The 55819-nt window shown below is 73.7% G+C and carries 53 protein-coding genes and 1 pseudogene (2 of these 54 cut by a window edge); 31 read left to right on the forward strand and 23 right to left on the reverse strand.

The genetic code is table 11. From position 1 onward, the window contains the following. Positions 1-979: the 5' portion of an amidohydrolase family protein gene (locus tag ABD993_RS05395; RefSeq protein ID WP_345413310.1), read on the reverse strand. It extends 164 nt beyond the left edge of the window; the window shows 979 of its 1143 coding nt (coding positions 1-979); it begins with the start codon at positions 977-979; the stop codon falls past the left edge of the window. 69 nt (positions 980-1048) lie between these two features. Here ABD993_RS05395 and ABD993_RS05400 point away from each other — a divergent pair, with 69 nt between their 5' ends. After that, positions 1049-3850: an ATP-binding protein gene (locus ABD993_RS05400; protein WP_345413312.1), complete on the forward strand. Its 2802-nt coding sequence runs from the start codon at positions 1049-1051 to the stop codon at positions 3848-3850. Between the two features lie 10 nt (positions 3851-3860). Beyond that, positions 3861-4520 carry an endonuclease NucS gene (nucS, locus tag ABD993_RS05405; RefSeq protein ID WP_345413314.1) on the forward strand — a complete coding sequence of 220 codons (660 nt, stop codon included), beginning with the start codon at positions 3861-3863 and terminating at the stop codon, positions 4518-4520. Here the strand turns inward: nucS and ABD993_RS05410 are convergent. Both ABD993_RS05410 and ABD993_RS05415 read right to left on the reverse strand, forming a co-directional pair. Continuing rightward, positions 4472-5101, reverse strand: a complete 630-nt coding sequence (locus tag ABD993_RS05410; RefSeq protein WP_345413316.1) for a TetR/AcrR family transcriptional regulator — start codon at positions 5099-5101, stop codon at positions 4472-4474. The genes nucS and ABD993_RS05410 overlap by 49 nt on opposite strands. Before the next feature lie 43 nt (positions 5102-5144). Next, the gene (locus ABD993_RS05415; protein WP_345413319.1) at positions 5145-5630 is read right to left on the reverse strand and encodes a hypothetical protein; all 486 of its coding nucleotides are present in this window, start codon (positions 5628-5630) and stop codon (positions 5145-5147) included. Positions 5631-5751: 121 nt separating this feature from the next. Here ABD993_RS05415 and ABD993_RS05420 point away from each other — a divergent pair, with 121 nt between their 5' ends. The 3 genes from ABD993_RS05420 (at position 5752) to ABD993_RS05430 (ending at position 9534) form a co-directional block, all read left to right on the forward strand. Beyond that, positions 5752-7239: an aldehyde dehydrogenase family protein gene (locus ABD993_RS05420; RefSeq protein WP_345413321.1), complete on the forward strand. Its 1488-nt coding sequence runs from the start codon at positions 5752-5754 to the stop codon at positions 7237-7239. Positions 7240-7345: 106 nt separating this feature from the next. Beyond that, entirely contained in the window at positions 7346-9133 is a 1788-nt protein-coding gene (locus tag ABD993_RS05425) for a 3-hydroxyacyl-CoA dehydrogenase family protein (protein WP_345413322.1), read from the forward strand. Between the two features lie 137 nt (positions 9134-9270). Next, positions 9271-9534: a hypothetical protein gene (locus ABD993_RS05430; protein ID WP_425568896.1), complete on the forward strand. Its 264-nt coding sequence runs from the start codon at positions 9271-9273 to the stop codon at positions 9532-9534. A 136-nt stretch (positions 9535-9670) separates the two neighbouring features. Here the strand turns inward: ABD993_RS05430 and ABD993_RS05435 are convergent, their stop codons facing one another. The 3 genes from ABD993_RS05435 to mce form a co-directional block, all read right to left on the reverse strand. Then, positions 9671-10825, reverse strand: coding sequence for a coiled-coil domain-containing protein (locus ABD993_RS05435; RefSeq protein WP_345413326.1), 1155 nt, complete (start codon positions 10823-10825; stop codon positions 9671-9673). Between the two features lie 121 nt (positions 10826-10946). After that, entirely contained in the window at positions 10947-12278 is a 1332-nt protein-coding gene (ccrA, locus tag ABD993_RS05440; RefSeq protein WP_345413329.1) for a crotonyl-CoA carboxylase/reductase, read from the reverse strand. Between the two features lie 209 nt (positions 12279-12487). Continuing rightward, positions 12488-12958, reverse strand: coding sequence for a methylmalonyl-CoA epimerase (gene mce, locus ABD993_RS05445; RefSeq protein ID WP_345413331.1), 471 nt, complete (start codon positions 12956-12958; stop codon positions 12488-12490). A gap of 143 nt (positions 12959-13101) precedes the next feature. Between mce and ABD993_RS05450 the strand changes: the two genes are divergently transcribed. Together ABD993_RS05450 and meaB are read left to right on the forward strand one after the other, a co-directional pair. After that, the gene (locus ABD993_RS05450) at positions 13102-14286 is read left to right on the forward strand and encodes an acetyl-CoA C-acetyltransferase (RefSeq protein WP_345413333.1); all 1185 of its coding nucleotides are present in this window, start codon (positions 13102-13104) and stop codon (positions 14284-14286) included. A gap of 2 nt (positions 14287-14288) precedes the next feature. Continuing rightward, positions 14289-15218 carry a methylmalonyl Co-A mutase-associated GTPase MeaB gene (meaB, locus tag ABD993_RS05455; RefSeq protein ID WP_425568897.1) on the forward strand — a complete coding sequence of 310 codons (930 nt, stop codon included), beginning with the start codon at positions 14289-14291 and terminating at the stop codon, positions 15216-15218. Here meaB and ABD993_RS05460 read toward each other — a convergent pair. Next, complete coding sequence (locus tag ABD993_RS05460; protein ID WP_345413335.1) at positions 15215-15718, reverse strand: MarR family winged helix-turn-helix transcriptional regulator; 504 nt, start codon at positions 15716-15718, stop codon at positions 15215-15217. The two genes, meaB and ABD993_RS05460, sit on opposite strands and share 4 nt — an antisense overlap. A gap of 40 nt (positions 15719-15758) precedes the next feature. On the opposite strand from ABD993_RS05460, the gene ABD993_RS05465 reads away from it, so the two are divergent. Next, positions 15759-16061, forward strand: coding sequence for a thiamine-binding protein (locus tag ABD993_RS05465; RefSeq protein WP_345413336.1), 303 nt, complete (start codon positions 15759-15761; stop codon positions 16059-16061). After that, positions 16058-16735, forward strand: coding sequence for an alpha/beta fold hydrolase (locus ABD993_RS05470; protein ID WP_345413337.1), 678 nt, complete (start codon positions 16058-16060; stop codon positions 16733-16735). Before ABD993_RS05465 ends, ABD993_RS05470 begins: the two co-directional genes overlap by 4 nt. Positions 16736-16800: 65 nt before the next feature. Here ABD993_RS05470 and ABD993_RS05475 read toward each other — a convergent pair whose 3' ends face one another. Continuing rightward, the gene (locus ABD993_RS05475) at positions 16801-17091 is read right to left on the reverse strand and encodes a hypothetical protein (protein WP_345413339.1); all 291 of its coding nucleotides are present in this window, start codon (positions 17089-17091) and stop codon (positions 16801-16803) included. A 246-nt stretch (positions 17092-17337) separates the two neighbouring features. Here ABD993_RS05475 and ABD993_RS05480 point away from each other — a divergent pair, with 246 nt between their 5' ends. From ABD993_RS05480 to ABD993_RS05490, 3 genes are read left to right on the forward strand one after another with little or no spacing between them, the layout of a single operon-like run. Continuing rightward, entirely contained in the window at positions 17338-18231 is an 894-nt protein-coding gene (locus ABD993_RS05480; RefSeq protein ID WP_345413341.1) for an SCO6745 family protein, read from the forward strand. Positions 18232-18250: 19 nt separating this feature from the next. Continuing rightward, complete coding sequence (locus ABD993_RS05485; RefSeq protein ID WP_345413343.1) at positions 18251-19234, forward strand: tetratricopeptide repeat protein; 984 nt, start codon at positions 18251-18253, stop codon at positions 19232-19234. A 25-nt stretch (positions 19235-19259) separates the two neighbouring features. Continuing rightward, complete coding sequence (locus tag ABD993_RS05490) at positions 19260-20423, forward strand: glycosyltransferase family 87 protein (RefSeq protein WP_345413345.1); 1164 nt, start codon at positions 19260-19262, stop codon at positions 20421-20423. A gap of 101 nt (positions 20424-20524) precedes the next feature. On the opposite strand, the gene glgB is transcribed toward ABD993_RS05490, so the two are convergent. Then, positions 20525-22951 carry a 1,4-alpha-glucan branching protein GlgB gene (gene glgB, locus ABD993_RS05495; protein WP_345413346.1) on the reverse strand — a complete coding sequence of 809 codons (2427 nt, stop codon included), beginning with the start codon at positions 22949-22951 and terminating at the stop codon, positions 20525-20527. Positions 22952-23342: 391 nt separating this feature from the next. Between glgB and ABD993_RS05500 the strand changes: the two genes are divergently transcribed. Further along, on the forward strand, positions 23343-23804 hold the full coding sequence (locus tag ABD993_RS05500; protein ID WP_345413349.1) for a VOC family protein: 462 nt from the start codon (positions 23343-23345) through the stop codon (positions 23802-23804). Positions 23805-23960: 156 nt separating this feature from the next. Here the strand turns inward: ABD993_RS05500 and ABD993_RS05505 are convergent, their stop codons facing one another. From ABD993_RS05505 to ABD993_RS05515, 3 genes are read right to left on the reverse strand one after another with little or no spacing between them, the layout of a single operon-like run. Next, positions 23961-25382, reverse strand: coding sequence for a maltokinase N-terminal cap-like domain-containing protein (locus ABD993_RS05505; protein WP_345413351.1), 1422 nt, complete (start codon positions 25380-25382; stop codon positions 23961-23963). Continuing rightward, on the reverse strand, positions 25379-27094 hold the full coding sequence (gene treS / locus ABD993_RS05510; RefSeq protein WP_345413354.1) for a maltose alpha-D-glucosyltransferase: 1716 nt from the start codon (positions 27092-27094) through the stop codon (positions 25379-25381). The genes ABD993_RS05505 and treS overlap by 4 nt, the downstream gene beginning before the upstream one ends. A 48-nt stretch (positions 27095-27142) precedes the next feature. Then, positions 27143-29113, reverse strand: coding sequence for an alpha-1,4-glucan--maltose-1-phosphate maltosyltransferase (locus ABD993_RS05515; RefSeq protein ID WP_345413356.1), 1971 nt, complete (start codon positions 29111-29113; stop codon positions 27143-27145). 346 nt (positions 29114-29459) lie between these two features. On the opposite strand from ABD993_RS05515, the gene glgP reads away from it, so the two are divergent. From glgP to ABD993_RS05535, 4 genes are all read left to right on the forward strand, one after another. Next, on the forward strand, positions 29460-31967 hold the full coding sequence (glgP, locus tag ABD993_RS05520; RefSeq protein WP_345413359.1) for an alpha-glucan family phosphorylase: 2508 nt from the start codon (positions 29460-29462) through the stop codon (positions 31965-31967). Between the two features lie 40 nt (positions 31968-32007). Further along, positions 32008-32451 carry an SgcJ/EcaC family oxidoreductase gene (locus tag ABD993_RS05525; RefSeq protein ID WP_345413361.1) on the forward strand — a complete coding sequence of 148 codons (444 nt, stop codon included), beginning with the start codon at positions 32008-32010 and terminating at the stop codon, positions 32449-32451. 135 nt (positions 32452-32586) lie between these two features. Next, positions 32587-33189, forward strand: a complete 603-nt coding sequence (locus tag ABD993_RS05530; RefSeq protein WP_345413363.1) for a phytanoyl-CoA dioxygenase family protein — start codon at positions 32587-32589, stop codon at positions 33187-33189. Positions 33190-33193: 4 nt separating this feature from the next. Beyond that, positions 33194-33526, forward strand: a complete 333-nt coding sequence (locus tag ABD993_RS05535) for a DUF5946 family protein (protein ID WP_345413365.1) — start codon at positions 33194-33196, stop codon at positions 33524-33526. 33 nt (positions 33527-33559) lie between these two features. Here ABD993_RS05535 and ABD993_RS05540 read toward each other — a convergent pair whose 3' ends face one another. After that, positions 33560-33796, reverse strand: coding sequence for an FmdB family zinc ribbon protein (locus ABD993_RS05540; protein WP_345413367.1), 237 nt, complete (start codon positions 33794-33796; stop codon positions 33560-33562). Between the two features lie 84 nt (positions 33797-33880). Beyond that, positions 33881-35905 carry a glycogen debranching protein GlgX gene (glgX, locus tag ABD993_RS05545; protein WP_345413369.1) on the reverse strand — a complete coding sequence of 675 codons (2025 nt, stop codon included), beginning with the start codon at positions 35903-35905 and terminating at the stop codon, positions 33881-33883. A 73-nt stretch (positions 35906-35978) separates the two neighbouring features. On the opposite strand from glgX, the gene ABD993_RS05550 reads away from it, so the two are divergent. Genes ABD993_RS05550 through ABD993_RS05560 form a run of 3 tightly spaced genes read left to right on the forward strand, consistent with a single transcriptional unit; the run spans position 35979 to position 38433 of the window. Next, positions 35979-36743: an ABC transporter ATP-binding protein gene (locus ABD993_RS05550; protein WP_345413480.1), complete on the forward strand. Its 765-nt coding sequence runs from the start codon at positions 35979-35981 to the stop codon at positions 36741-36743. A gap of 20 nt (positions 36744-36763) precedes the next feature. Next, positions 36764-37543, forward strand: coding sequence for an enoyl-CoA hydratase/isomerase family protein (locus tag ABD993_RS05555; protein ID WP_345413370.1), 780 nt, complete (start codon positions 36764-36766; stop codon positions 37541-37543). Continuing rightward, complete coding sequence (locus ABD993_RS05560) at positions 37543-38433, forward strand: ribonuclease Z (RefSeq protein ID WP_345413372.1); 891 nt, start codon at positions 37543-37545, stop codon at positions 38431-38433. Before ABD993_RS05555 ends, ABD993_RS05560 begins: the two co-directional genes overlap by 1 nt. On the opposite strand, the gene ABD993_RS05565 is transcribed toward ABD993_RS05560, so the two are convergent. Then, on the reverse strand, positions 38421-38864 hold the full coding sequence (locus ABD993_RS05565) for a MarR family winged helix-turn-helix transcriptional regulator (protein ID WP_345413374.1): 444 nt from the start codon (positions 38862-38864) through the stop codon (positions 38421-38423). The genes ABD993_RS05560 and ABD993_RS05565 overlap by 13 nt on opposite strands. Positions 38865-38928: 64 nt before the next feature. On the opposite strand from ABD993_RS05565, the gene ABD993_RS05570 reads away from it, so the two are divergent. Then, positions 38929-39864: an alpha/beta hydrolase gene (locus tag ABD993_RS05570; protein ID WP_345413375.1), complete on the forward strand. Its 936-nt coding sequence runs from the start codon at positions 38929-38931 to the stop codon at positions 39862-39864. On the opposite strand, the gene ABD993_RS05575 is transcribed toward ABD993_RS05570, so the two are convergent. Then, the gene (locus tag ABD993_RS05575; protein WP_345413377.1) at positions 39857-39982 is read right to left on the reverse strand and encodes a hypothetical protein; all 126 of its coding nucleotides are present in this window, start codon (positions 39980-39982) and stop codon (positions 39857-39859) included. The genes ABD993_RS05570 and ABD993_RS05575 overlap by 8 nt on opposite strands. Positions 39983-40188: 206 nt before the next feature. Here ABD993_RS05575 and ABD993_RS05580 point away from each other — a divergent pair, with 206 nt between their 5' ends. The 3 genes from ABD993_RS05580 to ABD993_RS05590 are packed head-to-tail and all read left to right on the forward strand — an operon-like array spanning position 40189 to position 43040. Next, complete coding sequence (locus ABD993_RS05580; RefSeq protein WP_345413379.1) at positions 40189-41142, forward strand: methyltransferase domain-containing protein; 954 nt, start codon at positions 40189-40191, stop codon at positions 41140-41142. Between the two features lie 45 nt (positions 41143-41187). Beyond that, a complete protein-coding gene (macS, locus tag ABD993_RS05585) occupies positions 41188-42360 on the forward strand; it encodes a MacS family sensor histidine kinase (RefSeq protein ID WP_345413381.1) in 1173 nt (390 codons plus the stop codon). A gap of 17 nt (positions 42361-42377) precedes the next feature. Further along, positions 42378-43040 carry a response regulator gene (locus tag ABD993_RS05590; protein WP_345413482.1) on the forward strand — a complete coding sequence of 221 codons (663 nt, stop codon included), beginning with the start codon at positions 42378-42380 and terminating at the stop codon, positions 43038-43040. A gap of 1 nt (position 43041) precedes the next feature. On the opposite strand, the gene ABD993_RS05595 is transcribed toward ABD993_RS05590, so the two are convergent. Together ABD993_RS05595 and ABD993_RS05600 are read right to left on the reverse strand one after the other, a co-directional pair. Beyond that, on the reverse strand, positions 43042-43629 hold the full coding sequence (locus tag ABD993_RS05595) for a LuxR C-terminal-related transcriptional regulator (protein WP_345413384.1): 588 nt from the start codon (positions 43627-43629) through the stop codon (positions 43042-43044). A 79-nt stretch (positions 43630-43708) separates the two neighbouring features. Beyond that, a complete protein-coding gene (locus ABD993_RS05600; RefSeq protein ID WP_345413385.1) occupies positions 43709-43909 on the reverse strand; it encodes a hypothetical protein in 201 nt (66 codons plus the stop codon). Positions 43910-43959: 50 nt separating this feature from the next. On the opposite strand from ABD993_RS05600, the gene ABD993_RS05605 reads away from it, so the two are divergent. Beyond that, positions 43960-44694, forward strand: coding sequence for an acyltransferase (locus ABD993_RS05605; protein ID WP_345413387.1), 735 nt, complete (start codon positions 43960-43962; stop codon positions 44692-44694). Positions 44695-44754: 60 nt separating this feature from the next. On the opposite strand, the pseudogene ABD993_RS05610 reads toward ABD993_RS05605, so the two are convergent. Beyond that, positions 44755-45903 (reverse strand): annotated as a pseudogene (locus tag ABD993_RS05610) (glycosyltransferase family 4 protein); the annotation flags it as partial. A 79-nt stretch (positions 45904-45982) separates the two neighbouring features. Between ABD993_RS05610 and ABD993_RS05615 the strand changes: the two are divergent. Further along, a complete protein-coding gene (locus tag ABD993_RS05615; RefSeq protein WP_345413388.1) occupies positions 45983-46717 on the forward strand; it encodes a trypsin-like serine peptidase in 735 nt (244 codons plus the stop codon). Positions 46718-46724: 7 nt separating this feature from the next. Here ABD993_RS05615 and ABD993_RS05620 read toward each other — a convergent pair whose 3' ends face one another. Genes ABD993_RS05620 through ABD993_RS05635 form a run of 4 tightly spaced genes read right to left on the reverse strand, consistent with a single transcriptional unit; the run spans position 46725 to position 50642 of the window. Further along, entirely contained in the window at positions 46725-48179 is a 1455-nt protein-coding gene (locus ABD993_RS05620) for a 1,4-alpha-glucan branching protein domain-containing protein (RefSeq protein WP_345413390.1), read from the reverse strand. Beyond that, positions 48176-48913, reverse strand: a complete 738-nt coding sequence (locus tag ABD993_RS05625) for a class I SAM-dependent methyltransferase (RefSeq protein ID WP_425568898.1) — start codon at positions 48911-48913, stop codon at positions 48176-48178. The genes ABD993_RS05620 and ABD993_RS05625 overlap by 4 nt, the downstream gene beginning before the upstream one ends. A gap of 35 nt (positions 48914-48948) precedes the next feature. Next, the gene (locus tag ABD993_RS05630) at positions 48949-50325 is read right to left on the reverse strand and encodes a M14 family zinc carboxypeptidase (protein WP_345413394.1); all 1377 of its coding nucleotides are present in this window, start codon (positions 50323-50325) and stop codon (positions 48949-48951) included. Further along, the gene (locus tag ABD993_RS05635; protein WP_345413397.1) at positions 50322-50642 is read right to left on the reverse strand and encodes a hypothetical protein; all 321 of its coding nucleotides are present in this window, start codon (positions 50640-50642) and stop codon (positions 50322-50324) included. Before ABD993_RS05635 ends, ABD993_RS05630 begins: the two co-directional genes overlap by 4 nt. Before the next feature lie 415 nt (positions 50643-51057). On the opposite strand from ABD993_RS05635, the gene ABD993_RS05640 reads away from it, so the two are divergent. From ABD993_RS05640 to ABD993_RS05660, 5 genes are all read left to right on the forward strand, one after another. Further along, positions 51058-51843 (forward strand): electron transfer flavoprotein subunit beta/FixA family protein, encoded by a 786-nt coding sequence (locus tag ABD993_RS05640; protein WP_345413399.1) that lies wholly within the window; start codon positions 51058-51060, stop codon positions 51841-51843. A 38-nt stretch (positions 51844-51881) separates the two neighbouring features. Further along, the gene (locus tag ABD993_RS05645; RefSeq protein WP_345413401.1) at positions 51882-52862 is read left to right on the forward strand and encodes an electron transfer flavoprotein subunit alpha/FixB family protein; all 981 of its coding nucleotides are present in this window, start codon (positions 51882-51884) and stop codon (positions 52860-52862) included. A 121-nt stretch (positions 52863-52983) separates the two neighbouring features. Next, positions 52984-53739 (forward strand): GNAT family N-acetyltransferase, encoded by a 756-nt coding sequence (locus ABD993_RS05650; protein ID WP_345413403.1) that lies wholly within the window; start codon positions 52984-52986, stop codon positions 53737-53739. Further along, on the forward strand, positions 53736-54599 hold the full coding sequence (locus ABD993_RS05655) for a lysophospholipid acyltransferase family protein (RefSeq protein ID WP_345413405.1): 864 nt from the start codon (positions 53736-53738) through the stop codon (positions 54597-54599). Before ABD993_RS05650 ends, ABD993_RS05655 begins: the two co-directional genes overlap by 4 nt. Before the next feature lie 120 nt (positions 54600-54719). Next, a protein-coding gene (locus ABD993_RS05660) for a cysteine desulfurase family protein (protein ID WP_345413407.1) crosses the window boundary here: on the forward strand, positions 54720-55819 show its 5' portion. Its footprint extends 181 nt past the window's final position; the window shows 1100 of its 1281 coding nt (coding positions 1-1100); its start codon is at positions 54720-54722; its stop codon lies off the right edge, out of view.

Genomic DNA, 55819 nt, shown 5'->3' on the forward strand with positions numbered 1-55819 from the left:
TCGCCGTACCCGCACGGAGCGCCTCCAGCGGGGTCATCCCCGCCGCGACCAGGTCGGCGAGTCCGCGGGGCAGCACGCCGTGCGGCTTGAGCGGCGCGATCCCCGCGTCCGTGCCCGCCACCACGACCGCCCCGGCGGCCACCATCCGGGCGAGGTTCGCCTGGATCGCGGGTAGGCGGCGCAGCACGTGCGGCGGCGGTACCAGGCCTGCGATCGGGACCACCCCCACTGTCGCCCCGATCGCGATCCGCCGCCGCACGATCTCGGCGAGCAGCTCCTCGGGGAGGTCGACGCCCTCCGCGGTGAAGCAGCTCGCGTGCTCGATCCCGTCCACCCCGGCCCGCACGGCCTGGGCGACCGCCTCCACCGCGTGCGCGTGCGCGGTCACGGGCAGGCCGTGTCGGTGGGCCTCGTCGACGACCGCGCGCAGGTCGTCGTCGTCGAACTGGCGGGCGAGCACGTCGGTGCCCGGGGTGAGCCCGCCGCCGCTGGCCATCACCTTGACCACGCCGCAGCCTCGGGCGGCGCGCTCGCGGACCGCGGCGCGCACGTCGACGGTCTCGCCGCCGAGGTAGTGGCAGTGTCCGCCCACGCTGGTGATCGGCGGGCCCGCGGACACCACGGTCAGGTCGGTGTCGAGCCGCAGCGACGCGTAGGCGCGGTCGCCGAGGTCCCGGACCGTCGTCACGCCGGCGGCGAGCTGGGCCCGGGCGGCCTCGGCCATCGCGGCGAGCTCGGCCTCGGCGTCGCGGGCGGCCAGGGCGCCGACCACGTCGGTACTCGCGTCGAACGCGAGGTGGACGTGCGTGTCGACGAGGCCGGGCAGCAGGGTGGCGCCGGCCAGCTCCACCAGCTCGATGTCGGGTGGGACGTCGTCGCCGACGGCGGTCACCCGGCCGTCCTCGACGAGCAGGGTCGGGTGATCGACGCAGGTCATGCCGTCGAAGAGGCGGTCGGCGCGGAAGGCTGTCCGGTTCATGGTCCCGGTCTACGGCCACTCGCCGCGCAGGCCATCGTGGAAACCACGGATCCGTGGTACCGATACGCGGTGCAGCCGCGGTTCGTCGGCAGGGAGGCGGAGCTCGCCGAGCTCACCGCCCGGCTGGAGGCCGCCCTGGCCGGTGACCCCGCGACGGTGCTGGTCGGCGGGGAGCCGGGCATCGGCAAGACCCGGCTGACCGCGGAACTGGGCAGGCTCGCCGGGGCCCGGGCGGTGCCGGTGCTCTGGGGCGGGTGCAGCGAGGACGAGGGTGCCCCCGCGTACTGGCCGTGGCGACGGGTGCTGCGTGCCTGGCGCGCGCTCGACGGGGCGGTCCCGGCCGCGCTGGCTCCGCTCGACGCGGCCACCCCACCCGCCGCGACCGGACCCGCCGAGCGCTTCGCCCTGTTCGACGCCGCCGCCGGGTTCCTCGTCGACGCCGCGCGGCCTGCGGGGCTGGTCGTGGTGCTCGACGACCTGCACTGGGCCGACCCCGCCTCCGTCGCGCTGCTCGCGCACGTGGCCCACGAGCCCGACGCCCGGTTGGTCCTCGTGGGTACCTACCGGCCCGCCGAGCTGCGGTCGTCGCTGACCGCCGTGCCGGGGACGCGGATGGACCTGGCGGGCCTGAGCCCCCACGAGGTCGCCGGCCTCGCCGAGGCGCACCGCGCGGCCCGGCGCGGCGCGGCGGGCGCGGCGTCGAACTCGGGGTCGGCGGGGTCGGGTTCGCGTGGCGTGGTGTCGGACTCGAGGGGGTCGGGGTGGGGCGCTCCCGCGGGTGGGGACGGATGGCTGTGGGCGCGGACCGGCGGGAACCCGTTCTTCGTCCAGGCGCTGGTCGAGGCCGGGGGGAGTCGGCTGCCCGGGACCGTCCGCGACGTCGTCGCGCGGCGGGTCGCCCGCTTGCCCGCGGGGTGTCGTGCGCAGCTGGAGCGGGTCGCGGTGGTGGGGCGCGAGTGCGAGCTGACCCTGCTCGGTGCGTTGGGAGCCGCGGATCCGGTCGCCGTGCTGTATCCCGCCGTCGTCGACGGGGTGGTGGAGCGGGTCGGTGGTCGGGTGCGGTTCACCCACGATCTGGTCCGGGAGGCACTGCTCGCCGATCTGCCGACGCGGCAGGCGATCCACCTGGCGGTGGCGGACGTGTTGGCCGCGCGGGCGGACGACCCGGACGTCCTGCCGGAGCTCGCGCGGCACGCCCTGGCCGCGTTGCCGCTCGGGGACCGGGAGGCCGCGCTCGGCTGGGCGCGGGCGGCGGGGGAGCTGGCGCTTCGGCGGCTCGCCTACGAGGAGGCCGCACGGATCTTCGGGCGGGTGCTCGACGAGCACGTCGGTGATCCCTCGGAGCGGCTGGACCTGCTGCTGCGCACCGCCGAGGTGCTGGCCTGGTCGCACTCGGTCGCGGACGCGGCGGACCGCGCCACGCAGGCCGTGGACCTGGCCCGGCGGCTGGGCGTTCCCGAGGCGGTGGGCCGGGCCGCGCTGGTGTTGCCCGCGGTGTCCGACCCGGAGTGGATCGAGCGCAGTCGCGCGTGGACGGACGAGGCGCTCGCGGTGCTGCCCACCGTCGACGGTCCGCTGCGCTCGCGGCTGCTGGCGCAGCGGGCGCTGGCGGCGTCGTCGGGCCGCGACCCGAGCGTGGTCGAGGCGGTCAGCGCGGCCGCGCTCGCCATGGCCGAGCGGCTGGACGACCCGCCGTCCCTGGTGGCGGCGCTGCGCGCCCGCCAGCTCGCGCGCTCGGGTCCGGAGGGCAACGCCGAACGTCTCGAGCTGGGCACCCGGCTCGTCGGGATCGGAGAGCGCACCGCCGATCCCGAGGACGCCCTCTGGGGCCGGGTCTGGCGGTTCGACGCCCTGGCGCAGGCGGGCGACCTCGCCGCGGCCGAGCACGAGATCGAGCTGCTGGAACCGCTGGTCGCACGGCTGCGCCGACCGCTTGCCCGGGTGCACCTGCTGCGCTGTCGGGCCGCGCTGGCGTTCGGCCGCGGCCACTTCGCCGAGGCCAGCGCCCTGAACGAGGAGGCGGGTGAGCTCGAGGCGGGCCCGTCGGGGCTGTCGGTGTCGACCTCCGCGCTGCGGCTCGTGATCTCGGGTCTGACCGGCGATCCCTGTCCGGAGGAGGAGTGGATCCCCGAGCCGGCCCGGGACGACTCGACCCCCAACGTCGCGATCCTGCGCGCCGAGCTGACGCACTGGTACGCGGAGAGGGGGCGTCGCGCGGAGGCGGAGCGGGTCTACCGGCTGCTTCCGCCGGTCGGGTCGCCGAGCATCCCGCGGTACATCGTGCTGGTCGTCGAGTGCAGGCGGGCGGTCGCGGCGGCCGACCTGGGGGACCGCGCGACGGGCGAGGCCGGGCTGCGGTGGCTCCGCCGCCATGTCGACCTGTTCCAGGCGGGTGGCGCCGGTGCGCTGACCGTGTCCGGGTCGGTCCACCAGTACGCCGGTATGGCGGCGCGAGCCGCGGGGCGGACCGAGGCCGCCGTCCGGCACCTGCGCACGGCGATCGCGCTCGACGACGCCGCGGGCCTGCGCCCGTTCGCGGCCCTGGGCCGCGCCCGGCTCGCCGCGATCCTGCAGCGGACCGGCGACCGCACGGAGGCGGGCGAGCTGGCCGCGGCCGCGCTGCGCACCGCCCGCGAGCTCGGGATGCGGCCGCTCGCCGCCCGGCTCGAAGCCGCGGGCGACGGCCCGCTGAGCGCTCGGGAGGCCGAGATCGCGGAGTGGGTCGGCCGGGGCCTGACGAACCGGCAGATCGCCGCGACGGCGCACATCTCCGAACGGACCGTCGAGACCCACGTCCAACACATCCTGGCCAAGCTGGGGTTCTCCGGGCGCAGCCAGATCGCCGCGTGGGTCGCCGCACGGCATCGGTAGGGTGCGCCGGGTGCGCCTCGTCATCGCCCGCTGCCAGGTGGACTACGTCGGCCGGTTGACCGCCCATCTGCCGATGGCCCCGCGGCTGCTGCTGGTCAAGGCGGACGGCTCGGTCAGCATCCACGCCGACGACCGCGCCTACAAGCCGCTGAACTGGATGAGCCCGCCCTGCTGGCTCACCGAGGAACCCGGGGTGTGGACCGTCCGGAACAAGGCGGACGAGTCGCTGGTGATCACCATCGAGGAGGTCCTGCACGACTCGTCGCACGAGCTCGGTGTGGACCCCGGCCTGGTCAAGGACGGCGTCGAGGCGCACCTGCAGGAGCTGCTCGCCGCCCACCCGGAGACCTTCGGCGAGGGCTACACCCTGGTCCGCCGCGAGTACATGACGGCGATCGGCCCCGTCGACCTGCTGTGCCGGGACGGCGCGGGCGCCCACGTCGCGGTCGAGATCAAGCGGCGCGGGGAGATCGACGGCGTCGAGCAGCTGACCCGGTACCTGGAGCTGATGAACCGCGACCCGCTGCTCGGGCGGGTGGCGGGGGTGTTCGCGGCGCAGCAGATCAAGCCGCAGGCGCGCACGCTGGCCGAGGACCGCGGCATCCGCTGCCTGACCGTGGACTACGACGCGCTGCGCGGCATGGACTCCAAGGACCTGCGGCTGTTCTGAGCGAGCGTCGCCTCGACCTCCGCCGCGACGAAGGCGAGGAGGTCGTCGGCGGGGGCGTCGGGGCGGGTCAGGACCTGGATGAACAGGCCGTTCGTGTGGTATCGGGCGGTCCGCGGGACGTCGATGCGGGCGTCGAGGGCGTGGGCGGCGTGGGTCAGGCCCGCGTCGAGGATCACCGGCAGGTTGGCGATGGTCCGGACGTCTGTCGTGCCGCGCGGCGGGCCCTCGCTGCGGATCGTGTCCTCCTGCACGGCGGCGAACAGCGCGAACGTCATCCGGCGGTCGGCGAGCAGCAGGGTGACGACCTCGCCGAGCGCGGCCCGCAGGACCACGTAGGGCTCCGCCTCGGTGCCTGCCAGCGCCTCGACCCGGGCGCGGGCGGCCTCGATCCGCGGCGCGAACAGGTGCCCGATCAGGGCGTGCTTGCTGCCGAAGTGGTTGTAGCAGGTGGCCGTGGCCACCCCGGCCCGGGCGGCGACCTCGGTGATCCGGGTGCCCTGCCAGCCCTCGGCGGTGAACAGCGCCTCGGCGGCGCCGAGGATCGCCTCGCGGGTCTCCGCGTTGCGTTCCGCCCGTTTCACGGCGGCAGGCTAGCAACGGTGCCGGATGTGTACCTGGAACCCGTTATAGTTTTTCTCCCGCGGGTCCCTCGGGCGGTTCCGTACGGAGGAGGGGTCCGTGCGGCGCGCCGGGGGACCCGTGTGGTCGGGAGCGGGCCGCGACTCCGACGGCGATCCCGAGCCACAGCACGGACGCCAGGTACGCGGCGATCAGGACCATCCCCGCGGTCCAGGCCCAGTCGGGCGCGGCCCGGACGCCGAACAGCTCCAGGACGGGGGTGCCGCCGGGCGGGTCGTCCGCGACGTCCGGCAGGAGCAGGCCGACGAGCAGCAGGGACGTCGCGGCGGTGACGAACGGGGCGGCCACCGACCGCGGCAGGGCGCGCCACCGCAGCACCACCAGCGACAGCACCGGCGGCACGAGCAGCAGCACCGGCCCGACCACGCTGAACACCAGGATCACGAGCATCCAGCCGGGCGCGAGGAACCGCAGCGCGAGCGCGACGACCACCGCCGCCACCTGGAGTGCCACGTTCCATCCCGTCCGCATGGGCTGATCCTCCCGCCCGCGCCCACCGGTCACAGCGGTAGTACCACGCAGATCGGGCCGCGGGTCCGGGAGGGTCGGCGGCGGCACCCGCGGGCCGGGTCGCCCGGCCTAGGGTCGGAGGATGACCAGCACCCCCGTCGTCAGTGCAGTCGGCGCGCAGACCTTCGACTCCCTCGACCCGCGCAGCGGCGAGGTGGTCGGCTCCCATCCCGTGCACTCCGAGGCGGACGTGCGGGCGGCCGTCGGGCGGGCGGAGGCGGCGGCGCGGTGGTGGCGCGGGCTCGGGTTCGCCGGTCGCCGGACCCGGCTGCTGGACTGGAAGAAGGTGCTGGTCGGCAGGCTGGACGAGGTCGCCCGCCTCATCACCGCCGAGACCGGCAAGCCGCTCGACGACGCCCGGCTCGAGCTGGTCCTCGCGATCGACCACGTCGACTGGGCGGCCAAGCACGCCGCGAAGACCCTCGGCGGGCGCACGGTCCCCGCGGGGATGCTCGGGGCCAACCAGTCGGCCACGCTGCGCTACGCGCCGCTCGGCGTCGTCGGGGTGATCGGGCCCTGGAACTACCCGGTGTTCACGCCGATGGGGTCCATCGCCTACGCCCTGGCCGCGGGCAATGCGGTGGTGTTCAAGCCGAGCGAGCTGACCCCCGGCGTCGGCGCGCTCCTCGCCTCGACCCTGCGAGACGCCGTGCCGGAGCGGGACCTGGTCGAGGTCGTCACCGGGTTCGGCGAGACGGGGGCGGCGCTGTGCCGCGCCGGCGTCGGGAAGATCGCGTTCACCGGCTCGACGGCCACGGGGAAGCGGGTGATGGCCGCGTGCGCGGAGACCCTGACCCCGGTGCTGATCGAGTGCGGCGGCAAGGACGCGCTGATCGTCGACGCGTCGGCCGACCTCGAGGCCGCCGCCGACGCGGCCGTCTGGGGCGGGATGGCCAATGCGGGCCAGACGTGTGTGGGCGTCGAACGCGTGTACGTCGTCGAGTCCGTGGCCGAGGAGTTCATCGCGCAGGTGGTCGCGAAGGCGCGCGGGCTGAAAGCGGGCACCGACTTCGGGCCGATGACGATGGCGTCGCAGTCCGACGTCGTGCGCAGACACGTCGCGGACGCGCTGGCCCGAGGGGGGCACGCGGTCGTCGGGGGCGAGGACTCCATCCGCGGGACGACGGTCGAGCCGGTGGTGATCGTCGACGTCCCCGAGGACTCCTCGGCCGTGACCGAGGAGACGTTCGGCCCGCTGATCGTCGTGAACCGGGTGCCGGACGCGGCCGAGGCGGTCCGCAGGGCCAACGCGACCGGGTACGGGCTGGGGGCATCCGTGTTCACCGGGTCGTCCTCGGACGGTGAGTCGCTCGCGGAGTCGCTGCGCTGCGGCATGGTCAGCGTCAACGGCGTGATCTCCTTCGCGGGGATCCCGTCGTTGCCCTTCGGCGGCGTCGGCGACTCGGGCTTCGGCCGGATCCACGGCGAGGACGGGCTGCGCGAGTTCACCCGGCCGCAGGCGGTCGCACGACAGCGGTTCACCCTGCCCGTCCCGGTGACCAGCTTCCGCCGCACCGCCAAGCACATGCAGACGATGATCGGCCTCGTCAAGGCACGTCACGGGCGGTAGACCCTCCGACCGGAGGGGTGTTCCCGGCCTCATGCGTGGGTTACCAAGCACCGGCGTCTGAGACACTCACCCCCAGTAGTCCCTCGAGGCAGCGGGAGGTCATCGCGTGGCACGCGAGTTTCGGACGGTCGGCGTCGTCGGCCTGGGCACCATGGGTGCGGGCATCGTGGAGGTGTTCGCGCGCAGCGGGCTGGACGTGATCGCCGCCGAGGTGACCACCGAGGCCGTCGAGCGCGGCAAGGCGCACCTGGAGACCTCCACCCGGCGGGCGATCGAGCGCGGCAAGATGACGGAGGAGCAGGCCGCGGAGCTGCTCGGTCGGATCTCCACCACGACCGACCTGGCCGATCTGGCGCCCTGCGACCTCGTGGTCGAGGCCGTGCCGGAGTCGCTGGCGCTCAAGGCGAGCGTGTTCGCCGAGGTGGACAAGCACGTCGGCCCGGACACGATCCTGGCGTCCAACACCTCGTCGTTGTCGGTGACCGAGCTGTCGGTGCGGACCGCGCGGCCGGGCAAGGTCGTCGGGATGCACTTCTTCAACCCGGCGCCGGTGCAGAAGCTGGTCGAGCTGGTGCGGACGGTGGTCACCGAGGCGGACGTCGTCGAGGACCTGAAGGCCTTCGCCGCCACGCTGGACAAGGTGCCGGTCGTGATCGGCGACCGTGCCGGGTTCATCGCGAACGCGCTGCTGTTCGGCTACCTCAACCACGCGGCGAAGATGTACGAGTCGCGCTACGCCAGCCGCGAGGACCTCGACGCCGCGATGCGCTACGGCTGCGGCTACCCGATGGGCCCGCTGTCGCTGCTCGACCTGATCGGGCTGGACACCGCGTACGAGATCCTCGAGACGATGTACGCGCAGTCGCGCAACCTGATGCACGCCCCGGCGCCGGTATTCAAGCAGATGATCACCGCCGGGCTGCTGGGCCGGAAGAGCGGCCGCGGCTTCTACACCTACGAGAAGCCGCACAGCAGCAAGGTCGTCGCGGACGCGGAGACGCCGTCGTCGGCGATCACGGAGGGGGTGACCCCGCGGGAGGTCCAGCGGGTCGGGGTCGTCGGTACCGGGACCATGGCCGGTGGGATCGTGCAGGTCTTCGCGCAGGCGGGGTACGACGTCGTGGTCCGTGGGCGCAGCGAGTCGAAGGTCGAGGCCGCGGTCGCGGGGATCCGCAAGTCGCTCGACAAGGCGGTGGTGCGCGGGAAGCTGTCCGAGGAGGACCGGGACGCCACGCTCGGCCGGATCACCCCGACGACCTCGCTGGAGCACTTCGCGGACGTCGACCTCGTCGTCGAGGCGGTCGCCGAGGAGCTGGAGGTCAAGCGGGCCGTGTTCGGCGCGCTGGACGAGATCTGCAAGCCGGGGGCGGTGCTGGCCACCACCACGTCCTCGCTGCCCGTGATCGAGTGCGCGGCGGCCACGAGCAGGCCCGGGGACGTCATCGGGCTGCACTTCTTCAACCCGGCCGCGGTGATGAAGCTGGTCGAGGTGGTCCGCACGATCGGCACCACGCCGGACGTGTCGGCGACCGCCCTGGCGGTCTGCCGGAAGCTGGGCAAGGTCGCGGTGTCCTGCAGCGACCGGGCGGGCTTCATCGTCAACGCGCTGCTGTTCCCGTACCTGAACGACGCGGTGAAGATGCTGGAAGCGCACTACGCCACGGCGGACGACATCGACGCGGCCATGAAGACCGGCTGTGCGCTGCCGATGGGGCCGTTCGAGCTGTTGGACGTCGTGGGGCTGGACGTGTCGCTCGCGATCGAGCGCTCGCTCTACGCCGAGTTCCGCGAGTCCGGCTTCTCCCCGGCCCCGCTGCTCGAGCACCTGGTCACGGCGGGTCGGCTCGGACGCAAGACGGGGCAGGGCTTCCGGGACTACACGGGCGCTCGGTGAAGAGGAGCCCGGCACCGGACTCGGCTGCTGGATCCCCCGATTCCGGCACCGACACCTCCTCACGGAGCGCTCGGTAACCTCGACGCATGGCTCGCGGTCGACGACCCCGTCCCTCGGAGAGAGGGCGGGGTCGTCCCGTGTCCGCGCCCCTGTCCTCCGGGATCGTCACGCGGTCGGAGGACGGGCCGGACGGTGAGTGGGCCGTCCGGCACGTCCCCGGCGGCTCGTCGGTGAAGGACTACCGCTGCCCCGGCTGCGACCAGACCATCCCGGCGGGTGTGGGGCACGTGGTGACGTGGCCCGCGGGGGAGTACGGCAGCGTCGAGGAACGCAGGCACTGGCACCTGCCGTGCTGGAACGCGCGCGGCCGTCGCCGCCCGGGGATCCGCCGCCCCCGCTGAGCCCGCACTCGCGATCAGCACGCGACGGTGAGGGCGCTGCGTTCCGGTCCCGCTCGGACCGATCATGGTCGGTGGGAGTGACAGGAGCGCGGTGTCGGGTGCGCTCCCGTCCCGCTCGGAACGATCGTGGAGTGGGTCAGACGCGGGCGCGGGCGGCCGCCTGTCGCTCCGGGCTCGGGCGGGGGCGGCGCGGGGTGGGCTGGGCCGGGACCGCGCTGGACGCGGGCTCCGGCTCGGCGGCGGCGTCGGACTCGGGTGCCCGGGTCTCGGACTCGGGTGCCCGGGTGTCGGACTCGCGGTCGGTGGTGTCGGACTCGCGGTCGGTGGTGTCGGACTCGGCGGGGAGGGGGGCCAGGGCGTCCAGGTCGGCGGCGAGGGCGGAGCCCGCGGACCGGAGCTGGTCGGCGAGGCGGGCGCGGAGGGTCGTGAGCTCGGCGACCCGGGCCTCGGCGGCCTCGACCAGCCGGGCGGCCTGTCGCTCGGCCGAGAGGACCGTGGTGTTCGCCGCGGCGTCCGCGGTGGCGCGGCGGTCGCGGGCGTAGGCGTCCGCGTCGGCGCGCAGGCCCGCGGTCTCCCGCTCGATCTCGGCCTTCTCGGCCAGGAGGGCGCCGAGGGCGTCCGAGCGGCGCTGGTCCATGGCGAGGCGGAAGTCCTGCTCGACCTCGAGCCGCCGAGCCTCCGACTCGGACCGCAGCCGATCCCGCTCGGCGGCGGCCGCGGTGGCCGCGGCGGCGAGCGCGGCGTCCGACTCGGTGCGCCGGGTGGCGATCTCCTCCTCGGCGGCGAGCTTGTCCTGGGCGGCCTGCGCCTGCAGGGCCTTGGCCTCGGCGGTCATCCGAGCGGCCCGCGCCCGGGCGCGGGTGAGCAGCTCGTCTCGCTCCTGCTCGGCGCGGGCGCGCAGGTCCGCGATCTCGCGGTCCGCCTCCTCGCGGGCCGCGGCGATCTCCGCCTCGGCGGTCGCGCGGGTCTCGTGCACCTCGTCCTCGGCGAGCCGCATCATCGAGCGCATGCGCTCGCTCATGCCCTGCACGCTGTCCGGCGGGCCCGCGAGCCTGCGGACCTGCTGGCGCATCGACTCGACCTGCCCACGGGTGTGGTCCAGCTCGCGGCTGAGCCGAGACACCTGGTCCACGGCGGCGTCCCGGTCCGCGGCCAGCAGTCGGACGTCCGCGTCGATCCGCCGCAGGTGCCCGTTGACCTGCTCGGGGTCGTAGCCCTTGCGGACCACCCGGAACCCGGCCGAGGGCTGGAAACCGGCGTCGTGCGGGAGGTTCTCCGGTTCACCGACCATGCTCGTCACCGTACCGGGCGACGGCACTCGCGGAGCGTCACACGCGGTGCTCCGTCAGCGCCGTCACCCGTCAGGGCGGACAGGTCCGCGCAGAACGGACGCTGCGTTCCGCAGGCTCCTGTCAGACGCCCCGGAACCGGTTGATCGCCTCGAGGTGCTTCGCCCGCTTCTCCGGGTTCGTCACGCCGAGCCCCTCCTCGGGGGAGAGGGCGAGCACGCCGACCTTGCCCTGGTGGGCGTTCTGGTGGACGTCGTAGGCGGCCTGGCCGGTGTCCGCGAGCGGGTAGACCTTCGACAGCGTGGGGTGCACGAGGCCCTTGTCGATCAGCTTGTTGGCCTCCCACGCCTCGCGGTAGTTCGCGAAGTGCGAGCCCACGATCCGCTTGAGGTTCATCCACAGGTACCGGTTGTCGTACTCGTGCATGTACCCCGACGTCGACGCGCAGGTCACGATCGTGCCGCCCTTGCGCGCCACGTAGACCGAGGCGCCGAAGGTCTCGCGGCCCGGGTGCTCGAACACGATGTCCGGGTCGTCCCCGCCGGTGAGCTCGCGGACCTTGGCCCCGAAGCGCTTCCACTCCTTGGGGTCCTGGGTCTGCGGGTCCTTCCAGAACCTGTAGCCCTCCGCGTTGCGGTCGATCACGTGCTCGGCGCCCATGGCCCGGCAGATCTCGGCCTTCTCCGGCGAGGAGACGACGCAGACGGGCGTGGCGCCGCCGTTGAGCGCGAACTGGGTGGCGTACGAGCCGAGCCCGCCGCTCGCGCCCCAGATCAGCACGGTGTCGCCCTGCTTCATGTCGGCGCCGTTGCGCGAGACCAGCTGCCGGTAGGCGGTGGAGTTGACCAGCCCGGGGGAGGCGGCCTCCTCCCAGGTCAGGTGCCCGGGCTTGGGCATGAGCTGGTTGGACTTGACCAGCGCCATCTCGGCCAGGCCGCCGAAGTTGGTCTCGAAGCCCCAGATGCGCTGCTGCGGGTCCATCATCGTGTCCGCGTGCCCGTCCGGGCTCTCCAGCTCGACCGACAGGCAGTGTGCGACGACCTGGTCGCCGGGCTTCCAGGCGTTGACCCCCGGCCCCGTGCGCACCACGACGCCCGCCAGGTCGGACCCCACGATGTGGTACGGCAGGTCGTGCCGCTTGGCCAGCTCCGACTCGCGCCCGTAGCGCTTGAGGAAGCCGAAGGTGGACAGCGGCTCGAAGATCGAGGTCCACACGGTGTTGTAGTTGATGGCGCTGGCCATCACCGCCACGAGCGCCTCGCCCGGGCCGAGCTCCGGCGTGGGCACGGTGTCCAGGTGCAGGCTCTTGCGCGGGTCCTTGTCGCGGGTCTCGATGCCGTCGAACATCCCGGTCTCGTCCTCGTGGACGGTCATGGCCCGGTAGTGGTCCGGTACCGCGAGCCCGCCGACGGCGTCGAACTTCTCGGCGAGGATGGCGTCGAGGATCTCCTGCACGGCTGGGCCTCCGGTGGCGTCGGTCGTGGGCGTTGCTCGGGATACTGAACGGTTACTGCTCAGTATGGTACCCGCAGCATTCTGCTGTCGGCTCGTCCCGGTGGGCGAGATCGTGACGCAGCCCACCACCGCCCGCCCGACTGAATCGACGAAGAAGCCCCTCCGACCAGGTGGAAACCACCTGATCGGAGGGGCCACGGGCCGTCCGGCTAGTGCTCGCGGGCGGGCTCCACGAGCTCGACGAGCACCCCGCCCGCGTCCTTCGGGTGCACGAAGTTGATCCGCGAGTTCGCCGTGCCGCGCTTGGGCTCGGGGTAGAGCAGGCGCAGGCCCTTGGCCTTGAGCGCCTCCATCGCGGCCTCGACGTCCGTCACCCGGTAGGCGAGCTGCTGCAGGCCGGGGCCGTTGCGGTCGAGGAACTTCGCGATGGTCGAGTCCGGCCGCAGCGGGGCCAGCAGCTGGATCCGGGTCGAGGTGGCGGGGTCCGCACCGGGGGCGGCGAGCATCGCCTCCCGCACGCCCTGCTCCTCGTTGACCTCCTCGTGCGTGTTGACCAGGCCGAACACGTCGCCGTACCAGGCGATGGCCTCGTCGAGGTCCGCGACCGCGATGCCCACGTGGTCGATCTGCGTGAGCAGGGATCCGAGCGCGCCGTGGGTCGATTCCGTCTGTGCCGTCATGGGTGCCGATGGTGTCATCCGGAACGCCCGTTCGGCTGCTGTGTGGCTGCTCACCCGTCCGATCGGGCCGTCCGATCATGCCCCGTCGAGAGGTACTGTCCGAGGCCGATCCCGGTTTCACCGTCGTCCCTGGAGGTTCAGTCGTGGCCCAGTCCGTGATCGTCGCCGGTTCCCGAACGCCGGTGGGCCGGCTGCTCGGCTCGCTCAAGGGCTTCTCGGGCGCGCAGCTGGGCGGTATCGCCATCAAGGGTGCCCTGGAGAAGGCGGGCGTCGCCCCCGAGCAGGTCGAATACGTGATCATGGGGCAGGTGCTCACCGCGGGCGCGGGCCAGATCCCGGCGCGGCAGGCGGCCGTCGCCGCGGGCATCCCGATGGACGTCCCGGCGCTGAGCATCAACAAGGTCTGCCTGTCCGGCGTGGACGCGATCGCGCTGGCCGACCAGCTGATCCGCGCGGGCGAGTTCGACATCGTCGTGGCGGGCGGCCAGGAGTCGATGACCCAGGCGCCGCACCTGCTGCCGAAGTCCCGCGAGGGCACCAAGTTCGGCGACACCACCCTCGTCGACCACATGGCCTACGACGGCCTGTTCTGCGCGTTCGACCAGGTCGCGATGGGTGCGTCGACGGAGAAGTACAACAACCGCTACGAGCTGACCCGCGCCGACCAGGACGAGTTCGCCGCGCGCAGCCACCAGCGCGCCGCGGCCGCCCAGAAGAACGGCGTGTTCGACGAGGAGATCACCCCCGTCGAGATCCCGCAGCGCAAGGGCGACCCGATCGTCTTCTCGACCGACGAGGGCGTGCGCGCCGACACCACGGTGGAGAGCCTGGGCAAGCTCCGCCCGGCGTTCTCCGCGGACGGCACCATCACCGCGGGCACGTCGTCGCAGATCTCGGACGGGGCCGCCGCCGTCGTCGTGATGAGCAAGGCCAAGGCCGAGGAGCTGGGCCTGAGCTGGCTCGCCGAGATCGGCGCCCACGGCGTCGTCGCGGGGCCGGACGCCTCGCTGCAGGAGCAGCCCGCGAACGCGATCACCAAGGCCTGCGAGAAGCAGGGCATCACGCCTGCGGACCTGGACCTGGTCGAGATCAACGAGGCCTTCGCGGCCGTCGGCGTGGTCTCCGCCCGCAAGCTCGGGCTGAGCGAGGACAAGGTCAACGTCAACGGCGGGGCCATCGCCGTCGGGCACCCGATCGGCATGTCCGGCGCGCGGATCGCGCTGCACCTGGCGCTGGAGCTCAAGCGCCGCGGCGGCGGGGTCGGCGCGGCCGCGCTCTGCGGCGGTGGCGGGCAGGGCGACGCCCTGATCCTGACCGTGCCCGCCTGAGAGTGGAGTCCCCCCGGGAGCTGGTCGACCGCGCGCTGCAGGGACAGCAGCGCGCGGTCGCCCGGCTGATCTCGCTCGTCGAGAGCGGGTCGGAGGACCTGCCCGAGGTCGCGGCGCTGCTCGCGCCGCACACCGGGCGGGCGCAGGTCGTCGGGCTGACGGGGTCGCCGGGCGTCGGCAAGTCGACGACCACCTCGGCCCTGGTCTCCGCGTTCCGGGCCGCGGGAAAGCGGGTCGGGGTGCTGGCGGTGGACCCGTCGTCGCCGTTCTCCGGCGGGGCGCTGCTCGGCGACCGGGTCCGGATGGGCGACCACGCCCTGGACGAGGGCGTCTTCATCCGGTCGATGGCCACCCGCGGCCACCTCGGCGGGCTGGCCTGGGCCACCCCCCAGGCCCTGCGGGTGCTCGACGCCGCGGGGTGTGACGTCGTGCTCGTCGAGACCGTCGGGGTGGGCCAGTCGGAGATCGACGTGGTCTCGCTGGCGGACACGACCGTCGTGCTGCTCGCGCCCGGGATGGGGGACGGGGTGCAGGCCGCCAAGGCCGGGATCCTGGAGATCGCGGACGTGTTCGTGGTCAACAAGGCGGACCGCGACGGCGCCGCCCAGACCGTCCGCGACCTGCGCTACATGATGTCGCTGGGCTCGCGGCACGACGACTGGAAGCCCCCCGTCTGCAGGACCGTCGCCGCTCGCGGCGAGGGCATCGACGAGGTTGCGAAGGCGATCGACGAGCACCGCGCCTGGCTGGAGTCCTCCGGCGAGGGGGCGCGGCGGCGGCGGCGCCGGGCGGAGGCCGAGATCGAGGCGATCGCGCTGGAGAAGGTCCGCGTCCGGCTGGACTCGGCGGGCGTCGCGCGGTTCGCGGACGCGGTGGTGTCCGGCGAGCTCGACCCCTACGCCGCCGCGGACCGGCTGCTGACGTCGCTCTAGCGGAAGTCGCCCGAGGCCGAGCGGATCCGGCTGAGCAGGGCGAACAGCGTCTTCTTGTCGTCCTCGTCCACACCCACCAGGCCGAAGTCGACGTCCGTGACGGACTTGGTGGCCTCGGCGAGCCGGGCGACGCCTGCGTCGGTGATCTCCACGAGCGTGGCGCGGCGGTCGGTGGGGTGCGGGATGCGGCGGACCAGCCCGTCCCCCTGCAGCCGGTCGACGATGTTCGTGACGCTGGTCGGGTGCAGCTGCAGCCGCTCGCCCATCACCCGCATCGGCAGCTTCCCGGTCCGCGAGAAGGACAGCAGCACCAGCGCCTCGTAGCGGGCGAAGGTCAGGCTGTGCGGCTTGAGCGCGCCGTCCACGGCGGCCTGCAGGATCTGCTGCACCCGCATGACGCTGGTGACCGCGCGCATGGTCGACGACGGCCCGACGCGCTCCGCCCACAGCTCGGCCGCCCGGTCGATCGGGTCGAAGGGGAGCGGGCCGTGCGATGCCATGCAGCGACGCTAGCAGGGCGGATCATGCGAAGGTGGGCCCATGCTCTTCGCCTTCAGCATCGCTCCCTCCGGCAGCGCGACCGAGGACGGCAGCGTCAGCGCGGCCGTCGCCGAGGCGGTCCGGGTCGTCCGGGCCTCCGGACTGCCGCACGAGACGACGTCGATGTTCACCACCATCGAGTCCGAGACCTGGGACGAGGGGATGGCGGTGGTCAAGGCCGCCGTCGAGGCCGTCCAGGCGCACTCGTCGCGGGTGAGCCTGGTGCTCAAGGCCGACATCCGTCCGGGCTACACCGGTCAGCTCACCGCGAAGGTGGAGCGGATCGACCAGGCCCTGCAGTGACCACGGTCGTCCTGTTGCACGGCGCGTGGCACCGCGGATCGTGCTGGGCGCCGCTGCAGCAGGCGCTGGCGGCCCCGTCGATCGCCCCGGACCTGCCGGACGGCCCCGCCGGTGCGGCGGAGTACGCGGAGTCCGTGGAGGTCCCGGCAGGTGAGCTGGTGGTCGTCGGGCACTCCCTCGGCGGCCTGACCGCGCCCGTCCTGGCGGCCCTGCACGAGGACCGGGTGCGGGCGTTGGTCCTGCTCGCGGCCATGGTGCCGGAGCCTGGGTCGTCGCACCTGGACCTCATGCGCGCCGACCCGACGATCAGCGGCCGCGGTCCCGTCGGGCCGATGCGGGGGCCGGAGGGCACCACGGTGTGGCGGCCCGAGGACGCGCGGGCAGGTCTCTATGCCGGGGTCGCCGAGGAGCTCGGGGACGAGGGCCCCGTGGAGGCGGCGATCGCCGAGCTGCGTCCCCAGTCGACGGTGGTCACCAAGGAGGTCACGCCGCTGAAGGCCTGGCCCGAGGTCCGCACGGTCTCGGTCGTCTGCGCCGATGACCGGATCGCGGGCCCCGACGCCTCCCGCCGGATCGCCCGGGAGCGCGGGTTCGAGCTGCGTGAGCTGGCCGGCGGGCACTTCCCGATGCTCACCCGCCCCCGCGAGCTCGCGGCGCTTCTCGAGACCCTGTAGAACGCACGAACGGCACTCTTGTGCGGTAGGTCCGCACAAGAGTGCCGTTTGTGGGAAAAGGCAGGTCAGGCGATGTTCATGGTGAAGAAGAACACGCCGACCAGGATCGCGGCGAAGCCCAGGGCCATCGCGATCTTGGCCGGCTTGGCGGTCTCCGGGTTGCGGACCGCGAGGCCGCCGAGGACCAGCGCGGCGACACCGCCGACCCAGCCCGCGATCGAGATGGGGCTGACCACCAGCGCGATGATGCCGACGATCAGGGCGATCTTGCCCAGCGCCGGGCTCTGCTGACGCGCGGTCTTCTTCCGGGCGTCGGCGAGGAGGCGGTCGGCGGTCTCGGTGGTGTTGTCGCTCATGGGCGCTCCTCCTTCTCAGGGACGGTCTCGGGGCGAGGAGGTCCGTCCACGTCTACGCAGGGTGACCTCGCGGCCACGTCGTTCTGTCCAACGAGCGCCCGGCGCCGGTGGTGCTCCGCCGGACCGGTGATCAACGTGGCCGTGGACGCGGACTCCGCGTGGCCGGCCACCACCGGATCGGCCCAATGCGGGTCCACGGCCCGGGACCTACGGTCGGGGGCGGCAGCGTCGCGAAAGGAGCTCCGGATGACCGTGAACGAGGCGGTGACCAGCGCGGACGTCGAGCACCGCGCCCGTCGGATGTGGCGTTCGCTGGAGCCTGTGCACGCGGTGACCTACTTCGCCCCCGAGTCCCGCGAGGCGGGTGAGTCGTTGGGGCTGCGCGGGTTCTTCCGCGGCTACTTCGGTCAGCGGGCCGCGCCGTTGGGTCCCGTGCCCGCCGAGGTCGTCACGGCGCTGTTCTACAACTTCGCGCCGGGGTTCGTGGCGCGGTCGGTCCCGCAGATCTGGAGCGTCGCCGCACCGGAGCAGCTGCTGGCGGCCCGGCTGGACGCCGTCGACCGGGCGCTGCGGCGGTCGCTCGGTGAGCTCGTCGACTCCGCCGAGGTGGCCGAGGCCGCCGAGCTGGCCCGGGAGGCCGCGCTCGCCGTCCCGACCGCCGGGCGGGCGCTGGCCGCCGCCAACGCCGCGCTGCCGTGGCCCGAGGCGCCGCACCTCGTCATCTGGCACGCCCAGACGATCCTGCGCGAGCAGCGCGGCGACGGGCACGTGGCCGCGCTGGTCGGCGCGGACCTCGATCCGGTGGAGACGCTCGTCGTGTTCGCGGACGCCCAGGACCTGCCGGGGGACTGGCTGCGGGAGCGGCGGGGCTGGACGCCGCACGAGTGGGCGGCCGCGCAGGAGCGCCTCGCCGCCCGCGGACTGCTCGACGGAGCGGCCCTCACCCCGGCGGGGAGGGCGCTGTCCGCCCAGGTCGAGGCGGTGACGGACACCCTCGCCGACCGGGCGTGGCAGGCGCTGGGGGACGAGCGCACGGCCCGGCTGGCGGCGCTCGCGGCGCCCCTGGTGCAGCGGATCCTGGCGGCCGGGGACTTCCTCGAGCAGAACCCGATGGGGCTGGTCCCCACCCGGTCGGGCTGATCGTGCCAGGATGGTCGGCGTGTCTCGTCCCAACCCCCGTGCAGCTCAGACGGCGGCGCTGTCGTCCGCGATGGCGGGCGCCGTCGACCTCTCCGCGCTGAAGGCCCGTTCCGAGGCGGCTGCGCGTGCGCAGTCCGCGCCTGCCTCCGCACCGCCCTCCGGCGGTGGTGGCGGTGGCGACCAGTACGTGATCGACGTCAGTGAGGCGAGCTTCCAGGCGGACGTCCTGGAGCGGTCGCTGCAGGTCCCCGTGATCGTGGACCTGTGGGCCACCTGGTGCGAGCCGTGCAAGCAGCTCTCCCCGGTCCTCGAGCGGCTGGCGGCGGCGAGCGGCGGCGCATGGATCCTCGCCAAGGTGGACGTGGACGCCAACCAGCGGATCGCGCAGGCCTTCGGCGTGCAGTCGATCCCGATGGTGGTCGCGGTCGTCGGCGGGCAGCCGGTGGACGCCTTCCAGGGCGCGCTGCCCGAGTCGCAGGTCAAGGACTGGATCCAGCGCCTGCTGGACGCCCTGCGCGAGCGCATGCCCGCGATCGCCGAGGGTGAGGCGCGAGCCGCCGCGGGCGGCGCCGTCGAGCCCGAGGAGGAGCCAGAGGACCCGCGGTTCACCGCGGCCGAGGACGCCCTCGAGGCCGGGGACTACGCCGAGGCCGAGGCCGCCTACCAGCGGATCCTGGACCAGGAGCCGGCGAACGAGATGGCCAAGGCGGCGATCGCCCAGGTGCGCTTCCTCGCCCGCGCGGAGGCCGCGGACCCCGCGTCGATCGCGGCCGCGGACGCCGCACCGGAGGACGTGACCGCCCAGCTCGCCGCGGCGGACGCCGAGGTGGCGCTGGACAGGGCGGAGGCGGCGTTCCAGCGGCTGGTGAACACCGTCGCGCGGACGTTCGACGAGGAGCGCGAGAAGGTCCGCGAGCACCTGGTCGGCCTCTTCGAGCTGTTCCCGGCGGACGACCCGCGGGTCGCGAAGGCGCGCCGGGCCCTGGGCCGCGCGCTGTTCTAGGAGCGCGCTGGTCTACCGTCGCGGCGTGTCGACTGTTGCCGAGCCCGCCGTGGGTCGCGGGCGGGCGGCGGGGCGGATCGCGGCGGTGCTGGTGGCCGTCGCTGCCCTCGGGCTCGCGGTCGGGCTGACCGTCGCGCACCCGGCGGGCCTGGTCACGCTGCTGCCCTCCGCGGACATGCGCGAGCTCCACGTCGACTTCGACACCTTCTGGCAGTCGGCGTCCGCGCTGATCCACGGCACGGACATCTACTCCACGCCCGCGAAGCTGCGGAACCTCAACCCGCCGCTGCTCTCGCTCCTGCTCGCCCCGCTCACCGGGCTGGACCCGCTCACCGCGTACCGGGTGTTCGCCGCGCTCACGCTGGTCCTCGTGCTCGCCGCGGTGGTCGTCGTGTGCCGAGAGCTGCGGCTGTCCTGGGGCTGGACGGTCGGCGCCACGGTCGCCATGGCGCTGTCGTCGCCGCTGCACGGCACGCTGCTGCTCGGCCAGATCTACGGCGTCCTGCTGGCCCTGCTGGTGGCGGGCTGGGTGTGCGAGCGGCGCGGGCACCCCGTGGCCGCGGGGGTCTGCTACGGCGTGGCGGTCGCGCTCAAGCCTTCCCTGGCCCCGGTCCTGCTGCTGCCGCTGGTGCAACGTCGGTGGCGGTCGTTCTGGGCGGGGGCCGCGGGCGCCGGGGTGGCGACCGTGCTGGGGGCCCTCGCGGCGGGCCCGTCGAGCGCGCTGGAGTGGTTGCGGATCGGGTTCACCGAACCCGTCCCGGACGTGCTGGACAACGCCGCCCTGCCCGGCTTCCTCCTCCGGCTGGGTCTGCCCTCGGCGATCGGGACGGCGCTCGGGCTCGTCGCCCTCGTCGGCACGCTGGTGTGGGTCGTGCGCCGGGAGGCCGATCCCGCGGGCACCGCGCCGTTCGCGGTGATCGCGGCGGGGCTGCTGATGTCCCCGATCTCCTGGCACAACTACCTGCTGCTGCTCTGGCCCGGGATCCTGGTCGCGGTGGCCGCGGGCCTGGTGCGGGAGTGGGCGGCGGCGCTGCTCGTGCTGGCGCTGGTCCCCGTGAGCTGGGGTGACCTCTGGACGGACGGGAACCCCTGGTCCCCGCTCGCCCGCGGCCTCTACACCGCGATCCTGGTCGCGTACTGGGCCACTCTGCTCCGCACTGCACCCCGGAGCGGCGCGCGGCGGTTCTGAGCCCGCACGTTTCGTGCTCTCAGCGCGGTTCACACCGCACTGAGAGCACGAAGACGCCGATCATGCCGCGCTGAGCGCACGAAACGTGCAGTCAGGCCGGGTCAGATGTCTGTGGAGTCCTCGTCGGCCGGGCCGACCTCGGGTACCCCGCGAACCTCGGGTACCCCGCGAACCTCGGGTACCCCGCGAACCTCGGGTACCCCGCGAACCTCGGGAGCGTGCGACGCACCCGCCGGAGGGGCCTGCACGGCGGGCTCCGTCGCCGTCGGCGTCGCGGTCGCGGCGATGCGCTTCGGGTGCACCGGGCCGCCGGACTCCTCCGGCACCAACCACAGCACGCCCGACGGCGGCAGGGTCAGCACCGCGCTGGCCGGGCGCCCGTGCCACGGCGTGCGCTCCGCGTGGACGGTCCCGAGGTTCCCGACACCGGACCCGCCGTAGGACTGCGAGTCCGTGTTGACCAGCTCCCTCCACCGCCCCGCGAAGGGCAGGCCCACGCGGTAGTCCCCGCGTGGCCGGCCGGAGAAGTTGGCGATCGCGGCCAGCACGGCCGGGCGGCCGTCGTGGTCGGTGCCCTGGCGCAGGAAGGACAGCACGTTGCCCGCGGCGTCGTTGGCGTCGATCCAGGAGAAGCCCCCCGGGGAGACGTCCATCGTCCACAGCGCCGGGTGGTCCTTATAGGCCCGGTTGAGGTCGCCGACGAGGGTCTTGATCCCGCCGTGCAGCGGGTCCGCGAGCAGCTCCCAGTCCAGCGAGCGCTCCTCGGACCACTCCCGGACCTGCCCGAACTCCTGGCCCATGAACAGCAGCTGCTTGCCCGGGTGGGCCCACATGAAGGCCAGCAGAGCACGGACGTTCGCGGCCTTGTTCCAGTCGTCCCCGGGCATCCGGGTCCACAGCGAGCCCTTGCCGTGCACGACCTCGTCGTGGCTGATCGGCAGGACGTAGTTCTCGCTGAACGCGTACATCAGCGAGAACGTCAGCTGGTTGTGGTGGTAGGCGCGGTGCACGGGGTCGTGCCCGATGTAGTCGAGCGTGTCGTGCATCCAGCCCATGTTCCACTTCAGCCCGAAGCCGAGCCCGCCCATGTACGTGGGCCGCGTGACGCCCGGCCACGCCGTCGACTCCTCGGCGATGGTGACGGCGCCGGGGTGGTCCTTGTAGACCGTCGCGTTCATCTCCTGCAGGAAGGAGACGGCGTCGAGGTTCTCGCGGCCGCCGTGGATGTTCGGCAGCCACTGCCCGTCCGGGCGGGAGTAGTCCAGGTAGAGCATCGAGGCGACCGCGTCGACGCGCAGGCCGTCGATGTGGAACTGGTCGAACCAGAACAGTGCGTTCGCCACGAGGAAGTTGCGGACCTCGGAGCGGCCGAAGTCGAACACGAGCGTGCCCCAGTCCGGCTGCTCGCCGCGGCGGGGGTCCGCGTGCTCGTAGAGCGCGGTGCCGTCGAACTTCGCCAACGCCCACTCGTCCCGCGGGAAGTGCGCGGGCACCCAGTCGACGATCACGCCGTAGCCGTGCTGGTGCAGGTGGTCGACGAAGTAGCGGAAGTCGTCCGGGGTGCCGAACCGGCTGGTCGGGGCGAAGTAGCTCGTGACCTGGTAGCCCCAGGAGCCGCCGAAGGGATGCTCGGCCACGGGCAGCAGCTCGACGTGGGTGAAGCCGGTCTCGTCCAGGTACTCGACGAGCTGCTCGGCGATCTGCCGGTAGTCGTTGCCCTGCCGCCACGAGCCGAGGTGCAGCTCGTAGACGCTCATCGGCTCGGCGTGCGGCTGGCGGACGGCGCGCGCGGCCATCCACTCCTCGTCCTGCCACTCGTGGTGCAGCGAGGTGACGACCGACGCGGTCTGCGGGGGGATCTCGGTGGCGAACGCCATCGGGTCCGCCTTGTCCCGCCAGACGCCGTCCTGGCCCAGGATCCGGTACTTGTACCGCGTCCCGACCCCGACGCCGGGCACGAACAGCTCCCAGACGCCGGAGGAGCCCAGCGAGCGCATCGGGTGCGCCCAGCCCGCCCAGCCGTCGAAGTCCCCGGTGACGCGCACGCCCTGGGCGTTCGGCGCCCAGACGGCGAAGCTGGTCCCGGTCACCTGGCCGGAGGCGGTGTCGTAGGCGCGCACGTGCGCGCCGAGCACCTCCCAGAGCCGCTCGTGGCGGCCCTCGCCGATCAGGTGCAGGTCGACCTCGCCGAGCGTGGGCAGCCAGCGGTACGGGTCGTCGACGACGTCCGTGCGGTCGCCGTAGCGCACCGCGATCCGGTAGTCCCCGCCCGGCCCGTCGACCACGCCGGAGAACAGCCCGGCGTCGTGCACCTTGACCAGCGGGTGGGCGTCCGTCGGGTCGCCGTTGCGCAGGACCGAGACCTCGTCCGCGTGCGGGCGGAGGACGCGGACGACCGTGCCGCCCGAGGCGATCGGGTGCGCCCCCAGGACGCCGTGTGGGTTGTGGTGGGCGCCACCCAGCAGACGGTCGGTCGTCGCCTGGTCCGGCGGGCAGGGGTCGATCGTGCGGGTGTCCTCGTGTGCCACCCCGGAACCCTATTGCCGCGAGCCTCCAGCCGCCCAACCTGGTCCGCCAAACGGGTTGCGTCACTTGGGTTACAGATCTCCGACCGATCGGTCGGACGCGTGGAGGGGGGTCGAGTTCGAGGCCGTCCGGCTCACGGAGCGGTACGGGGAGGGGCCGCTGTCGAGGTCGGATCATGATGTGCGGCAGCGACTACGGGGCCGCTCCCGGATGCCGTGCCTTCCGTCGGCGCGGTGCCGGACGCGCGGCTGCACCCGCGCCGCACGGCTCGCCACCGCCTGGGTGGGACGGTGGCCGCGGCAGGGGATGCCGCCCTCCCGGGTGTCCGAGGTGCCGGGCCGGGCGGTCGCCGTGGGCGGTGGGAACGTCGGACCCCTCTGGTAGGCAACCCGCATGAGCCGCCACGTCCAGGTCACGTTCGACGCCCACGACCCGCGAGCCCTGTCCCGCTTCTGGGCCGAGGTCCTCGGGTACGTCCATCCCGGACCGCCCGGCGTCGAGGTCCCGGAGGGCGTCGATCCGCTGGCGGTGTGGGACCAGTTCCTCGCCCGCATCGGGGTTCCCGAGGACCAGCGCAACTCGCGCTCGGCGATCGAGGACCCCGAGGGCGTCGGCCCGCGGGTGTTCTTCCAGCAGGTCCCGGAGGACAAGGTCGCCAAGAACCGGGTCCACCTGGACGTCCGCGCCGCCCCCGGGCTGCAGGGCGACGAGCGGATGGCGGCATTGGAGGCCGAGGCCGCCCGCCTCGTCGCCCTGGGCGCCACCCGCCTGGCGCGCGAGGACCCCGCACCCCCGATGAGCAACGGCCACCTCGTCCTCGCCGATCCCGAGGGCAACGAGTTCTGCCTCGACTAGGGCGGGACGGGGTGGCCACGACGGCCGCCCGGTCGTCCGCCGCGATCAGGGCCGCGTCGTGGTCGGGCAGGTCGGAGCCCCGGCCGGTGAGGAGCGTGGTGTCGGACCCGCGGGCTCGGGCGTCGGGCTCGCGGGCTCGGGTGTCGGGCTCGCGGACTAGAGGGAGATGGTGGGGTCCGAGGCGGAGTCCACCGCGTCGACCCCCTTCTCCTCCGCCTCCGCGACCAGCCGGGCGATCGCGGAGAGGGGGATGACCGCCCAGGTGGGCCGGGAGCGGACCTCGTAGAGCACCTCGTACACGGCCTTGTCCAGCTCGAAGGCGCGCAGGACCGCGGCTTCGGAGCGGGGGTCGCGGCCGGAGGCGAAGGCGTAGCCGTCGCAGAAGGCGGAGCGGTTGCGGACCGCCCACTCGTCCGCCCGGTGCTGGAGCTGCTGCTCCTCGTGCTGGTCGGAGTGGTCGCCGAGGACGACCTGGTGGTAGACGGCGTAGTCGAACGAGCGCAGCATCCCCGCGACGTCCCGCAGCGGGGAGTCCATCCGGCGGCGCTCGGGCAGCGCGGTGGCGGGCTCGCCCTCGAAGTCGATCACGAGCCAGCCGCGTGGGGTGCGCAGCGTCTGGCCGAGGTGCAGGTCGCCGTGCACGCGTTGGGTGGGGATGTCGCCCTCGAGCGCGGCGTAGACGGCACGGACCCCGTCCGCGTGCCGAGCCAGCTCGGGGACCTGCGCGACCGCACCGGCCAGCCGCGCCTCCAGCGCCGACCGCAGCTCGGCGGCCGGTCGGGTCCCGGTGCCCAGCGCCTGGGCCAGCTCCTTGTGCACGACCGCGACGGTCTCGCCGAGCCGCCGCGACTCGGCGGCGAAGTCCCCGCCGACCTCGCTGGCGTACAGGTCCGCCTCGGCGAAGAGGTCCCGCACGCTGGTCAGGGCCATCGCCCAGCCCTCGGCCGAGTTCGACGCGAAGTCCTGCAGCATGCCCAGGGTGGCGGGCTGCCCGTCGAGCACCCCTTCGATCGCACCCTGCAGGGAGGCGACCTCGGCGCTGCCGACCGAGCGCAGGGCGCGGTGCAGCTCCAGGTCCGGGTTGACGCCCGCCGCGACCTTGCGGAACAGCTTGAGGATGCTCTTCTCGCCGTAGGCCACCGAGGTGTTCGACTGCTCCACCCCGAGCAGCCGCCCGACGCCGGCGCGGGGTAGCTCGACCCCGGGCTCGGGGACGAACCGCACGTCCCCGTACTGCGACCCGGAACGGATGGCCTGCAACAGGAAGGCCGTGGCCTCGTGGTCCCACATCGCGTCGAAGGCGATGCGGTCGCCGACCGCGCCGATCGTGGCGTGCTCCAGCTCCGACGACGGGTGGTGCCGCCTGCCGACCAGCACCTGGAAGTGCTCGGGTGCCGCGGAGTCCACGAAGGACACCCGCAGCAGGCACAGGTCGAGGAGCAACTCACCCTCGCTGATCAGGGAGGTCTCGGCGGCGACCGCGATGGACGCCACCGGCCTGCCCTTGGCCGGGAACCAGCGCTGGCGCGCCAGGTAGTCCGGCAGGTGGGTGGGCAGCTCTTCGGCGAGTGCCGTCATGCATCGTCCTCCGCAGATCGGATCACGAACCAGTAGAACCCGTGCCCCGGCAGCGTCAGCAGGAACGGCAGCTGGCCGATCCGGGGGAAGGGGACCCCACCGGTCAGCTCGTGGGGCACACAGCCCTCCCATCCGGACAGGTCCAGCTCGACCGGCTGCGGGAAACGGCTCATGTTGTTGACGCACAGCACGGTGTCGCCCTCGTGCGTGCGCGTGTAGGCCAGCACGGACGGGTTCGACCCGCCCAGCTCGTGGTAGTCGCCGAGGCCGAAGGCGGTGTGCCGCTTGCGCACCTCGATCATGTGTCGGTTCCAGTTGAGCAGCGAGGTCGACGAGTTCGACTGCGCCTCGACGTTCACCGCCTGGTAGCCGTACACCGGGTCCATCACGATCGGCAGGTAGAGCCTGCCCGGGTCGCAGAAGGAGAACCCGGCGTTGCGGTCCGGGCTCCACTGCATCGGGCTGCGGACCGCGTCCCGGTCGCCCAGCCAGATGTTGTCCCCCATGCCGATCTCGTCGCCGTAGTAGAGGACGGGGGAGCCGGGCAGCGACAGGAGCAATGCGGTGAACAGCTCCAGCTGGTTGCGGTCGTTCTCCAGCAGCGGGGCCAGCCGCCTGCGGATGCCGATGTTGGCCTTCATCCGCGGGTCCTTGGCGTACTCCGCGTACATGTAGTCGCGCTCCTCGTCGCTGACCATCTCGAGCGTGAGCTCGTCGTGGTTGCGCAGGAAGATGCCCCACTGCGCGCCGGACGGGATCGGCGGCGTCTGGGCCAGGATCTCCGAGATCGGGAAGCGGTTCTCCCGCCGGACCGCCATGAAGATGCGCGGCATCAGCGGGAAGTGGAAGGCCATGTGGCACTCGTCCCCGCCGACGGCGGGGTCACCGAAGTACTCCACCACGTCCGACGGCCACTGGTTGGCCTCGGCGAGCATGACCCGGCCGGGGTACTCGTCGTCCAGCACCTTGCGGCAGCGCTTGAGGAAGGAGTGGGTCTCGGTGAGGTTCTCGCAGTTGGTGCCCTCGCGCTCGTAGAGGTAGGGCACGGCGTCCAGCCGGAAGCCGTCGATCCCGAGGTCCAGCCAGAAGCGCAGGACGTCGATCATGGCCTCCTGCACGGCCGGGTTGTCGTAGTTCAGGTCCGGCTGGTGGGAGAAGAAGCGGTGCCAGTAGAACTGGCCGCGGACCGGGTCGTAGGTCCAGTTCGAGGTCTCGGTGTCGACGAAGATGATCCGCGCGTCGGCGTAGCGGGTGTCGTCGTCCGACCAGACGAAGAAGTCCCCGTACGGCCCGTCCGGGTTGCGCCGGGACTCCTCGAACCAGGGGTGCTGGTCCGAGCAGTGGTTCATGACCAGGTCGGTGATGACCCGGATGCCGCGCTTGTGCGCCTCGTCCAGCAGGTAGACGAAGTCGTCCACGGTGCCGAACTCCGGCAGCACCGCGCGGAAGTCCCGGATGTCGTACCCGCCGTCTCGCAGGGGCGAGTCGTAGAACGGGGGCAGCCAGAGGCAGTCCACACCGAGCCACTGGATGTAGTCCAGCTTCTCGGTGAGCCCCCGCAGGTCGCCGAAGCCGTCCCGGTTCGAGTCGTTGAACGCACGGACCAGCACCTCGTAGAACACCGCGGACTTGAACCAGTCCGGCTGCACCTCGAGCGTGCGCGCGTGGCCGAACTCCTCGGACCCGGGCTCTTCCACGACATGGTCACTCATCGGTACCGACCCTAACGAGAGTTGTCGTGAAGTTCAGGGTGGAGCGCGTCAGGAGTGGACGCGCAGCACGTGCGCGACGTTCTCCCACGGAGAGAGGCGCACGTAGTTGCGCTCCTGCCACTGGAACGACTCGCCGGTGATCTCGTCCGTCACTCTGAACGTGTCCTGCCAGTCCATGCCCAGCTCCGGCATGTCCAGCCGCACGAAGCCCTCGCACATGTCGAACGAGTTCAGGGTGACGACCACGATCACCGTGTCCCCGGTGGCCGGGTCCTTCTTCGAGTAGGCCAGCAGCTGGGGGTTGTCGGCCTCGTGGAAGTGGATCTCGCGGAGCTGCTGCAGCGCCGGGTGGGCGCGGCGGATCTCGTTGAGCCTGCCGATGAAGGGCTCCAGGGAGCGCCCCTCGTTGAGCGCCTGGTGGTAGTCCCGCGGGCGCAGCTCGTACTTCTCCGAGTCCAGGTACTCCTCGGAGCCCGGCTTGACGGGGGTGCCCTCGAACAGCTCGAACCCGGAGTAGACGCCCCACGTCGGCGACATGGTGGCGGCCAGCACCGCGCGGATCGCGAACATCGCCGGGCCGCCGGTCTGCAGCGACTCGTGGAGGATGTCCGGGGTGTTGACGAACAGGTTCGGCCGGGCCTCGTCCGCGCGCTCGGCGTGCATGAGCGCGAACTCGGCCAGCTCCTCGGCCTCGGTCCGCCACGTGAAGTACGTGTAGGACTGCGTGAAGCCCAGGCGTGCGAGCCCGAACATCCGCGCCGGGCGGGTGAAGGCCTCGGCCAGGAACAGCACGTCCGGGTAGCGGGCCTTGACCTGCCAGATCAGCCAGTGCCAGAAGTTCGGCGGCTTGGTGTGCGGGTTGTCCACCCGGAAGATCCGCACGCCGTGCTCGACCCAGTGCAGGACGACCCGCAGCGACTCGGCGTAGATGCCCGCCGGGTCGTTGTCGAAGTTGATCGGGTAGATGTCCTGGTACTTCTTCGGCGGGTTCTCCGCGTAGGCGATCGAGCCGTCCGGCCGCACGGTGAACCACTCCGGGTGGGCCTCGACCCACGGGTGGTCCGGCGCGCACTGGAGCGCGAAGTCCAGCGCGACCTCCATGCCGAGGTCCTTGGTGCGGGCGACGAAGGCGTCGAAGTCCTCGATCGTGCCCAGTTCGGGATCGATCGCGTCGTGCCCGCCGTCCTTGCTGCCGATGGCCCACGGGGACCCGACGTCCCCGGGCTCGGCGTGCACGGAGTTGTTGGGGCCCTTGCGGTGCACGGTGCCGACGGGGTGGATCGGTGGGAGGTAGACGACGTCGAAGTTCATCGCCGCGATGCGGTCCAGCTCCTTGGCCGCGGTGACGAACGAGCCGTGCACGGCGCGGCCCGTCTCGTCCCGGCCGCCGGTGGAGCGGGGGAAGAACTCGTACCAGGAGCCGAAGAGCGCGCGCTCGCGGTCGACGTAGACCTGCTGGGTGCGGCCGCGGGTGATCAGCTCCCGGACCGGGCGCTCGACCATGATCTGGTGCACCGCCGGGAACAGGGCCGGGGCGACGCGGGCGTGCAGCGGCAGCGCGGTGTCCCGCAGGGCGTTCGCGGCGCCGAAGAGCAGGTCCCGGTTGGTGCGCTCGCTGGGACGGCGGCCCACGCGCTGCAGCAGCCGGGCGCCGGTCTCCAGGTCGTTGGCCAGCTCGTCCGGAGTCTGGCCCACCTTCATCTTGGCCTCGACGGCGTGCCGCCAGGTGGCCCACGGGTCGCTCCAGGCGTCCACGCGGAAGGTCCACAGGCCCGGCTCGCCCGGCACCACGGTGGCGCCGAAGCGGTCGGTACCGACGCCGTCCGGCGTCATCCGGACGTGCTCGGCCTGCTCGCGCGATCCGAGCCGCTTCCAGACGACGTTCGCCGCGACCGCATCGTGACCCTCGCGCCACACCGTGGCGCGGATCGGGAGCACCTCGCCGACGACGGCCTTGCTCGGGTGCCGCCCGTCCCCCACACAGGGGCTGACGTCATCGATTCCGAGCCGACCGGTCATATCGGACGCCACCCCCGCATGTCGCACGTGTGATTTCGCACCCCGGATACCCCTGTGGCGTGCGGGACAACCGTATCCGGTCCGTCCATACCCCGCGTGGTCGGACCGGCCGCCGTGTCGCGGATTCACATGCTCTTCACCGCGCGGTTCCGACCGTCCGGCGCGTACTCCTCGGACGGGCCCGGGAACGGCTGCGCAGCGTGACCGAGCGCTGGGCCACCCGCGTGGTCGGTCACCCCGTGGAGCAGTCGTCTCGTTCCACTCGATCGTGAGCCGCGCCCGCGCCCCCTCCGATGCCCCCGCACTCCCTGCCGCGCACCGGTACGCAGCCGCTAACCTCCGCCCGGTGAGAGCTCTCCGCCGGTTCACCGTCCGCGCCCAGCTGCCGGAGCCGTTGGCCCCGCTGCAGACCCTCGCCACGAACCTGCGGTGGAGCTGGCATCCGGCCACCCGGGAGCTGTTCGCGTCGCTGGACCCGGCGGCGTGGGCCCGCGCGAACGAGGACCCCGTGCGGCTGCTCGGCGAGATCCCCACGGCGACGCTGCGGGAGCTGGCCGCGGACGCCGACCTGGTGACCGAGGTGGCCGACCTGGCCGCGGACCTGGAGCGCTACCTCACCGAGGACCGCTGGTACCAGGCGCAGAGCGACCTCCCGGCGGGCATCGCGTACTTCTCCATGGAGTTCGGCGTCTCCGAGGTGCTGCCGAACTACTCCGGCGGGCTCGGGGTGCTGGCGGGGGACCACCTCAAGGCCGCCTCCGACCTGGGCGTGCCGCTCGTGGCGGTCGGGCTGCTGTACCAGTCCGGCTACTTCCGGCAGTCGCTCTCGCTCGACGGCTGGCAGCTCGAGCACTACCCGGTCCTCGACCCGCAGGGTCTGCCGCTGCAGCTGCTGACGGACGGCGAGGGCGAGCCGGTGCTCGTCGAGGTCGCCATGCCGGAGGGCCGCACGCTGGCCGCGCGGGTGTGGCAGGCCGCCGTCGGGCGGGTGCCGCTGCTGCTGCTCGACGCGGACATCGAGGCGAACGACGTCGACCTGCGGACCGTCACCGACCGGCTCTACGGCGGCGACCAGGACCACCGGATCTCCCAGGAGATCCTGATCGGCGTCGGCGGCGTGCGGGCGGTGCGTGCCTACTGCCGCGCCACCGGGCACCCGTCGCCCGAGGTGTTCCACACCAACGAGGGGCACGCGGGGTTCCTCGGCCTGGAGCGGATCCGAGAGCTCCAGACCACCGAGTCCCTGGACTTCGACCAGGCGCTCGCCGCGGTCCGCGCGGGCACGGTGTTCACCACGCACACCCCCGTCCCCGCGGGCATCGACCGCTTCCCGGTCGACCTGGTCAAGCGCTACCTGACCGACGACCTGCTCCCCGGCGTCCCGACGGCCCGGCTGCTCGCGATGGGCTCCGAGGACGACAAGGCGATGTTCAACATGGCGCACATGGGGCTGCGGCTGGCCCAGCGCGCCAACGGGGTGTCGAAGCTGCACGGCGAGGTCTCGCGCGGGATGTTCGGCGGGCTGTGGAGCGGGTTCGACGCCGAGGAGGTCCCGATCGGCTCGGTGACCAACGGCGTGCACGGGCACACCTGGGAGGCCCCGGAGGTCGCGGGGCTGGTCGGCGAGCCCGGGCACCCGCTCGAGGTCGGGGACGCCGAGCTCTGGGGCCTGCGCAACGCCCTGCGCGCCCGGCTGGTCGACGAGGTCCGCCGCCGCGTCCGCGCGGCCTGGCTGGAGCGCGGCGCGTCCGTCCCGGAGCTGGCCTGGACCGATCACGTGTTCGATCCGGACGTGCTCACCGTCGGCTTCGCCCGCCGCGTCCCGACCTACAAGCGGCTCACCCTGATGCTGCGCGACCCGCACCGGCTCCGGGACCTGCTGCTGGACCCGCACCGGCCGGTGCAGCTGATCGTCGCGGGCAAGTCCCACCCCGCGGACGACGGCGGCAAGGCCCTGATCCAGCAGATCGTCCGGTTCGCGGACGATCCGGCCGTGCGGCACCGCATCGTCTTCCTGCCCGACTACGACATGTCGATGGCGCGGTACCTGTACTGGGGCTGCGACGTCTGGCTGAACAACCCGCTGCGGCCGCTGGAGGCGTGCGGGACGTCGGGCATGAAGTCCGCGCTCAACGGCGGGCTCAACCTGTCCATCCGGGACGGCTGGTGGGACGAGCTCTACGACGGCGCCAACGGCTGGGCGATCCCCACCGCGGACGGCATCGAGGACCCGCACAAGCGGGACGACCTCGAGGCCCAGGCGCTCTACGAGCTGCTGGCCACCCAGGTCGCTCCGGCGTTCTACGAGCGGGACCAGGGCGTGCCGACGAAGTGGACCGGGCTGGTCCGGCACACGCTGGAGACGCTGCGGCCGTCGGTGCAGGCGACCCGGATGGTGCGCGAGTACGTCGAGGACCTCTACGCCCCGGCCGCCCGTGCCGCGGCGACGGTCACGGAGTCGCAGTACGCCGGTGCGCGCGAGGTCGCGGCCTACCGGTCCAAGCTCAACGCGGCGTGGACGAAGGTGCAGGTCATCGGGGTGGACGCGTCCGGGCTGCCGGATGTCCCGGTCGTCGGGGCGCCGATGACCGTGCGCGCGGCGATCGAGCTGGCCGGGCTCACCCCGGAGGACGTGACCGTCGAGGCGATCGTCGGGCGGGTGGACGAGGCGGACGAGCTGGACGACACGGTGCGCGTGGCGATGAAGCACGTCGGCGCCGCGGACGGCGCGGACCGCTTCGAGGCGGTCGTCCCGCTGCCGCACGCGGGGCTCGCGGGCTACACGGTCCGGGTCCTGCCCACCCACCCGCTGCTCGCGTCGTCCGCGGAGCTGGGGAAGGTCGTCCTCGCCTGAGGGTTGACCTGAAGTCGGGTCGAGGTCGGACGCTGTCCGCATGACTCTCGCGGACAGCGCTCCGACCCTCGCCGACCCGACCGACCGCCCCGCCGACGCCGCCGCGATCCGGGCGGTGATCGCGGACGTCGAGGCCGGGCTGAACGGCAACGACCCCGATCTGATGACCCGCCACTTCGCCGCGGACGCCGTGGCGGTCGGGGTGAACGGACGGCCCCACCTCGGCCTGGAGGCGCTGCGCGCCGCGCACGTGAGTGCCGTCGGCCCGGGTGGGTTCCTGCGTGATCAGTACGCGCGGTACGAGGTGGTCTCGGTGACCTTCCCGAGCGACGACGTGGCGCTCGCCCGCAAGCTCGCCCGCGCCGTCGACGCCGAGGGCGAGCCCGTCGACCTCGACCACGCCATGTCGGCGCTCTACGTCTTCGTGCGGCGGGACGGCCGCTGGTGGATCGCGGCGCGCCAGAACACGCTGATCCCCGGGTAGCGCTGCGCGATCGCACGTTTCGTGCTCACAGCGCGGCACGATCGTCGGTCCGGTGCGTGTCTGCGTCGGCCGGGCGCCCGGTGAGGCCCGCGAAACCCGTCGCGGCCCACGGCCCGCAGCGGGCATGCTCGCCTCGTGACGGCCGCGCTCGACCTCTCCGCCCTCGACCGCGAGGGCTATCTCGTCCTGCCCGCCGTGCTCTCCGCGGAGGACGTCGCGGCCGTCCGCGCGCAGGTCGAGGCCGCGTTGGGGACGGCGGAGCACGCGCGGCAGGGCGGGACGGTGCACGTCGGGCAGCTGGCCGGGCCGCCGATCGACCGGATGCGCGAGGCGCTCCTCCCGGCCGTCCGGCACGTGCTCGGACCGGATGCGGAGCTGCGCAACGCCCACTTCCGCGGCCCCCTTCCCGGCCACGGCGGACAGGCGCTGCACGCGGACTTCGGCGGGCCGCCGCCCCCGGAGCCCGCGGTGGCGGTCGCGGTGGTCGCGCTCGTCGACGTGACCGAGGACGGCGGCGCCACGCGGGTGGTGCCGGGGACGCACCGCTGGGCGAAGGGCGCTCCGGGCGGCGATCCCACCCGTCGTCACCCGGACGAGAAACGGATTCCGCTGGTCGCGGGCTCGGCGCTGCTGTTCAACGGCCATCTCTGGCACTCGGGCACCCGCAACGACTCCGCCCGCCGCCGGGACGCGCTGCAGGTCACCTTCGCCCGCCCGGGCGCGGTGTGGTCGCCGTGACCCGATGACCGCCGGGTGTCCCGGCTGCGAGGGCGGGACCGCCCCGCTCCTCGCCTCGCCCGGCTGTGCGGAACGGGCGTTGGCCGTGGCCGAGCGGGAGTTCGGGGATCCGCGGTACTTCGTGGTGCACGACGTGACCGCCGCGGCCTACCGGGTCCAGCACCCCGACACCGTGACGCCGCACTCGGTCGCGGTGGGGCCGGCGGTGCTGCAGGGGGCGGTGGAGCAGGGGCTGAGCGGTGACGCGCTGCAGAAGCGGATCCGCTGGGCGGCACCGGAGCTGTGGGCGGGGTGGCACACCACGCACACCACGCTCGCCGCCGCGCTCCGGGGCTGAACGCGCCCTGGACCCGCGGGTGGGGGTTCGCGGTCAGCCGCAGCAGCCGCCGCCGCAGCAGCCCCCGCCACCACCGGCCGGGGCCATCGCGGGCGCGCCGCCGCCTGCGCGGCCGCCGAGCGAGATCGTCGACAGCAGCTTGATGGTGTCGCTGTGGCCCTGCGGGCAGTCCGCGGGATCGGACGCCGCGGCCATGGGGCGGTCGACCTCGAAGGTCGCGTGCCCTCCGACGCGGGCGCACTCCCGGCAGCGGAACTCGTAGCGCGGCATGGGCGGGAGCCTACGCCGCAACGGCACCCGACTCCACGCCCTCGGCCTGCGCCAGGCTTGGTGATCACCGCGGAGGGGTGCCGGTTACTGCGGAGCCGCCGGGATGCGGCGGAAGAGCAGCAGGGAGTGCGGGGGGAGGGTGATGGTGCTCCCGCCGCGCAACACGCGGTCCGCGGGCGGGCAGCCGTCCTCGCGGGTGGTGTCCAGGACCGGGCGCAGGGCCGCGGTGCCGGGGAGGACGCAGGGCCGGGCGCCGCCGTCTCCGTTGAGCAGGAAGAGCCACTCGCCGGTCAGCAGGCCCAGGGCGCGGGCGTGGCCGTCGTGCCAGTCGCCGGGCTCCATGAGGCGCCCGCCCGGGTTCCACCAGCGGACGTCCTCGTCCCGCAGGAACACGTCCCGGTGCAGGTCGGGAGAGTACCGGCGGATCGCGGTGAGCCGCGCGGTGAACGCCGTCATCGCCTCGGCCGCGGACGGGTCCAGCCGGTCCGGGGACCAGTCGACCCAGGTGGTCTCGTCGTCCAGGCAGTAGGCGTTGTTGTTGCCGCCCTGGGTGCGCCAGCGCTCGTCCCCGGCGACGATCATCGGGGTGCCGATGGAGAGCAGCAGGGTCGCCAGCATCGCGCGCGCGGCCGAGCGCCTGCGCGCCCGCACCACCGGGGAGGTCGACTCGCCCTCGACCCCGAAGTTCTGCGAGCGGTTGTCGTCCGTGCCGTCCCGGTTCTGCTCGCCGTTGGCGTCGTTGTGCTTGCGCTCGTAGGTGACCAGGTCGCGGAGGGTGAACCCGTCGTGCGCGGTCACGAAGTTGACCGACGCCCACGGCCGCCGCCCGGACAGCCCGTAGATGTCCGACGAGCCCGTCACCCGCGAGGCGAGCTCGGCGATGTGCCCGTGGCCGCGGAAGAAGTCCCGCACCGCGTCCCGGTAGCGGCCGTTCCACTCCGACCACGCGACCCCGAAGCCGCCGACCCGGTAGCCCTCGCCGGTGGCGTCCCAGGGCTCGGCGATCAGCTTGGTCGTGGACAGGATCGGGTCCACCGCGATGGCCGTGAGCAGCGAGGAGTGCGGGTCGAACGGGCCCGAGTGCGGCCGCCCGAGCACCGAGGCCAGGTCGATGCGGAAGCCGTCGACGCCGTAGCGGGTGACCCAGTGCCGCATGGCGTCGCAGACCAGCCGGATGACGGTGGGGGAACCCGCGTCGAGGGTGTTGCCCGTGCCGGTGATGTCGTTGTCGTGGCCGGCGCCGCCCAGCGAGTAGTACGAGCGCGCGTCCAGGCCGCGGTAGGACAGCGTCATGCCGCCGACCCCGCCCTCGCAGGTGTGGTTCGGGACGAAGTCGAGGATCACCTCGATGCCCGCGGCGTGCAGGGTGTCCACCATCGTGCGGAACTCGGTGGTCTCCTCGCCGGGTGTCGCGGCGTAGCCGGCGTGCGGGGCGAGGAAGCCGAGCGTGGAGTAGCCCCAGTAGTTGACCGCGCCACGCTCCACCAGGGACGGTTCGGAGGCGCTGGCGCACACCGGGAGCAGCTCGACCGCCGTCACCCCGATCCGCTGCAGGTGCGCCACCACGGCCGGGTGCGCCAGGCCGAGATAGGTCCCCCGCTGCTCGACCGGGACCTCCGGGTGCAGCTTGGTGAACCCCTTCACGTGCAGCTCGGTGATCACCGTCTCCGACCACGGCACGTCCGGCCGCGGCGGCAGCGGGCTCGACGACGCCACGTCGATCACCGACAGCGGCACCGACCCGAGCGAGTCGACGGTGCTCGCGGGGCCGGTCATCGGGTCGTCCACCCAGCCGCGGGCGGCGCACAGGTCGGTGACCCGGCCCGTGATCCGGGTGGCGTACGGGTCGACGAGGATCTTGTGCGGGTTCGACCGGTGCCCCTCCCACGGCCGGTACGGCCCGTGCACCCGGTAGCCGTAGCGCTGGCCGGGCCGCACGCCGGGGACGTGCCCGTGCCACACCCCGAACGTCCGCTCGGTCAGCTCGACCCGCCGCTCGGTGAGATCCTCCTCCACCAGGCACACCTCGACGGCGTCGGCGCTGGTCGAGGCGACGGCGAACCGGGCCCCGGAGTCGTCGACATGGGCACCCAACGGGAAGACCGGCACGATCGGCGAGGATAAGGCCGTGAGCACTCCCGCAACGACCGCCGCGCCCGATCTCACCGATCTCGTGATCCGCATGGACGGGGTCACCGTGCGGCGCGGGAACACCGTGCTGCTCGACGCCGTCGACTGGAGCGTCGAGCTCGACGAGCGCTGGGTCGTCCTCGGCCCCAACGGCGCGGGCAAGACCACGCTGCTGAGGCTGGCCGCCGCCGAGCTGCACCCGACCTCCGGGTCGGTGCACGTCCTGGGGGAGCGGATCGGCAGGGTCGCGCTGTTCGAGCTGCGCCCCCGCATCGGCCTGACCTCGGCGAACCTGGGCATCCGGATCCCCGGGGACGAGGTCGTGTCCGACGTCGTCGTGTCCGCCGGGTACGGCGTCCTCGGCCGCTGGCGGGAGCGCTACGACGCGCTGGACACCGACCGGGCCCGCGCGCTGCTGGAGCAGCTGGGCATGGCGGGCTTCGCCGACCGCGAGTACCGCACCCTGTCCGAGGGGGAGCGCAAGCGGGTGCTCATCGCCCGCGCGCTGATGACCGATCCCGAGCTCCTGCTGCTGGACGAGCCGGCCGCCGGTCTCGACCTCGGCGGCCGCGAGGACCTCGTCTCCCGGCTGTCCGCGCTGGCCCTCGACCCGGACGCCCCGGCGTCGGTGCTGGTCACCCACCACGTCGAGGAGATCCCGCCCGGCTACACGCACGGCCTGCTGCTGCGCGAGGGCCGGGTGGTCGCCGCGGGCCTGCTGGACGACGTGCTCACCGACGCGACCCTCACCGAGACCTTCGGCGTCTCGTTGGCCGTGCAGAAGCGACGCAAGCGCTACACCGCCTGGCAGCGCTGAGCGCGCGTTAAGGTCGGCGCGTGACGGAATTCGTGAGGCTCGAGGTCGACAACGGTGTGGGTACGATCCGGCTGGACCGCCCGCCCATGAACGCGCTGAACCGCCAGGTCCAGGCCGAGCTGCTGCAGCTCGCGGAGGAGGCGTCGGCCCGCGCCGACGTCCGCGCGGTGATCGTCTACGGCGGCGAGAAGACGCTCGCGGCGGGCGCGGACGTCAAGGAGATGGCGACGATGTCCTACTCGGACATGGCGCCGGTCGCCCGGAAGCTGTCCGCCGGGCTGGGCGCGCTGTCGATCATCCCGAAGCCGACGGTCGCCGCGGTCACCGGCTATGCGCTCGGCGGCGGTCTCGAGGTCGCGCTCGGCGCGGACCGGCGGATCGTCGGGGACAACGCCAAGCTCGGCTTCCCGGAGATCCTGCTGGGCATCTTCCCCGGCGGCGGCGGCACCCAGCGGCTGGCGCGGCTCATCGGGCCCGCGCGGGCCAAGGACCTGATCTACACCGGCCGGTTCGTCACCGCGCAGGAGGCGCTGGAGATCGGGCTGGTGGACGAGGTCGTCCCGGCGGACGAGGTCTACTCGCGGTCCGTCGAGTACGTCTCGCAGTTCACGAAGGGCCCCGCGCTGGCGTACGCCGCGGCGAAGAAGGCGATCGACGGCGGCATCGAGATTGACCTGCGCAACGGCCTGGACCTGGAGTCCGAGCTGTTCGCGGGCGTGTTCGCGAGCGAGGACGCGACCATCGGCATGGAGTCGTTCGTCGCCAACGGCCCCGGCAAGGCGGAGTTCACGGGGCGCTGATGCGTGAGCTGGTGGTCCTGGGTACGGCGTCCCAGGCGCCGACCCGGACCCGCCACCACAACGGGTACTTCCTGCGCTTCGACGACCAGGGGCTGCTCTTCGACCCCGGCGAGGGCACCCAGCGGCAGATGCTGCTGGCCGGTGTCCCGGCGAGCGCGGTCACCCGGCTCTGCCTGACCCACCTGCACGGCGACCACTGCCTCGGCGTGCCCGGTGTGCTGCAACGGATCTCGTTGGACGCGGTGGCGCACCCGGTGCACGCGCACTTCCCCGCGTCCGGCCGGGAGTACTTCTCCCGGCTGCGCTACGCGAGCGTCTACCGGGAGCGCGGCGAGATCGTCGAGCACCCGCACGCCGCCGACGGCCCGGTCGCACCGGGCCTGTCGGTGGCCCGGCTGGAGCACCCCGTGGAGGCCTTCGGGTACCGGCTGACCGAGCCCGACGGCCGTCGGATGCTGCCCGACGCCCTCGCCCGCGCGGGCATCACCGGCCCGCGGGTCCGCGAGCTCCAGGCCCGCGGCGAGCTCGACGGCGTCACCCTCGACCGGGTGAGCGCGCCGCGGCCGGGGCAGGTGGTCGCGTTCGTGATGGACACCCGGCTGTGCGACGGGGTGTACGCCCTCGCCGACCGCGCCGACATGCTGGTCATCGAGTCGACGTTCCTCGACGCGGAGCGGGACCTCGCCCACACCTACGGCCACCTGACCGCGCGCGAGGCCGCGACCGTGGCCGCCGAGTGCGGGGTGCGCACGCTGGTGCTCACCCACTTCTCCCAGCGCTACACCGACCCGACCGCCTTCGAGCGGGAGGCCCGCGCGGTCTTCGGCGGCGAGCTGCACGTCGCCGAGGACCTGATGCGGATCCCGGTCCCGCCGCGTCAGGCCGCGTAGGCGTCCATGTGCCGGACCAGCGCGTGCAGCTGGTCCCGCAGCGCGGCCCGTTGCTCGGCGGGCAGGCCGAAGGCCTCGGCCATCCCGACCGGGACGTCGCGCGCCCGCTCGTGCAGCGCCCGCCCCTCGTCGGTGAGGACGACGTCCACCCCACGCTCGTCGTCCGTCCGGCGCCGCCGCGTCAGCAGCCCCCGCTGCTGCAGCCGCTTGAGCAGCGGCGTGACCGTCCCGTAGTCGAGGTGCAGCGCCGCCCCGACCTCCTTGACGCTGCGGGTCTCGTGCTCCCAGAGCAGCAGCATGACGAGGTACTGCGGGTAGGTCAGGTCCAGCTCGGTCAGCAGCGGGCGGTAGGCGGCGGTGACGGAACGGGAGGCCGCATAGATCGCGAAGCAGAGCTGGTCGTCGAGCGCCATCGACTCACCATGATCCATCGGTGAACGGTATCACAGGCACAAGTAACTTGTGCACAAGTTACTTGTGAGCTAGGTTTCTGGCATGACGAACCGACCGGTCCTCGAACCTGCAGCGCAAGCCTTCGTCGAGGCCACCGCCACCCCACCGTTCCTCTACCAGCTCACCCCGGAGAACGGCCGCAAGGCCGTCGACGACGTGCAGTCCGGCGAGATCGCCAAGCCCGCGATCGACGAGGAGTGGGTGGACCTCGACGACTTCCGGATCCGGATCGTGAAGCCGCAGGGCGGCACCGGGCCGCTCCCCGTCGCGCTGTACATGCACGGGGGCGGCTGGGTGTTCGGTAACGCCCACACCCACGACCGGCTCGTCCGCGAGCTCGCCGTCGGCGCCGACATCGCCGTGGTGTTCGTCGAGTACACGCCCTCGCCCGAGGCCCGGTACCCCGTCGCGATCGAGCAGGGCTACCGCGCGGCGCAGTGGATCGGCACCGACGGCGCGGCGCACGGGCTCGACGGGTCCCGGCTCGTCGTGGCCGGGGACTCGGTGGGCGGCAACATGTCCGCCGCCCTCACGCTGCTGGCGAAGGAGCGCGGGGACGTGGTCTTCCGCCACCAGCTGCTGTTCTACCCGGTGACCGACGCGGCCTTCGACACCGAGTCCTACGAGCGCTTCGCCACCGGCTACTTCCTGCACCGCGAGGGCATGAAGTGGTTCTGGGACCAGTACACGACCGATGAGGCCGAGCGCGCCCAGATCACCGCCTCACCGCTGCGCGCCACCGTCGAGCAGCTCGCGGGCCTGCCGCCCGCGCTGGTCATCACCGACGAGGCGGACGTCCTGCGGGACGAGGGCGAGGCCTACGCGGACAAGCTCCGGGAGGCGGGCGTCGCCGTGACCGCGACCTGCTACCTCGGTGTGGTGCACGACTTCATGATGGTGAACCCGTTGCGGGACACCGGCGCGGCCGAGTCGGCGATCGCCCAGGCCGTCGCGACGCTGAAGGCCGCTCTCAGCTGAAGGGGGCGGGCGCGACCGTCGCCGCGCAGGCCGCGAACCGCGCGTCGAGCCCGGAGGCGGCGGAGGGCCGGAAGCCGAGCAGGGTGTTGTCCTGCGGCGCGACGACCGAGTCGAGCACGACGCTGCGAATGCCTGCCGGATGGTCGCGCAGGGTCTACAGGGCCAGGTCGGTGCCGTAGGCCTCATCCCGCCTCGTCCTCCGCGACGGTCGGACGCACGGCAGCCGCACCCTCAGCCGGGTCCCGCGGGATGGTCGGCTCGACCGTGCACCGCCGCGTGATGGCCGTGATCCGGTTCCCGTCCCGGTGACTAGGCTCGCGAGCCATGAGCACGGACCAGGCCCCCCAGCCCCACGCGACCGCCGAGCAGGTCGAGGCGGCGTGGACGGACCCCAAGCTGGCCAACGTGCTCTACCACGACTGGGAGGCCGGGACCTACGACGAGAAGTGGTCGATCAGCTACGACGAGCGCTGCATCGACTACGCCGCGGGCCGGTTCCGGCTGGCCACCGGCTGGGACGGGCGTCCCTACGGCCACGCGCTGGAGCTCGGGTCCGGCACCGGCTTCTTCCTGCTCAACCTGATGCAGGCCGGGGTCGCGGAGACCGGCTCGGTCACCGACCTCTCGCCCGGCATGGTGCAGGCCGCGCTGCGCAACGCCGAGCACCTCGGCCTGCCCGTCGACGGGAAGGTCGCGGACGCCGAGACGATCCCGTACCCGGACGAGACGTTCGACCTCGTCGTCGGGCATGCGGTGCTGCACCACATCCCGGATGTCGAGCAGGCGTTCCGCGAGGTGCTGCGCGTACTCAAGCCGGGCGGGCGGTTCGTCTTCGCCGGTGAGCCGACCACGGTCGGGGACGCCTACGCGCGCACGCTCTCCCGGCTGACCTGGAAGGTCGCGACCACGGTCACGAAGCTGCCTCCGCTGCGGGGCTGGCGACGGCCGCAGTCCGAGCTGGACGAGTCCAGCCGCGCCGCCGCGCTCGAGGCCGTGGTGGACATCCACACCTTCGACCCGGCGGAGCTGGAGCGGATGGCGTCGCGGGCGGGGGCGCGCGAGGTGAGGGCCACCACCGAGGAGCTCACGGCCGCGATGCTGGGCTGGCCGGTGCGGACCTTCGAGGCCGCCGTCCCGCCCGGCAAGCTGGGCTGGAACTGGGCCATGTTCGCCTACCACGGCTGGCAGCGGCTCTCCGCGCTCGACGCAGTGCTGTCCCGCGTGGTCCCGCGCCAGTGGTTCTACAACGCCCTGATCACCGGGACCAGGTCTCGGTAGGACCACGGACCCGGCGAACGGGTCGGGTCGGGCAGACTGCTCGTCGTGGACCATCCGCTCGAGCCGCTGTGGCGCGGTGCCGTGGTGTACCGGGTGCTGACCCTGCTCACCGTGATCGGAGTGTCCGCCTTCCACATGCGCGAGTACGCCTCGCCGATCGGCGCGGGCGCGGTGCTCGTGGTGATGGCGGGCTGGACGGCGCTGCAGGCCAGGGTCTACCTGGGGGCCGCGGCGGACGCTCCGTCACGCCTGCTTCCGTCCGCGGATCGGCGGGCGGCCTTCGCGGTCGCGGACCTCGTCGTCTCCGCGGCGATCATGCTGACCACCCCGCTGATCGTCACGGACGCCCAGCTGGACGCGCACGCCCCCGGCATGGGCTCCATCTGGACCTCCGGCGCGGTGCTGAGCTGCGCGATCGCGTTCCGGGTGCCCGGCGGGGTCGCCTCCGCCGCGGTGGTCTCGGCGGCGCTGGTCCTCGGCAAGTCCCGCGCCACGCTCACCGAGCTCAGCGACATCCAGATCCTGGTGCTGGCGGGCCTGACCGTCGGGTTCGCGTCGCTGGTGCTCGGCCGGGCCGCCGAGCGGCTGCGCCGGGCCGCGGCGGAGGAGGCGGCGGCGACCGAGCGCGAACGGCTCGCCCGCGAGGTGCACGACGGCGTCCTGCAGGTCCTCGCGCACGTCAAGCGGCGGGGGGCCGAGCTCGGCGGTGGCGCGGCGGAGCTGGGTGCCCTCGCAGGCGACCAGGAGGTCGCCCTGCGCACGTTGCTGACCAGCGGGAACGCCCAGGTGGACGAGTCCGGGCAGCGGGACCTCGCCGCCACCCTGCGGGCGCTGGCCTCGCCGCGGGTCACCGTGTCCGCCCCCGCACACAGCGTGGACCTGCCCGCGGGGACCGTCGCCGAGCTGGACGCCGTGGTGCGGGCAGCGCTGGGGAACATCGCGCAGCACGTCGGCGCGGACGCCCCGGCCTGGGTGTTCGTCGAGCAGACCGACGACGCGATCGAGATCAGCGTGCGGGACGCAGGCCCCGGCATCCCGGACGGCAGGCTCGCCGAGGCGGAGGCGCAGGGCCGGATCGGGGTCGCCCGGTCGATGCGCGGCCGCGTCGCGGACCTCGGCGGCAGCGTCGCGCTGGACACCGGGCCGGGCCGTGGGACGGAGTGGACCATCACGGTCCCGACCGCGCGGAGCTCGCGGCGACAGAGGGAGGCCTCGTGACTGGTCCGGTGACCGTGATGGTGGTCGACGACCACCCGATCTGGCGCGAGGGCGTGGCCCGCGACCTGGGTGAACGCGGCCTGGAGGTGGTCGCCACGGCCCCGGACGCCGGCGCCGCGATCCGCATCGCCCCCGCCGTGCGGCCGCAGGTCGTGCTGATGGACCTCCATCTCGGTGAGACGCCCGGTGGGGAGCCTGCGGACCGCCGCATCAGCACCGGGGTGACGGCGATCAGGGGCATCGTCGCGAAGCTGCCGGACACCCGCATCCTGGTGCTCTCGGCCAGTGGCGAGCACGCGGACGTGCTCGAGGCGCTCAAGGCCGGCGCGACCGGCTACCTGGTGAAGTCCGCGAGCGTGGAGGAGCTGGTCGACGCGGTGCAGCGGACCGCGCAGGGCATCCCGGTGTTCACGCCGGGCCTGGCCGGGCTGGTGCTGGGCGAGTACCGGCGGCTGGCGCAGGGGCCCACGGGCGAGCCCGCGGTCCCGGCCCTCACCGACCGGGAGACCGAGGTGCTGCGGTTCGTCGCGAAGGGGCTCACGGCCCGGCAGATCGGGGAGCGGCTGGTGGTCTCCCACCGGACCGTCGAGAGCCACGTGCAGAACACCCTGCGCAAGCTGCAGCTGCACAACCGCTCGCAGCTCGTGCGCTACGCCATCGAGCAGGGCCTCGCCGAGTAGCTCAGGCCAGCCCGTGCTCGATGGCGTACCGGACGAGTGCGGCGCGGCCCGGGACGTCGACCTTGCGGAGCATGCGCTGGATGTGGTTCTCCACCGTCCGCGGGGACAGGACGAGCCGGGTGGCGATCTGGCGGGAGGTGAGCCCCTCGACGACCAGCCGCAACACGTCGGTCTCCCGGCCGGTCAGGTGGGGGACCGCGCCGTCCGGGCCCTGCGCCGCGGCGTCGAGGACGTGGGTGGCGAGCCCGTCGCCGAAGGCGGTCACCCCCGCGGCGGCCGCCCTGACGACCTGCGGTAGCGCCGGGTCGGTCCGCAGCACGTACCCGGTCGCCCCGGCCCGCACCACGTCGAGGACCTGGCCGGGGGAGGAGGCCACCGCCACGACCGGCACCGCCGGGAGCTCGGCCGCCAGCAGACCGACGGCCGTGGTGGCGGGCGGCCCGGCGTCCAGGTCGACGATCACGACGTCCGCGGGCAGCGTGCGGGCCACCGCCACCACCTCGGCGGACCGGACGGTGCGGGTCGGGGCCAGGTCGGCGGGCAGGTCCAGTGCGGACCCACCCGCCACCAGCACCACGGCCAACGCCACGCTCCACCCCCGAGGAAGTGGATCATGCCGAGCGCGCGCCGGGTGGTCGAGCCGAGTCACCGTTTCGGAGCAGTCGCTCCTACTCGGAGCGGGTGGGCTCGCTCTCGTTCTCCTCGTCCAGCTCCTTCGCGGCGGCGTCGGTGGCGCCGGAGTCGGAGCCGACGGAGCCGGTCCGCGGGTCGCCCTGGTGGTCGAGGTCGCGGGCGGTGTCCCCGCCCGCCCCGGTCAGGTCGTGGTCGGTGGCCTCGTTGCCGGGGGCGTCCCCGGTTCGGTCGGTCATGGTGTGCGGTACCCGCGAACCCGGCCGCGCACACGCCCTACGCTCCAGGCATGTCCCGGCGCGACCCCGACCAGGCCCGGTTCCTCACCCCGGCCTCGCTGCGCTGGGTGATCCGCCACCGGGCGTGGACGCCCTGGTACCTGCTGCGGTACTGGCGGCTGCTGCGGCTGCGGCTGCGGCATCCCGAGGTCGTCCTGCGCGGCATGGTCTTCCTGGGGCGCCACGTCGAGATCGAGGCGCGGCGCGGGTACGGGCGGCTGGAGATCGGCCGCTGGGTGCACATCGGGGACGGCAACTCGCTGCGCTGCCACGAGGGCTCGATGCGGATCGGGGACAAGGTGGTCCTGGGCCGCCACAACACGCTGAACTGCTACCTGGACGTCGAGGTCGGTGCCGCGTCGATCATCGCCGACTGGGTCCACGTCACCGACTTCGACCACCGCACGGAGGACGTGCACGTCCCGATCAAGGACCAGGGCATCGTGAAGTCGCCCGTGCGGATCGGCCCGGACACCTGGATCGGGGTGAAGGCCTCGGTGCTACGGGGCTCCCGCATCGGGCGCGGCTGCGTGCTCGGCGCCCACGCCGTCGTGCGCGGGGACATCCCGGACCACAGCATCGCCGTGGGCGCCCCCGCGCGCGTGGTGCGGGACCGGGTCGCGGACTACGAGGCCGCCGCGGCCGAGCGCGCCGCCGTCGCGGACATGGCCCGCAAGCAGCGGGCGGCGGCGGAGCAGCGCCGCACCCGCGAGGAGGTCGCCGGTCGCGATCTTGGGGCGGGGTAGGGCTCGCTCGCCGCCGTTCTCGGCCGCCGCGTAGAGGGCGGCCGTTCGTGCCGCGAGGGTGGGCCAGGCGAAGTCCTCGCGGAGGCGTGCTCGTGCGGTCCGGGCGTGGTTCGCCGCGACCGCGGGGGCGTGCAGGGCGCGGTCGACGGCGGCGGCGAGGGCGGGCACGTCGGCGGGCGGGAAGGACCAGCCTGTCTCGCCCTCGACGACGAGCTCACCCAGCCCACCCGCGGTCGAGGCGACGAGCGTGGCGCCCGCTGCGGCGGCCTCCAGGGCCACGATCCCGAACGGCTCGTAGCGGCTCGGCAGCACGACGGCGTCCGCCGCGACCAGCAGCGCCGCGAGGTCGCGGTCGGGGAGATGGCCGGTGAAGCTCACCGCGCGGCCGAGCCGCAGCCGTCGGACCTCGCCGGCGAGGAACTCCCGCTGGGTGCCGGTGCCCGCGACCAGCAGCCGGGTCCCGGGGTGCCTGCGCCGGATCCGGGGCAGCGCGGCGAGCAGGTCCTGGACGCCCTTCTCGTACTCCAGTCGCCCCACGAACACCAGGACGGGGCCGGGCCCGGGCGCGAACCGCTCCCGCACGGCCGCGGCGCGGTCGCGGCGCACCCGCCAGCCGCGGGCGTCGATCCCGTTGTGCACCACGTGGATCGCGGCGGGATCGAGGTCGTACAGCTGGGCCGCCTCGGTCCGCATGGCCCGCGAGCAGGTGATCACGGTGTCCGCCCGGTTCGCCAGCGCCCACTCGACGCTGTGCACGGCCCGGTTGAGCGGGCCCGGCAGCCACCCGGAGTGCCTGCCGGCCTCGGTGGCGTGCAGCGTCGCGACGAGCGGGACGCCCAGCACGTCCGCGAGCGTGGTCGCGGGGTGGGCCACGAGCCAGTCGTGGGCGTGCACGACCTCCGGGCGCCAGTCGCCGAGCCGGGTCAGCGCGGTGCGGACCAGGGTGTGGCCCATCGCGAGGGTCCAGGCCACGAGATCGCGCGCGAACTCCAGGTGGATCGGGTCCTCGGCGGCGCGCAGCACCCGCACCGCGTCCACGACGGTGTCCGACGTGGGGTGGGTCGAGGCGTCCGACCCGGTGGGCTGTCGGCACAGCACGACGACCTCGTGGCCCGCCGCGGCGAGCTCGCGGGCCAGTGCGTGCACGTGCCTGCCCAACCCCCCGACGACCACCGGCGGGTACTCCCAGGACACCAGCAACACGCGCACCGCGGTGATCCTGACAGGCGGCTCTCAGGTGCCCCCCAGTACCCTCTGTGTTGCGTGCCGGAACGGTGGGGGGTGGGGCGTGCGGGGGACGGTTCGGCTGGTCGCGGCCGTGGGGCTCATGATCCTGGTGTCGGGCTGTGCGGTGACCGAGCCCGGGTCCGCCGTGCCCACCCCGCGCCCGACGGCGACCGCGGCGAGCGCCGTCGGCGCCCTGTTCGACGGGCCGGACCACTTCTGCAGCGGGTCCGTCGTGGACAGTCCCACGGGAGACCTGGTGCTCACCGCCGCACACTGCGTGGCGAGCGGTGACGGCTCGCCCGCGGCGACCGGGATGTCGTTCGTCCCCGGCTACCACGACGGCGTCTCGCCGTACGGCGCGTGGACCGTGCAGAGCGCCGCCGTGGACCCGCACTTCCTGGCGGACGCCGACCCGGACTACGACGTCGCCTTCCTGCGGGTCTCCGGCCCGGTCGAGGACGTCACCGGTGGCTTCGCGGTGGCCTTCGACCCCGGCGCGGGCGACGAGGTCGCCGCGGTCGGCTACCCGATGGAGGACGACGCGCCGACCACCCGCGCCGGTGTCACCGAGCAGTTCTCCGTGACCCAGCTCGAGCTGCCCGCCCCCGGCCTGGAGAACGGCACCAGCGGCGGGCCGTGGCTGCGGGGGGACGGTACGGTCGTCGGGTTGACCGGCGGCTACGAGCAGGGCGGGTACGACTTCGACACCTCGTACTCCACCTACCTGGACGAGGACTTCGCCGGTCTGCGGGACGAGGCGCTCGACGCCCCGGACATCCGCGCCGAGGCCGGGTAGGACCGGTCTAGAGGTCCCGCGCGTCCAGGTGGCCGAAGGGGCTCGGCTCCCAGGTCGCCGTGAGGGTGGCCGCCTCGGCGCGGCGGCCCTCGTCGAGCAGGGCGGCGAGCGCGGACACCCGGTCCGCGTGCCGCCGGGCGCGGTCGCGGGCGTAGTCCACGGTGGACCCCGTGCTGACCATGAAGGCCCAGTCGCTGGACAGGGCGAGCAGTGCCTGCGAGGCCAGCGCGTCCAGCAGGGGGTCGCGGACGACGGACCGTGCCTTGTCGACGGTCGTGAGCAGTCGCTCCTGGACCTCGGCGTTGAGCGCGACGAGATCGGCCACCGGCTCCCCGGCCCACACCCGCCAGTCCTTCCCGGACCCCCACGAGGACTCCGGCAGCTCCACCGGCTCGCCGACGAGACCGGGATCGGCGAGCGCACCGCGCAGCGTGGTCACCCGGATCCCGGCCTCCGGCAGGGCGCGCAGCACGGCGGCCAGCCAGGCGGGCCCCTCGTGCCACCAGTGCCCGAACAGCTCCGTGTCGAACGCGGCCACGCTCAGTGCGGGCCTGCCGTGGCGTTCCCGCAGCGCGTCCAGCCGGGCCCCGACGCAGGCCGTGAAGTCCGCCGCGTGCTCCGCGACGCGGGCGGCGGCGCGGTCCGGCTCGTAGGACGCCTTCTCGTGCGGCGGGACGTCCGGGCCGGTCACCCGGGCGGGCTTGAGACCGGTGGCGTGGTCGTAGGTGTGGAAGTCCCGGTAGTCGCGGTGGCCGGGATAGCCCTTGCGAGGGGACCAGACGCGGTAGGTGACCTCGAGGTCCCGGCCCACGCACAGCACATCCCCGACCGGCCGGGCGAAGGCCGTCTCGCCGTGCAGCGCCGGGCCGTCGACCAGGAAGTGGGACACCCCGGCCGCCGCGTACTCGGCCTCCATGCCCGGGCGGTAGCCGCACTCCGGGGCCCAGATGCCCGCGGGCCGGGACCCGGTGCGCCACACCGCGTCCCGCAGCCCGAGGCGTAGCCCGAAGTCTCGGACGCGCGGGTCGAGCAGCGGGCCGAACGGGTGCGTGGCGGGCCCGCCCAGCAGCTCGACGGGCAGACCGCGCAGGACCGGCGACGCGCCGTGCCGCCAGTGGGCCTCGAACTCGTGCAGCGCCGCCGCGGCGAGCCGGTGCTCGTGGGCGGCCTGCGCGGGCAGCCGCGGTGCGGCCTCGTGGGCGCGCTGCTGCCAGCCGCCGAGCCAGGCGTGGGTGGCGCTCAGGCAGTGCGGGTCGTCCAGCTGGGCGGCCAGCACGGGCGTGACACCGAGGGTGAGCACGTCCCGCCCGCCCTCCGCGGCCAGCTCGCGCAGCATCGCCGCGAGCCGCAGGTAGGACTGGGCCCAGGCCTGGTGGAGCCACTCCTCGCCGACCGGCCAGCGGCCGTGGTGGGCGACCCAGGGCAGGTGGCTGTGCAGGACGAGGCAGAAGGTGCCCCTCATGCGGTGGCGGTGACGAGGAGGTCGAGGCTCGCGTCCAGGTCCTCCGGCGTGAGCACGAAGTCCGCCGCGGTGACCGCCGCGACGTCCGCGAGCAGGTCCGCGGGCCAGGCCCCGTCGCCGAGGACCACGGCCACCTGGGCGTCGATGAGCGAGCCGCCGTGCCGGGCGTCGAGCGTCCGCAGGCGCGGGCCGTGGTGCAGGCCGAGCACCCGGACGTCCGCGAACCCGCTGCCCCGCACCAGGTCCGCCAGCTCGGCCGGGGAGAGCTCGCGGGTGTGGAAGGGGTTGAGCGGGGTGTCGCGGCCGGGGGAGAAGGTGATCCGGTTCGGGGTGGAGACCAGCAGCTCACCGCCCGGGCGGAGCACGCGGCGGCACTCGGCCAGGAACCCCTCCTGGTCCCAGAGGTGCTCGACCACCTGCAACGACACCACGACGTCCACCGACCCGGTCACGACCGGCAGGGCCACCAGGTTCGCCCGGGCCACGGCGACATCGGGATAGCGGCGGGCGGCGTGCGCAGCGGTGAGCGCGTCGTAGTCCAGCCCCACGACCCGCCCCGCGGTGCGCGCCAGCAGGTCCGCCCCGTACCCCTCGCCGCAGCCCGCCTCCAGCACGGTGCGCCCGGCGCAGCGCGGGGCGAGCGCGGCGTAGACCGCCTCGTGGCGGCGGAACCAGTAGTTCTCGTGGGCGATCCCGGGGACGGTCCGCTCGCCCGTCAGGGGGAGTGTCTCCACCCGCCCGACGCTGTCAGACCGGCTCGGGGAGCCGCTCACCGGGGGTCCGGGGACCGGCCCGAGAGGTGGGCCGCGGCCGCGATCACCGAGGCGTACTGGGTGGCGACCAGCGTGCGGATCGGGATGGGGCGGGCGTGGGAGTCCGCGGCGGCCTCGGCGAGCCAGGCGTCGTACCGGCGGCTCAGGGCGGCGTGGGCGTGGCGGATGCCGGGGCGGACGTTGCCCAGCGCCAGCTCGGCCTCCAGGGCGCGGACCAGCATCCCGCCGTAGCGCAGCCGGTACATGTGGACCGAGTCCGCCACCGAGGCGACCTCGGCCACCGTCGCGGGGCGGTCCGCCGCGGGCTCGCCGCCGCGGTGCCCCATGTCCTCGGCCAGGTCGGCCGCGGTGCGCGCGTAGAACCGCGTGGCGCGCAGGAACGGCGAGTCCACACTGGTCAGACCGGAGACGGCGGTGAGGTGGTCGCCCAGCACGGCGGCCAGGTCGGCGAGCTCGGCGGCATGGGTGCGCAGGGCGTCCGCGTACCGCTCGGTGGTGGGCGTGGTGTCCGAGAACCGGGGGTCCTGCCAGTACGGCAGCTCGCTGACCAGGGTGAGCGTGCCGTGCGGTTCGGCGTACGAGGCCGTCGAGTTCCCGCCGGACACGGCGTCGGCGCGGCCCGTGCGGGCGTAGTGGTCGTAGGCGTCCCGGATGTCCAGGGTCTGGTAGACGCCGTCCGCCAGCACCGGGATCCAGGGCGCCTCGGGCTCGCCGCGGTGCAGCGGCAGGCCGAGCAGCTCCGGGACCCCCTGCAGCACCGGGTAGAGCGCGGGCTCGTCCCGCGAGAGGTAGTAGTAGACCCCGCCCAGCTCCGCGTTGTGCAGCGACGCCATGAGCGCGGGGGTGTGCGCGTCGATCAGCCGCATCAGGGCGAAGGTCTCGGGCAGCACGGCGTCGAAGTAGGCGCCGTCGTGGTCCAGCGGGAAGGTCCACTCGACCTGCTCGGCGCCCGCGGGGCGGTAGAAGTGCCGGGCGTAGTGCTCGCGGGTGAAGGGGCCCGCGAGCCAGCCCTCGTTGAGCCGCAGGCCGTCCGGGTCGATGCACGGCACGATGTGCCAGGTGTGGCCGAGGCGGGCGCGCAGCCCGGCGTCCTCGGCGAGCCTGCGCGCCAGGTGCAGCGCGGTGAGCCCGCCGATCGGCTCGTTGGGGTGGGGGAGGCCGAAGACGACCGCCTCCGGGGCGCCACCCCGGATCGTCAGGCAGTGCAGCGGTTCGCCGAGCGCGGAGGTCCCGATCCGCCGGGCGGTCACGACGTCCGGATGCGCCGCTGCGATCCGCCCCGCCTCCGCCACGAGGCCGTCGACGCCCTCGAACGCGGCGTACTCGCCGACGGTCTCCAGCTCCGCGGCCAGCCAGGCGGGGACCCCCGTCATGCCGTGCGCGGGTCCGGGCCCGGGGCGCCGGACACCGTGATGACCCCGCCGACGGACTCGTTCAGCCACGCCAGCAGGGTGTGGTCGTCCAGGGTGAGCGGGACCTCGGGGCCCGCCCAGCCGAGCCGGGTCACCGGGCGGTGGGCCAGCGCGTCGTCCAGCAGCAGGGCGAGCCCGTCGGTCAGCAGCACCGTCACCCCCTCGTGGGTGACCTCGCGGGTGCCCGGCTCGCCGTCGTCCTTGCGGTCCGGCCCGGTGCGGACCACGTAGCCCTGGCCCGTCCGGTCGTCGTACCCCGTCACCAGCACCGTGCGCACACCCCCTCCGCGGCCGCAGCGCGACCGGCACGGGGACCCTAGTGTCCGGGCGCCCGGGGCGGTGCGGGCACCGGAGCGCATCACGTCCGTTCTCGGGAACTCCGCAGGTGGAGGCGCTGGTGAGCAGGCTCACGCCGTCGGCCGTTTGCTGTTCGGATACCGAACAGAAACAATCGGGGACGAGTCAGACGGCCAGCGCACGGCCTCGACGACCCCGCGCCACCGGGGCCTTCGCAGCCGACGCCGGCCGCCTTTCGACAGGTCCGGGCAGCGGCGTCCCCGCCGCGGGCGGGGGCGTCCCCCTCACCCGCACGAGCGTGGGCGGCGCACCGGGATCGGCGATAGGTTCGCATGAGGTGCACACGCGGCGGCCGCTTCGAGTCGGCCGCCCTGGGCAGGAGGTCGAAGAGGTCCGATGAACATCGTCGTACTGGTCAAGCAGGTGCCGGACACCTACTCCGAGCGGAAACTGTCCTCGGGGGACCACACCCTGGACCGGGACGCCACGGACGCGGTTCTGGACGAGATCGACGAGCGTGCGGTGGAGTCCGCGCTGCAGCTCAAGGAGGCGAACGACGGGTCCGAGGTGACTGTCGTCGCGCTCGGCCCGGACCGGGCCACGGACGCGATCCGCAAGGCGCTGTCGATGGGTGCGGACAAGGCCGTGCACCTGTCGGACGAGGCGCTGCACGGGTCGTGCGCGATCCAGACCACCAAGGCCATCGCCAAGGTCATCGGCACGCTGGGCGAGGTCGACCTGGTGCTGGCGGGCAACGAGGCGTCGGACGGGCGGATCGGCGCGGTGCCGGCGATGGTGGCCGACGTGCTGGGGCTGCCGTCGCTGACCCATGCCCGTGAGCTGACCGTGGAGGGCTCGACGGTGACCGTGCGTCGCGAGACCGACGACGGGGTCACGATCCTGACCGCGGAGCTGCCCGCGGTGGTGTCGGTGAACGAGAAGATCAACGAGCCGCGGTACCCGTCGTTCAAGGGGATCATGGCGGCGAAGAAGAAGCCGGTCACCACGCTGTCGCTGGCCGACGCCGGGATCGACGCCTCCGAGGTCGGGTTGGCCTCGGCGACGTCGACGGTGACGTCCTCGCAGCCGAAGCCGCCGAAGTCCGGTGGCGAGAAGGTCACCGACGAGGGCGACGGCGGGGCGAAGATCGCCGCGTTCCTGGTCGGCCAGAAGCTCATCTGAGCATCCCCCGAGAGACTTGAGAGAGCAGAGAGAAGATCATGGCTGAGGTCCTGGTCCTCGTCGACCATCTCGACGGGGAGATCAAGAAGAGCACGTTCGAGCTGCTGACGGCCGCCCGCGCGCTGGGCGAGCCGTCCGCGGTCGTGGTCGGCCCGGCGGGGACCGCCGGGAAGCTGTCCGAGGGGCTCAAGGCCCACGGCGCGGCGAAGGTCTACGTCGCGGAGACCGACGCTGATGGGCTCGGGGACTTCCTGACCCCGCAGGTCGAGGTCCTCGCGTCGCTGGTCGCGGCGAAGGACCCGGCGGCGGTGCTGATCGGTGTCTCCGCCGACGGCAAGGAGATCGCAGGCCGGTTGGCCATCAAGACCGACTCGGCGCTGCTGGGCGACGTCGTCGCCGTCGGCGCTGGTGGTGAGGGTGCCTCCGTGACGCACTCGGTGTTCGGTGGGGCGTTCATCGCCGAGGCGAAGTCGAACACCGCGCACCCGGTGATCACGCTGCGCCCGGGCTCGGTGGAGGTCGAGGCCGTCGACGGGGCCGCCGCTGCGGAGATCGAGCTGGAGACCGTCGAGGTCCCCGCCGCGTCGGGTCGTTCGGCGACCGTGCAGTCCCGTGAGCCGGTCACGGTCGGGGACCGTCCGGAGCTGACCGAGGCGTCGGTGATCGTGTCCGGTGGCCGCGGTGTCGGCTCGGCGGACCAGTTCACCGTGGTCGAGGGTCTGGCGGACTCGCTCGGTGCCGCCGTGGGTGCCTCGCGCGCCGCGGTGGACTCCGGTTTCTACCCCCATCAGTTCCAGGTGGGGCAGACCGGGAAGACCGTCTCGCCGCAGCTGTACATCGCGTTGGGCATCTCGGGTGCGATCCAGCACCGGGCCGGGATGCAGACGTCGAAGACGATCATCGCGGTCAACAAGGACCCCGAGGCGCCGATCTTCGAGATCGCCGACTTCGGCGTGGTGGGCGACCTGTTCAAGGTCGCGCCCCAGCTGCAGGAGGAAGTCACCAAGCGCAAGAGCTGATCCGCGCTCGACACACGACCCCCGCCCGCTCCGGGCGGGGGTCGTGCGCGTTCACATGGGTTTCACGTCGGAGCCGCTCAGGGGGGTTACTCCGTTCGGGCCGGCTCGATACCAACCACCCGTGACCTCTTCACAGGTGCTCGTCACCACGCCCGAGGCGGCGGCCACCCGCTACTCGCTGCTGCTGACCACCGACTCCGCGGACGTCGAGGCCGCCCAGCGGCTGCGCCACGACGTGTTCGCCGGCGAGCTCGGGGCCCGGCTGGACACCCTGCGTCCCGGCCTCGACGCCGACCGCTTCGACGAGTTCTGCGACCACCTCGTGGTGCGCGAGGACGCGACCGGTGAGGTCGTCGGGACCTACCGGATGCTCCCGCCGCGGCGGGCCAGGGCCGCGGGCGCGCTCTACTCCGACGGCGAGTTCGACCTCACCGCGCTCGACCCCCTGCGCTCCTCGCTGGTCGAGACCGGCCGGTCCTGCGTGCACCCGGCGCACCGCGCCGGGGCGGTCGTCGGGCTGGTCTGGGCGGGGATCGCGCGGTACATGCTGCTCACCGGCAACCGGTGGCTGGTGGGGTGCGCCTCGGTCCCGCTGGCGGACGGTGGGGCGCTGGCCGCGGGGGTCCGGGAGCGGGTCCGGACGCAGCACCCGGCCCCGGCGGAGTACCGGGTGACGCCGCACCGGCCGTGGACGGGGGAGACCGCCGTGCACCGGACGGCCATGCCACCCCTGCTGCGCGGGTACCTGCGGCTCGGGGCCTGGGTGTGCGGGGAGCCCGCCCACGACCCGGACTTCGACTGCGCGGACTTCCTGGTCCTGCTCGGTCTCGACCACGCCGACCAGCGCTACCTGCGGTTCTTCCTGGGCGAGCGGTGAGCGCGCCGGAGCACGGGCTCGCCGAGGCACACACTCGGGTCGCGCGGGACCCGCGACGTGGACGGGTCGGCGCGGACCACCCGACCCACCCCGGCGTGCCGCCGTTCGCGGAGCGATCCGACTGGGGGCCGTACTCGCCGTGCGGACCCGACTGCCTGCCCGCCGGGGGACCGCGGGCGCGGCTGCGGGTCGCGCGCAGGCTCGCCGCGCTCGCCGGGGTGTTCGTGCTCGCGCCGCTGCTCCTGGCCGTCGCCCGGCCCGCGCTGTACCGGTCGGTGCTGCGGGCCGCGGGGGTGCGGCTGCGGGTCGAGGGGAGGCTCGGGAGCCGGGGTCTGGTCGTCGCGAACCACCTGTCCTGGATCGACGTCGTCGCTCTGGGGGCGGTCGCGCCGGTGCGCATGATCGCCAAGGCGGAGGTGGCGGGCTGGCCGGTGATCGGCGCGCTCGCCGCCCGCACCGGCGCGCTGTTCGTGGACCGCGCCCGGATCAGCGGGCTGCCCGCGGTCGTCGCCGACACCGCCGCCGCGCTGCGGGCGGGCGACCTGGTCGGGGTGTTCCCCGAGGGCACCACCTGGTGCGGGTCGGCGTCCGGGCCGTTCCGACGGGCCCCGTTCCAGGCCGCGATCGACGCGCAGGTGCCGGTCCAGCCCGTCCGGCTCGCCTTCGGCCTGCCGGACGGCCGCCCGACGACCGCGGGGTCCTTCGTCGGGGACGAGACCCTCGGCGACTCGTTGCTGCGCGTCCTGCGGCTGCCCCGGCTCGACTGCACGCTCACCGTGCTGCCCCCGCTCGCCCCCGACGCCGACCGGCGCACCCTCGCCGCCCGCGCCGAGCGGGCGATCACCGCCGGGGCGGCCTGAGCCGGGCCGCGGGATCGGGCCGGGGCGCGGCGATCGGGCCGGGCGGAGTGCGCCGAACGGGCCTCGGGACGAGCCGAGCCGCCGGGCCCGGCCGGGACACGACGTCTACCCTGGAACCCGATGAACGACCAGGAGACGCGGCCCGCCCCGGGGCCCCGACCACGAGCGGGGTCCCCGTCGCGCGCGTACCTGGACCACGCGGCCACCACACCCATGCTCCCGGCCGCCGTCGCGGCCATGACGGAGGCCATGGGGCGCACCGGGAACGCCTCCTCGCTGCACTCCGCGGGCCGTCGTGCCCGGCGGGAGGTGGAGGAGGCCCGCGAGTCGATCGCCGCGGCCCTGGGCGCGCGACCGTCGGAGGTCGTGCTGACCACCGGCGGCACCGAGAGCGACAACCTCGCGGTCAAGGGCATGTTCTGGGCCCGCCGCGCGGCCGAGCCGGGCCGCACCCGGGTCCTCGTGTCCGCGATCGAGCACCACGCGGTGCTCGAGTCCGCCGAGTGGCTCGTGGAGCACGAGGGAGCCGAGCTGGTCCTGCTGCCGGTGGACGAGGTGGGCCGGGTCCGGCCCGAGACGCTCGCGGCCGCGCTGGCCGAGGCCCCGGAGCGCACCGCGCTCGTGTCGGTCATGTGGGCGAACAACGAGGTCGGCACGGTCAACCCGATCCGCGAGCTGGCCGAGGTCGCGCACCGCTTCGACGTGCCGCTGCACACGGACGCCGTGCAGGCCGTCGGGGTGCTGCCCATCGACTTCGCCGCCAGCGGCGTGGACGCGCTGACCCTCACCGGCCACAAGCTCGGCGGGCCCTACGGCGCCGGCGTGCTCCTGCTCGGCCGCGAAGTGGGTGCGGTCCCGCTGCTCCACGGCGGCGGCCAGGAGCGGGACGTGCGCTCGGGCACGCTGGACGCCCCCGCCGTCGTCGGGCTGGGCACGGCGGTGGCCAAGGCGGTCGCGGACGCCCCGCACCGGGCCGTGGTGCTCGCCGCGCTGCGGGACGACCTGGTCGCGCGGATCCGGGAGATCGTCCCGGAGGCCACGCTGAACGGCGACCCCGGCGACACGCTGATCGACGGCGGCCCGTCCCGGCTGCCCGGCAACGCCCACCTGTCGTTCCCCGGCTGCGAGGGCGACTCGCTGCTCATGCTGCTGGACGCGCAGGGCATCGAGTGCTCCACCGGCTCCGCCTGCACGTCCGGGGTCTCCCAGCCCAGCCACGT

This window comes from Pseudonocardia xishanensis (assembly GCF_039541715.1).
Taxonomy (GTDB): domain Bacteria; phylum Actinomycetota; class Actinomycetes; order Mycobacteriales; family Pseudonocardiaceae; genus Pseudonocardia; species Pseudonocardia xishanensis.

Bases quoted from the DNA above. Each gene is read 5' to 3' on its own strand.
- ABD993_RS05415 (WP_345413319.1), bottom strand. From the start codon at position 5,630: ATGCGGACGGGATGGAACGTGGCACTCCAGGTGGCGGCGGTGGTCGTC.
- ABD993_RS05420 (WP_345413321.1), top strand. From the start codon at position 5,752: ATGACCAGCACCCCCGTCGTCAGTGCAGTCGGCGCGCAGACCTTCGAC.
- ABD993_RS05435 (WP_345413326.1), bottom strand. From the start codon at position 10,825: ATGGTCGGTGAACCGGAGAACCTCCCGCACGACGCCGGTTTCCAGCCC.
- mce (WP_345413331.1), bottom strand. From the start codon at position 12,958: ATGACGGCACAGACGGAATCGACCCACGGCGCGCTCGGATCCCTGCTC.
- ABD993_RS05460 (WP_345413335.1), bottom strand. From the start codon at position 15,718: ATGGCATCGCACGGCCCGCTCCCCTTCGACCCGATCGACCGGGCGGCC.
- ABD993_RS05465 (WP_345413336.1), top strand. From the start codon at position 15,759: ATGCTCTTCGCCTTCAGCATCGCTCCCTCCGGCAGCGCGACCGAGGAC.
- ABD993_RS05475 (WP_345413339.1), bottom strand. From the start codon at position 17,091: ATGAGCGACAACACCACCGAGACCGCCGACCGCCTCCTCGCCGACGCC.
- ABD993_RS05480 (WP_345413341.1), top strand. From the start codon at position 17,338: ATGACCGTGAACGAGGCGGTGACCAGCGCGGACGTCGAGCACCGCGCC.
- ABD993_RS05500 (WP_345413349.1), top strand. From the start codon at position 23,343: ATGAGCCGCCACGTCCAGGTCACGTTCGACGCCCACGACCCGCGAGCC.
- ABD993_RS05505 (WP_345413351.1), bottom strand. From the start codon at position 25,382: ATGACGGCACTCGCCGAAGAGCTGCCCACCCACCTGCCGGACTACCTG.
- treS (WP_345413354.1), bottom strand. From the start codon at position 27,094: ATGAGTGACCATGTCGTGGAAGAGCCCGGGTCCGAGGAGTTCGGCCAC.
- ABD993_RS05515 (WP_345413356.1), bottom strand. From the start codon at position 29,113: ATGACCGGTCGGCTCGGAATCGATGACGTCAGCCCCTGTGTGGGGGAC.
- ABD993_RS05525 (WP_345413361.1), top strand. From the start codon at position 32,008: ATGACTCTCGCGGACAGCGCTCCGACCCTCGCCGACCCGACCGACCGC.
- ABD993_RS05535 (WP_345413365.1), top strand. From the start codon at position 33,194: ATGACCGCCGGGTGTCCCGGCTGCGAGGGCGGGACCGCCCCGCTCCTC.
- ABD993_RS05540 (WP_345413367.1), bottom strand. From the start codon at position 33,796: ATGCCGCGCTACGAGTTCCGCTGCCGGGAGTGCGCCCGCGTCGGAGGG.
- ABD993_RS05550 (WP_345413480.1), top strand. From the start codon at position 35,979: ATGGACGGGGTCACCGTGCGGCGCGGGAACACCGTGCTGCTCGACGCC.
- ABD993_RS05560 (WP_345413372.1), top strand. From the start codon at position 37,543: ATGCGTGAGCTGGTGGTCCTGGGTACGGCGTCCCAGGCGCCGACCCGG.
- ABD993_RS05565 (WP_345413374.1), bottom strand. From the start codon at position 38,864: ATGGATCATGGTGAGTCGATGGCGCTCGACGACCAGCTCTGCTTCGCG.
- ABD993_RS05570 (WP_345413375.1), top strand. From the start codon at position 38,929: ATGACGAACCGACCGGTCCTCGAACCTGCAGCGCAAGCCTTCGTCGAG.
- ABD993_RS05580 (WP_345413379.1), top strand. From the start codon at position 40,189: ATGAGCACGGACCAGGCCCCCCAGCCCCACGCGACCGCCGAGCAGGTC.
- ABD993_RS05590 (WP_345413482.1), top strand. From the start codon at position 42,378: ATGGTGGTCGACGACCACCCGATCTGGCGCGAGGGCGTGGCCCGCGAC.
- ABD993_RS05600 (WP_345413385.1), bottom strand. From the start codon at position 43,909: ATGACCGACCGAACCGGGGACGCCCCCGGCAACGAGGCCACCGACCAC.
- ABD993_RS05605 (WP_345413387.1), top strand. From the start codon at position 43,960: ATGTCCCGGCGCGACCCCGACCAGGCCCGGTTCCTCACCCCGGCCTCG.
- ABD993_RS05620 (WP_345413390.1), bottom strand. From the start codon at position 48,179: ATGAGGGGCACCTTCTGCCTCGTCCTGCACAGCCACCTGCCCTGGGTC.
- ABD993_RS05630 (WP_345413394.1), bottom strand. From the start codon at position 50,325: ATGACGGGGGTCCCCGCCTGGCTGGCCGCGGAGCTGGAGACCGTCGGC.
- ABD993_RS05640 (WP_345413399.1), top strand. From the start codon at position 51,058: ATGAACATCGTCGTACTGGTCAAGCAGGTGCCGGACACCTACTCCGAG.
- ABD993_RS05645 (WP_345413401.1), top strand. From the start codon at position 51,882: ATGGCTGAGGTCCTGGTCCTCGTCGACCATCTCGACGGGGAGATCAAG.